Annotated in this window: 48 protein-coding genes, 2 tRNA genes and 1 pseudogene; 28 read left to right on the forward strand and 23 right to left on the reverse strand. The window is 58.0% G+C overall.

All coding sequences use genetic code 11. The features are described from left to right. The first annotated feature begins 205 nt into the window (after window positions 1–205). The gene (locus NW818_RS08280) at window positions 206–1036 is read left to right on the forward strand and encodes a DUF1350 family protein (protein WP_414424291.1); all 831 of its coding nucleotides are present in this window, start codon (window positions 206–208) and stop codon (window positions 1034–1036) included. Window positions 1037–1351: 315 nt separating this feature from the next. Here the strand turns inward: NW818_RS08280 and NW818_RS08285 are convergent, their stop codons facing one another. Further along, window positions 1352–1600 carry a hypothetical protein gene (locus tag NW818_RS08285; RefSeq protein ID WP_011433446.1) on the reverse strand — a complete coding sequence of 83 codons (249 nt, stop codon included), beginning with the start codon at window positions 1598–1600 and terminating at the stop codon, window positions 1352–1354. A gap of 82 nt (window positions 1601–1682) precedes the next feature. On the opposite strand from NW818_RS08285, the gene NW818_RS08290 reads away from it, so the two are divergent. Further along, the gene (locus tag NW818_RS08290; RefSeq protein ID WP_414329149.1) at window positions 1683–2063 is read left to right on the forward strand and encodes an Npun_F0494 family protein; all 381 of its coding nucleotides are present in this window, start codon (window positions 1683–1685) and stop codon (window positions 2061–2063) included. A gap of 49 nt (window positions 2064–2112) precedes the next feature. Further along, window positions 2113–2352 carry a hypothetical protein gene (locus NW818_RS08295; protein WP_148202739.1) on the forward strand — a complete coding sequence of 80 codons (240 nt, stop codon included), beginning with the start codon at window positions 2113–2115 and terminating at the stop codon, window positions 2350–2352. Window positions 2353–2466: 114 nt separating this feature from the next. Here the strand turns inward: NW818_RS08295 and NW818_RS08300 are convergent, their stop codons facing one another. From NW818_RS08300 to NW818_RS08315, 4 genes are all read right to left on the reverse strand, one after another. Further along, entirely contained in the window at window positions 2467–3495 is a 1029-nt protein-coding gene (locus NW818_RS08300; protein ID WP_414424292.1) for a hypothetical protein, read from the reverse strand. Between the two features lie 357 nt (window positions 3496–3852). Continuing rightward, a complete protein-coding gene (ribD, locus tag NW818_RS08305; RefSeq protein WP_414424311.1) occupies window positions 3853–4965 on the reverse strand; it encodes a bifunctional diaminohydroxyphosphoribosylaminopyrimidine deaminase/5-amino-6-(5-phosphoribosylamino)uracil reductase RibD in 1113 nt (370 codons plus the stop codon). A gap of 26 nt (window positions 4966–4991) precedes the next feature. Next, window positions 4992–5186 carry a hypothetical protein gene (locus NW818_RS08310; RefSeq protein ID WP_414424293.1) on the reverse strand — a complete coding sequence of 65 codons (195 nt, stop codon included), beginning with the start codon at window positions 5184–5186 and terminating at the stop codon, window positions 4992–4994. Between the two features lie 121 nt (window positions 5187–5307). Continuing rightward, window positions 5308–5745 carry a hypothetical protein gene (locus tag NW818_RS08315; protein ID WP_414424294.1) on the reverse strand — a complete coding sequence of 146 codons (438 nt, stop codon included), beginning with the start codon at window positions 5743–5745 and terminating at the stop codon, window positions 5308–5310. 188 nt (window positions 5746–5933) lie between these two features. Between NW818_RS08315 and ppc the strand changes: the two genes are divergently transcribed. Next, entirely contained in the window at window positions 5934–8870 is a 2937-nt protein-coding gene (gene ppc, locus NW818_RS08320) for a phosphoenolpyruvate carboxylase (protein ID WP_414424295.1), read from the forward strand. An 81-nt stretch (window positions 8871–8951) separates the two neighbouring features. Here ppc and NW818_RS08325 read toward each other — a convergent pair whose 3' ends face one another. Beyond that, window positions 8952–9752: a Ycf66 family protein gene (locus NW818_RS08325; RefSeq protein WP_414424296.1), complete on the reverse strand. Its 801-nt coding sequence runs from the start codon at window positions 9750–9752 to the stop codon at window positions 8952–8954. 181 nt (window positions 9753–9933) lie between these two features. On the opposite strand from NW818_RS08325, the gene NW818_RS08330 reads away from it, so the two are divergent. Then, complete coding sequence (locus NW818_RS08330) at window positions 9934–10335, forward strand: hypothetical protein (protein WP_414330894.1); 402 nt, start codon at window positions 9934–9936, stop codon at window positions 10333–10335. A 384-nt stretch (window positions 10336–10719) separates the two neighbouring features. On the opposite strand, the gene aroH is transcribed toward NW818_RS08330, so the two are convergent. The 6 genes from aroH to NW818_RS08360 all read right to left on the reverse strand — a co-directional run bounded on the left by aroH (window position 10720) and on the right by NW818_RS08360 (window position 14224). Beyond that, complete coding sequence (aroH, locus tag NW818_RS08335) at window positions 10720–11094, reverse strand: chorismate mutase (RefSeq protein ID WP_011433434.1); 375 nt, start codon at window positions 11092–11094, stop codon at window positions 10720–10722. Window positions 11095–11197: 103 nt separating this feature from the next. Continuing rightward, window positions 11198–11884, reverse strand: a complete 687-nt coding sequence (locus NW818_RS08340) for a V4R domain-containing protein (protein WP_414424297.1) — start codon at window positions 11882–11884, stop codon at window positions 11198–11200. Window positions 11885–12153: 269 nt separating this feature from the next. Further along, a complete protein-coding gene (locus tag NW818_RS08345) occupies window positions 12154–12612 on the reverse strand; it encodes a hypothetical protein (protein WP_414330903.1) in 459 nt (152 codons plus the stop codon). A gap of 36 nt (window positions 12613–12648) precedes the next feature. Next, entirely contained in the window at window positions 12649–12900 is a 252-nt protein-coding gene (locus NW818_RS08350) for a hypothetical protein (RefSeq protein WP_414330906.1), read from the reverse strand. Continuing rightward, window positions 12897–13580: a V4R domain-containing protein gene (locus NW818_RS08355; RefSeq protein WP_011433430.1), complete on the reverse strand. Its 684-nt coding sequence runs from the start codon at window positions 13578–13580 to the stop codon at window positions 12897–12899. Before NW818_RS08355 ends, NW818_RS08350 begins: the two co-directional genes overlap by 4 nt. A 323-nt stretch (window positions 13581–13903) precedes the next feature. After that, window positions 13904–14224, reverse strand: coding sequence for an Hfq-related RNA-binding protein (locus NW818_RS08360; protein WP_414415719.1), 321 nt, complete (start codon window positions 14222–14224; stop codon window positions 13904–13906). A gap of 304 nt (window positions 14225–14528) precedes the next feature. Between NW818_RS08360 and gvpA the strand changes: the two genes are divergently transcribed. From gvpA to msrP, 6 genes are all read left to right on the forward strand, one after another. After that, on the forward strand, window positions 14529–14747 hold the full coding sequence (gene gvpA / locus NW818_RS08365; RefSeq protein WP_011429717.1) for a gas vesicle structural protein GvpA: 219 nt from the start codon (window positions 14529–14531) through the stop codon (window positions 14745–14747). A 281-nt stretch (window positions 14748–15028) separates the two neighbouring features. Continuing rightward, entirely contained in the window at window positions 15029–16060 is a 1032-nt protein-coding gene (gvpC, locus tag NW818_RS08370) for a gas vesicle protein GvpC (RefSeq protein ID WP_414424298.1), read from the forward strand. 79 nt (window positions 16061–16139) lie between these two features. Continuing rightward, window positions 16140–17024, forward strand: a complete 885-nt coding sequence (gene gvpN / locus NW818_RS08375) for a gas vesicle protein GvpN (protein WP_011433426.1) — start codon at window positions 16140–16142, stop codon at window positions 17022–17024. 41 nt (window positions 17025–17065) lie between these two features. After that, window positions 17066–17401: a gas vesicle protein gene (locus tag NW818_RS08380; protein ID WP_011433425.1), complete on the forward strand. Its 336-nt coding sequence runs from the start codon at window positions 17066–17068 to the stop codon at window positions 17399–17401. Between the two features lie 74 nt (window positions 17402–17475). Continuing rightward, the gene (locus NW818_RS08385) at window positions 17476–17895 is read left to right on the forward strand and encodes an LptA/OstA family protein (protein ID WP_011433424.1); all 420 of its coding nucleotides are present in this window, start codon (window positions 17476–17478) and stop codon (window positions 17893–17895) included. Window positions 17896–18219: 324 nt separating this feature from the next. Beyond that, window positions 18220–19176 (forward strand): protein-methionine-sulfoxide reductase catalytic subunit MsrP, encoded by a 957-nt coding sequence (msrP, locus tag NW818_RS08390; protein ID WP_414424299.1) that lies wholly within the window; start codon window positions 18220–18222, stop codon window positions 19174–19176. A gap of 17 nt (window positions 19177–19193) precedes the next feature. Here the strand turns inward: msrP and NW818_RS08395 are convergent. The 5 genes from NW818_RS08395 to cysS all read right to left on the reverse strand — a co-directional run bounded on the left by NW818_RS08395 (window position 19194) and on the right by cysS (window position 27294). Further along, window positions 19194–19267 (reverse strand) — tRNA-Arg (locus NW818_RS08395). A 12-nt stretch (window positions 19268–19279) separates the two neighbouring features. Then, window positions 19280–19921 carry a ribonuclease HII gene (locus NW818_RS08400; protein WP_011433421.1) on the reverse strand — a complete coding sequence of 214 codons (642 nt, stop codon included), beginning with the start codon at window positions 19919–19921 and terminating at the stop codon, window positions 19280–19282. A gap of 35 nt (window positions 19922–19956) precedes the next feature. Continuing rightward, window positions 19957–22128, reverse strand: coding sequence for an Rne/Rng family ribonuclease (locus tag NW818_RS08405; RefSeq protein WP_414424300.1), 2172 nt, complete (start codon window positions 22126–22128; stop codon window positions 19957–19959). Between the two features lie 766 nt (window positions 22129–22894). Continuing rightward, entirely contained in the window at window positions 22895–25558 is a 2664-nt protein-coding gene (locus NW818_RS08410) for a TIGR03960 family B12-binding radical SAM protein (protein ID WP_414424301.1), read from the reverse strand. A gap of 152 nt (window positions 25559–25710) precedes the next feature. Next, window positions 25711–27294 (reverse strand): cysteine--tRNA ligase, encoded by a 1584-nt coding sequence (cysS, locus tag NW818_RS08415; protein ID WP_414416552.1) that lies wholly within the window; start codon window positions 27292–27294, stop codon window positions 25711–25713. A 340-nt stretch (window positions 27295–27634) separates the two neighbouring features. On the opposite strand from cysS, the gene NW818_RS08420 reads away from it, so the two are divergent. The 4 genes from NW818_RS08420 (at window position 27635) to NW818_RS08435 (ending at window position 33427) form a co-directional block, all read left to right on the forward strand. Next, a complete protein-coding gene (locus NW818_RS08420) occupies window positions 27635–29335 on the forward strand; it encodes a LysM peptidoglycan-binding domain-containing protein (RefSeq protein WP_414424302.1) in 1701 nt (566 codons plus the stop codon). A gap of 92 nt (window positions 29336–29427) precedes the next feature. Then, window positions 29428–30753 carry an FIST N-terminal domain-containing protein gene (locus NW818_RS08425; RefSeq protein ID WP_414330779.1) on the forward strand — a complete coding sequence of 442 codons (1326 nt, stop codon included), beginning with the start codon at window positions 29428–29430 and terminating at the stop codon, window positions 30751–30753. Window positions 30754–30834: 81 nt separating this feature from the next. Further along, complete coding sequence (locus tag NW818_RS08430) at window positions 30835–32367, forward strand: leucyl aminopeptidase (protein ID WP_414330782.1); 1533 nt, start codon at window positions 30835–30837, stop codon at window positions 32365–32367. A gap of 202 nt (window positions 32368–32569) precedes the next feature. Beyond that, window positions 32570–33427 carry a DnaJ domain-containing protein gene (locus NW818_RS08435; protein WP_414424303.1) on the forward strand — a complete coding sequence of 286 codons (858 nt, stop codon included), beginning with the start codon at window positions 32570–32572 and terminating at the stop codon, window positions 33425–33427. Window positions 33428–33530: 103 nt separating this feature from the next. On the opposite strand, the gene NW818_RS08440 is transcribed toward NW818_RS08435, so the two are convergent. From NW818_RS08440 to NW818_RS08450, 3 genes are all read right to left on the reverse strand, one after another. Next, window positions 33531–35054, reverse strand: coding sequence for an AAA family ATPase (locus NW818_RS08440; RefSeq protein ID WP_414407588.1), 1524 nt, complete (start codon window positions 35052–35054; stop codon window positions 33531–33533). A gap of 219 nt (window positions 35055–35273) precedes the next feature. After that, window positions 35274–36320 carry a thiamine phosphate synthase gene (locus tag NW818_RS08445; protein ID WP_414350712.1) on the reverse strand — a complete coding sequence of 349 codons (1047 nt, stop codon included), beginning with the start codon at window positions 36318–36320 and terminating at the stop codon, window positions 35274–35276. A gap of 109 nt (window positions 36321–36429) precedes the next feature. Then, on the reverse strand, window positions 36430–36765 hold the full coding sequence (locus tag NW818_RS08450; protein WP_011433411.1) for a hypothetical protein: 336 nt from the start codon (window positions 36763–36765) through the stop codon (window positions 36430–36432). A gap of 68 nt (window positions 36766–36833) precedes the next feature. Here NW818_RS08450 and NW818_RS08455 point away from each other — a divergent pair, with 68 nt between their 5' ends. The 7 genes from NW818_RS08455 (at window position 36834) to NW818_RS08485 (ending at window position 44865) form a co-directional block, all read left to right on the forward strand. Next, window positions 36834–38084 (forward strand): lipid-A-disaccharide synthase-related protein, encoded by a 1251-nt coding sequence (locus NW818_RS08455; protein WP_414424304.1) that lies wholly within the window; start codon window positions 36834–36836, stop codon window positions 38082–38084. 75 nt (window positions 38085–38159) lie between these two features. After that, window positions 38160–40007: an NAD(P)H-quinone oxidoreductase subunit F gene (locus NW818_RS08460; protein ID WP_414424305.1), complete on the forward strand. Its 1848-nt coding sequence runs from the start codon at window positions 38160–38162 to the stop codon at window positions 40005–40007. A 12-nt stretch (window positions 40008–40019) separates the two neighbouring features. Beyond that, the gene (locus NW818_RS08465; RefSeq protein ID WP_414407993.1) at window positions 40020–41528 is read left to right on the forward strand and encodes an NADH-quinone oxidoreductase subunit M; all 1509 of its coding nucleotides are present in this window, start codon (window positions 40020–40022) and stop codon (window positions 41526–41528) included. 36 nt (window positions 41529–41564) lie between these two features. Continuing rightward, a complete protein-coding gene (locus NW818_RS08470) occupies window positions 41565–42746 on the forward strand; it encodes a CO2 hydration protein (protein ID WP_414424306.1) in 1182 nt (393 codons plus the stop codon). Between the two features lie 82 nt (window positions 42747–42828). Next, a tRNA-Cys gene (locus NW818_RS08475) sits at window positions 42829–42900 on the forward strand. A 34-nt stretch (window positions 42901–42934) separates the two neighbouring features. Beyond that, window positions 42935–44098, forward strand: coding sequence for a pyridoxal-phosphate-dependent aminotransferase family protein (locus NW818_RS08480; protein WP_414424307.1), 1164 nt, complete (start codon window positions 42935–42937; stop codon window positions 44096–44098). Window positions 44099–44196: 98 nt separating this feature from the next. Continuing rightward, complete coding sequence (locus NW818_RS08485) at window positions 44197–44865, forward strand: PHP domain-containing protein (RefSeq protein WP_414424308.1); 669 nt, start codon at window positions 44197–44199, stop codon at window positions 44863–44865. Between the two features lie 29 nt (window positions 44866–44894). Here the strand turns inward: NW818_RS08485 and NW818_RS08490 are convergent, their stop codons facing one another. Continuing rightward, on the reverse strand, window positions 44895–45944 hold the full coding sequence (locus NW818_RS08490; RefSeq protein WP_414424309.1) for a potassium channel family protein: 1050 nt from the start codon (window positions 45942–45944) through the stop codon (window positions 44895–44897). An 88-nt stretch (window positions 45945–46032) separates the two neighbouring features. Between NW818_RS08490 and NW818_RS08495 the strand changes: the two genes are divergently transcribed. Beyond that, the gene (locus NW818_RS08495) at window positions 46033–46245 is read left to right on the forward strand and encodes a DUF2997 domain-containing protein (protein WP_011433403.1); all 213 of its coding nucleotides are present in this window, start codon (window positions 46033–46035) and stop codon (window positions 46243–46245) included. A gap of 36 nt (window positions 46246–46281) precedes the next feature. Here NW818_RS08495 and NW818_RS08500 read toward each other — a convergent pair whose 3' ends face one another. Together NW818_RS08500 and petE are read right to left on the reverse strand one after the other, a co-directional pair. Continuing rightward, a complete protein-coding gene (locus tag NW818_RS08500) occupies window positions 46282–46512 on the reverse strand; it encodes a hypothetical protein (protein WP_011433402.1) in 231 nt (76 codons plus the stop codon). 184 nt (window positions 46513–46696) lie between these two features. Further along, window positions 46697–47107: a plastocyanin gene (gene petE / locus NW818_RS08505; RefSeq protein ID WP_414373743.1), complete on the reverse strand. Its 411-nt coding sequence runs from the start codon at window positions 47105–47107 to the stop codon at window positions 46697–46699. Window positions 47108–48717: 1610 nt separating this feature from the next. On the opposite strand from petE, the gene NW818_RS08510 reads away from it, so the two are divergent. The 5 genes and pseudogenes from NW818_RS08510 to NW818_RS08530 form a co-directional block, all read left to right on the forward strand. Continuing rightward, window positions 48718–49122 (forward strand): hypothetical protein, encoded by a 405-nt coding sequence (locus NW818_RS08510; protein ID WP_414424310.1) that lies wholly within the window; start codon window positions 48718–48720, stop codon window positions 49120–49122. A gap of 130 nt (window positions 49123–49252) precedes the next feature. After that, window positions 49253–49471, forward strand: coding sequence for an NAD(P)H-quinone oxidoreductase subunit O (gene ndhO, locus NW818_RS08515; protein ID WP_414352011.1), 219 nt, complete (start codon window positions 49253–49255; stop codon window positions 49469–49471). A 57-nt stretch (window positions 49472–49528) separates the two neighbouring features. Beyond that, the gene (locus tag NW818_RS08520; RefSeq protein ID WP_414407269.1) at window positions 49529–50356 is read left to right on the forward strand and encodes a cell division protein FtsQ/DivIB; all 828 of its coding nucleotides are present in this window, start codon (window positions 49529–49531) and stop codon (window positions 50354–50356) included. 7 nt (window positions 50357–50363) lie between these two features. Then, complete coding sequence (locus tag NW818_RS08525; protein WP_414329211.1) at window positions 50364–51089, forward strand: energy-coupling factor ABC transporter ATP-binding protein; 726 nt, start codon at window positions 50364–50366, stop codon at window positions 51087–51089. 510 nt (window positions 51090–51599) lie between these two features. Beyond that, window positions 51600–51663 (forward strand): annotated as a pseudogene (locus NW818_RS08530) (carbon dioxide-concentrating protein CcmK); the annotation flags it as partial.

Consider the following 51663-nt stretch of genomic DNA (forward strand, 5'->3'; position numbering starts at 1 on the left):
AGCAGTGTTCAGCGTAAATGTATCAGTTTTGCCTGCTGCATCAGAAGTTAACTGGGGATCCCCATGTCTGGGCAAGATGTCCATTAGGATGAGTTCCAGGGGCTGGCCAGCGCAGGGAACCGGCGTGAGGTGGGCAAAGTGGGATCTGCCGAGCGCTGGGTTATGGGGAAAGCTTCAACAAACTCGCAGGCGAGGTTGCAACACCATGGCACCAACTTGGCAAACCGATGGGCATACTTGGTTCCTTCTGCCCCCTCAACCCCGCGCCGTCGTTCACTTTCTGGGTGGAGCTTTTGTGGGAGCTGCCCCGCAAGTGTTCTACAGCCGCCTGCTGGAAGAACTGGCCCGTATGGGCATGGCCGTTGTTGCCACCCCCTACACCACCGATATCGATCACGCCCAACTGGCGCTCAACGCAGCCCAATCTTTGCACAGAAGCCTGCAAAGCAAGGGTTTGCTGGAGTTGCCCCTGTTTGGTTTGGGTCATAGCCTGGGCTGTAAGTTGCAGATCCTCTCTTGTCTAGCCGTTCCTTCTCTGGGATCCCAGCGGCGAGGCAATATTTTCCTGGCCTACAGCAATGCCGGGCTAGATCGGGCTTTGCCATTGCTGCGGCTGTTGGCTCAAGCTTGGCCTCAACAACAGCTTGCCGATCTGTGGCGGATGTGGATGGGATCCTCCTCGCCGCCTGTGAACCTGTGGTTGGAGTTCGAGCCTTCCCCAGCAGAAACCAACCGCTTAATTGAGGAGCAGTATCCGGTTAGAAACAACCTGCTTGTGGAATTTCGACAGGATGATATTGACGACATTCCTCTGCTCTACCAGCAGCTTTGCCGCAAGTATCAAGGCCACACCGAGTGGCAGCATCTCGAGGGGGATCACCTCACTCCACTGGGTTTTAGCTATCCTTTCCAAGTCGGGCAAGAGTTCAGCCCCATCGATGCTTTTGGACAGTTGATCTACCAGAACCTACTGGCCCCCAACCACCAAATGATCCGAAGCATCCGAGCCTGGCTGGCAACCCAATTGGCCCATTGACATTCTTCCCACGGCTCAAGTCAACGGATTTTTTCACAGCTTGCAGGATTTCTCCCGCTCACTGTTGGCAAGCGGGCGGCAGGTCTTGCTACTCCATCCTTGCGGATGCAGGAGGATGCCATAACCCCAGATACTTTGGCCTTCCATTTCAAACTAGATTGAAACACTCCCTAAGCGTTCTCCGCTGCCGCCCTACCCCCAGCAAGAGAGGGGAGCTAGATGGAAATGTTTCATTCCGGCTTAAAACGACTATAAAAGCTGCGTCACAACCTCGCTAGCGGAGCTACTGCATTGGTGTAGCTCATGACCGCCCATTTACTGATCAAGCCAGCTCAAATCGGAGAGCAGATCTTGAGAGTAGGAAGAGGGGGACTGCGCTTGCAGATGAAACAACATCTGAAGGGTATCGCTCATCAGAAAGTAACAGGTCAAGACGCCGCCGGCAGCCACAGCCACCAGTGTCCCTGCCAACATGCGCGAGAACTCCTGACTCTGAAAAGCCTGCTCCATCAAGCGCAGCGCCCAGAATCCCAGGAGGACAACAATGGCAAGGATGATCAACATATCGTAATTTATTGTAACAAGCCTGCTGCTCAACGGCCATTGACAGAATTGAATAAGAACATAAGGACTCCCCTTGTCCCTCATGCTCCATGACTCTGAGTCAGTGTACAGAAGGGCTTGGCGTGCCTGGATTTGCAGCCCTTTTCGGTTGCCCTTGCTGCAGGCCATGAGCACAAAAGGGATCCCACCGGCAAAGATTGCAGGTTGGGCCGGCGTTCAAGCGGGCTACAGCCGACGCCCGTTATCGGAAATGCGGGTGGATCAGGAGCTGATGTGGCTGATTCAGGTGGGGCTGTTGCGGCGGGAAGTGGATGGGCAGGGGATCACCGACCGGTACCGTCTGGCACCTCTGGGTCGGCAGTTGTTGCAAGATCTGGAGAGGGATGAAACTTTTGCCGGGATCTCGGCAAGCTGGGCAGACCGCCTGCGCAATAGGCTGACCCGCTGGCGGCTGCTCCCCTGAGGATCCCCTACAGTGGATCTAACTTTCAACGCCGCTCTCGAGGGGGGGTATGGTACGGCCAAGGTTGATGCGTGTGCCCGGATCCCTGGCACTCCAACGTCCACTCCAAACCTCTTTGCAGCGGCGCAGCCAAGCAATTAACCGGCGCAGCAAGTCTATCTACCGCAAAACCCGCTCCCTCTACCGACGCAACTTGCCCCTTTATCTGCGCAATTTGCTGTTGCAATACCGCACCAGCCTTATCTACAACCTCAAAGCCAGGCCTGTCAGCAGAACCCGTCGAGGATAGCAAGCCCCCCTCTGGATCCCAGCACAACAGTCTTCACCCCGTCGGAGTTGGTGATGGAGATTGTCCACCCCCAAGCCTGTGTAACCCCGTAGGAGGGGTACTTCTTGCAGGAGACTATTGGATTGTGAAGCGGCCAACTCCCACCTTCTCGCCGTTGACATGAATCTCGACGCGGTAGCGGCCGGTGTAGGGCTGGCTGAAGCTCAAATAGCCTTGCACCGTGTCGCCGGGATCCCAGGGAACATCGAGCTTGCGGATTAGTTGCTCGCCCCCAGCTTCTCCGCCCTCGTAGTACCAGAGCATCTCCACCTTGGCGTTGGCAGGAAGGTTGCCCACCGGCAAGATGGCCCAGATCAAGGTGTCAGTGGTCTTGAACTCGGTTGTGGCCTCGCCAGGGCTGCCGTCCCCCCGACCTCGGTACAGGCCGATTGTCCTTAGCCCCGCCTCTTTGGGGGTTCCTTGGCTGTAGGCACGGGCATCCGCCTGCGCTTCCTGACCTAGGCGATCCAGCTCGGCCAGCAAATCTTCCTGCTGCTTCAGGGCATCGGTTGCTTCCTGCAGCCACCGGGCGATCTGCCGCTCTGCGGTTGGGGCTTCCGAAACCGGGGAAGAAGGCTGTGCAATCGCCCCGCTGAGGTTGCGAATGGGAAAACCCTGAGCTGTCCCCACCTCGCTGCCCAGTAAGTTCAGCCAGCGGCTTCGCACTTCGGACGTCATCTCTGGCTTTGCGGCATAGGCAATGCGCACACTGCCGCTTGGGCCTCGGGTGATCCGGCCAATCTCATGTTCCTCAACTCCACTCACCGTTCCACGACAGCCAGCACTGCGAAACTCGTAGAGCACATCTTCTTCGCTCTCCCGATGGAACTCCCAAGTCGTTTGGGGACAGTTGGCCAGGAGGTTGTCCCGCATGTGGTTGGCAAGAAAGCGCGGCGATCCCTCGACATGAACGTCCATGACGGAGAGCATCTCTCTCCAAGAGGCCAAGCTCTCTCCGGGCCGTGTGAGAAGGGTTAGAGTAACCCCTTCTAGGACTTGATGATCGGCGAAAACCCACTCCCCTGGATCCCCCTCGATGACGACGTTTCCCGATGGGCTGAGGAAAGCGGATGCAAACAGCAGGCTGGCAAAAAGATTCAACACAATGCCCTTCCTTATCCTGGGATTTGTACTTGAAAATGAGATAGGACGACTTTCAAGCCGCTCACTGGGCAAGCAAAGAAGGGCTGGACAAAGAGGCTAGAGTCTTCGTCGTTGCCGTTTGCAAGGCTCACCTCAGGAAAATCTCGATAGATCCCTACAGCTTGATTTTGCTGACCTTACCAAAACGTCAATTGACCCCCCCAAAACATTGACCAGCCTAGCACAATTGAGCTCAATTCTGAACCCCACTTTGCAGAAATGCCGTGTTTTTCTGATGAGTATATCCATTTACATTGAACAGATATCAGCCTGTTCGTTCAGAAACCTGAAGCTCCCTGTATGGCAATCGAAAGCTGGTCACTTTAGTAGGTTACTGTGGCCAACTGAAGAGGAGATCTTTCCGATGATCAACCAGTTATCCCCCAAGGTCTCCAGCCGCGGCTCCACCAGTTGCCAGCTTTGGTTGACATCAGGGATCCCCTCCCCTGCTACCGGGGTTGGCGCAGCGGCTCCGCCTAGGATCTTGGGAGCGATAAAGGCGGCTACTTTCTGGATCGCCCCATCTTTGAGGGCTGCCCAGGCCAGCGTGCCCCCGCATTCCCAGAGGGCACTCAGACACCCCCGCTGAAAGAGCACCTGTGCCGCCCGCGAGGGGGTTACTTGGGGCAGATGCAGCAGCTCCACCCCCTGCTTGGCCAGGGATCCCCACAAAGGATGGGTTGCCACAGCTTCTGTGATCACCAACGTCGGCGCTTCTTCCACCTGCCACAGATGGGCAGAAGGGGGCAGGTTCAGAGAACGGCTGAGAACAACCCGCAACGGCTGGGATCCCTGCAACTCCGCCAGGCGACAGGTGAGGCGCGGGTTATCCTGCCAAACGGTTCGGGATCCCACAATCACCGCATCGTGCCAGGCCCGCTGTTGGTGTACCCACTGCCGCGCCGGAGAGTTGCTGATCCAGCGGCTGTGGCCGGTGGCGGCGGCGCTCTTGCCATCCAGGGTCATGGCGTATTTCAGCAGGCCGAAACACTGTTGCCGCACAATGGCGAAGGCAAACCCCTCGTTCAGCTCCTGGCACTCCCGCTCCAGCACTCCCACCGTCACGTCGATCCCCGCCTCCTGCAGGCAGCGGATCCCTTTGCCAGCCACCAAGGGATTGGGATCCTGCATCCCCACCACCACCCGCCGGATCCCGGCAGCTAGGATGGCCTCGGTACAGGGAGGGGTACGGCCATAGTGGTTGCAGGGCTCCAGGTTGACGTAGAGCGTTGCCCCTCTGGCCAGGGATCCCGCCTGTTGCAGAGCCAACACCTCCGCATGGGGCTGCCCTGCCCCCGGATGAACGCCTTCCCCCACCACCCGATCCCCCTGCACGATCACGCAACTCACCCGCGGATTGGGAGAGGGACGCTGAGGTGTAGAACGGGCCAGGGATAGACACCGTTCCATCCACTGCTGATCCGAGATCACAAAATGGGCATCCAATCCAGAGTGGCTCAAAGCAGTGACAAGGCTGCCAGCTTGCGGTTGAAAGCTGCAATTGCCTTGGATTCTAGCTCTACCACCTGCAATGCGTAGTCGCGGGCGCGGGCCTTTTGTTCGTTGCTGACAATCTCTCCCGAACGCAGGCGATCCAACAAATCTGAGGGATCCAACACCTCATCCATCGGGAAGCGGCCCAGATGAATCATGATCGGCAGGCATATTCTTCGCCAAGAATCAGAGCAGAAGTGAGCGTGGGTGATTCCCTCTCTCCCAGCTTGAGGGTGGGACGAGCCTTGCGGCCAACCACCACCTGGCGATGGGTCTCGATCACTGCTCTGGCCCGATCCAGATCTTGATTTTTCCAATCCACAGCCAGCCTGAGGCGGTGGGCGATGAAATCCGCAGTGGCGATGTAGAGCAGAGAAGGATCAAAGCATAAACCCGCGTCTGGGCAGTTGACGCCACCGTTGCACAAAACGCCGGGAAGGTGATCCCCGCCTCCACCACCGTGGTCACCCCTGAGCGGATCCCCACCTCATCCGCCGGCAGACAAAAATCCCCCACTGATGTAAAAACATGGGTGTGAATATCGATCCAGCCAGGGGTGAGGAGCTGCCCTCGCAAATCCACAACTTCTGCCCCACAGACAGGCAGGTGGCGTCCAATTGCAGCGATCTTGCCCTCCTCCACCCGCAGTTGCCCGATCTCGTCCAATCCCTGGTCGGGATCCAGCAGATGTGCGTTGATAAACAGGGTGGCAGCCACCAGAACTCCTTCCCGCAAAGCGTTAGACCGGCACTCTCGGAAAGTAAAACACTTTTTTCTTGCAATTTGTAGGCTCAACTACAAAATCCGACGCGGAGAAGACCGCAATCTGAGCGTGATACCTGCTACATCTGCCGTTTTGACAAACAGGCTCTAATATTGGGATGGTTATTCTAGGAGCTGCCTTCATGACCTCTTCCCCCCACCTGACCGCTGCAGAGGGGGCAGCGGGTTCTGCCAACGGGCTGAAGGAGGCATCCCTGTTTGGGGAACGGGATCCCTTGGCCCATTCCCTTCAAGTCAACGAAGCCTTCAACCGCAGGAACAACCTGTTGAACCGTCGCCTGCAATTGGTGGAAGAACTCTGGGAATCGGTGATCCTGCAGGAGTGCGGTCAGTCTCTGGTGGATCTGTTGCAGCGACTGCGTTCCATGTGTTCCCCAGAAGGACAAGCCCTGGAGTACCCGATCCCAGAGGTACTACAAATTATCGAGTACCTCAGCCTCGACGCCACCATCCAAACGGCACGGGCCTTTGCCCTCTTCTTCCAGTTGATCAACATTGTTGAACAGCACTACGAACGGGCAGAAGACTCCGACATGCGCATGGTGGATAGCCAACAGCGCACCGTGCGGGAAAACGAAAAATTTGAACGCCTGTTCCCTTACCTGCGGGCTCAAGGGGTGCCGCCGGGCCTACTGCGCAGATTGCTGGAGCAGTTGCACATTCGCATGGTCTTTACCGCCCACCCCACCGAGATCGTCCGCCACACCATCCGCGAGAAGCAACGAGCTTTCTCTCGCCTGCTCGGCCAACTGGATTGGGCAGAACAAACCCAGCCTTTGCAGGCCCAGATGATAAAAGAACAGATGGCGGAAGAAGTCTTGCTTTGGTGGCGTACCGACGAGTTGCATCAGTCCAAGCCGACTGTTTTGAACGAAGTCGATTACACCTTGCACTATTTTGAAGAGGTGTTGTTTCAGGCCATCCCCCTGCTGCACGAGTACCTCAGCCGCAGCTTGAAAAAGGCTTTTCCCAGCGTCGAGCCACCGCCGGCAGGATTTTGCAACTTCGGCTCGTGGGTAGGCGGGGATCGGGATGGCAACCCTTCCGTCACCGCCGATGTTACCTGGCAAACGGCCCGCTATCAGCGCAACCTCATCCTGGGCAAGTACATCGAATCGGTGAAGGCTCTCACCAAAACCCTGAGCATTTCCCTGCACTGGGGGGATGTGGACAGCCAACTGCTGGATGCCCTTGAGCAGGATCACCGCCTCATGCCTGAGGTTTACGAATCGTTTTCGCTGCAATACCGCCAAGAGCCCTACCGCCTCAAGCTCAGCTACATTCAGCGGCGGCTGGAGTTAACGCGGGAGCGCAATCGCAACTTGGCCGACTCCGCTTGTTTGCCCACCCCTCCCCCCGTGGACAACGCCTATGCCAACGCAGAAGAATTTCTGGCCGACTTGCAGCTTATCCAGAAAAGCTTGAAAAACAGCGGCCTTTCCTGCCGTCAGTTGGATCATCTCATTCAACAGGTACAGGTGTTTGGCTTTCACCTGGCCCATCTGGATATCCGCCAAGACAGCAGCTACCACGAAGCCGCTCTCACGGAGATTTTCGAGTACCTGCGCATTTTGCCGCGCCCCTACAGCGAGATGACGGAAGAGGAAAAAACCGCCTTTCTCCTGCAGGAGCTGCAAACCCGTCGGCCTCTGATACCGCTGGAGATCGCCTTTTCCGAGAAAACGGCAGAGCTGATCGCCACCTTTCGCACCCTGCGCCGCATGCAGCAGGAATTCGGCTTGGCCATTTGCCAAACCTATGTGATCAGCATGAGCCGCCAGTTAAGCGACCTGTTGGAGGTGCTGCTGATGGCCAAGGAGGTGGGTCTCTACGATCCCATCAGTGGTCGCGGATCCCTGGCGGTGGTGCCGCTGTTTGAGACCGTCGAAGACCTGAAGCGGGCCCCGGAAGTTTTGCGGCAGTTGCTGGAGATCCCTTTCTATCGCCAGTACTTGGCTCAGCAGGGGAATCTACAGGAGGTGATGCTGGGCTACTCCGATAGCAACAAAGATTCCGGCTTTTTGAGCAGCAACTGGGAGATTTACAAGGCTCAACAACGCCTGCAGACGGTGGCCGAATCCTACGGGGTGAAGCTGCAGATCTTCCATGGCCGGGGCGGTTCGGTGGGCCGTGGGGGGGGCCCGGCTTACGAGGCCATCTTGGCTCAGCCAGGGCGCAGTGTGGGGGGCCGCATCAAAATTACCGAACAGGGAGAGGTGTTGGCCTCCAAGTATTCCCTCCAGGATCTGGCCATTTTTAACCTGGAAACCGTCACCAGCGCCGTGATCCAGGCCAGCCTACTGCGCACCTACCCCAACGATCTGCACGAGTGGTCGCGCCTGATGGAATCCTTGGCGGAGCGCTCCCGGCAGGTGTACCGTAACCTGGTCTACGAGCAGGAGGGCTTTGTGGAGTTTTTCCACGAGGTCACCCCCATTGAAGAGATCAGCCAACTGCAGATCAGCTCCCGTCCCGCCCGCCGCAGCGGTAGCCAAAAAGACATCGGATCCCTGCGGGCCATTCCCTGGGTATTCAGTTGGACGCAAAGCCGCTTTCTCTTGCCGGCCTGGTATGGGGTTGGCACTGCCCTACAAGAATACGTGGCCAGGGGCGAGCACAACCTCAACCACCTGCAGCACCTCTATCGCGAATGGCCTTTCTTCCGCATGGTGATCTCCAAAGTGGAGATGACTCTGGCCAAGGTGGATTTGCAAATAGCGCGTCACTACGTGCGGGAGATGAGCTCTCCAGAACGTCTAGAGCGGGCGATGGAGCTGTTTGAGTGTATTGCCCAAGAAATGCACCGCACCCGCACAATAGTGCTGCAGATTACGGGTCACAGCGAACTGTTGGAGAACGACCCTTATTTGAAGCGCTCGGTGCAGTTGCGCAACCGCTCTATTGTGCCCCTCGGCTTTATCCAAGTCTCCCTCCTCAAGCGCCTGCGAGAGCGTCAGGGATCCCGCACCGGACGAACACGCTACGACCGAGCTGAACTTCTGCGTGGAGCTTTACTTACCATTAACGGCATTGCCGCCGGGATGCGCAACACAGGCTGAGGGATCCAACCGGATTCACCACACCTCCCAAGCAAGGCTGGCGCTGTCCCTATTGAGTTTCAGAGCAGTGTCGAGAGCTTGTCAGAACAGATCGTCATCGTACTCTTCTGGCTCCACCTCTACTGGCTCTACTTCGACAACGCGGCGGGAAGGACGGCGGGGGGGTTCATCCGCGTAGCTTTCCCCTTGGTCTTGGGGCAACCGTGGGGGACGGCGACGAGTAGCTGTACCTGTGCTGCGCTCTTCCTGCACATCCACATCCTCTGGATACTCTTCGGTGGCAGGACGACGGGGGCGGCGGGCCTCTGGCGGCGGTGCTGGTTCATCGTAGTCCGTATCCTGACGCGGGCGGACCCCTGGCTCCTCGTAATACTCATCCCCTTCGGGTCGGCGGCGGGGACGCACACGGGTATCGCTGGTCAGTTGGGGCCGCGGGCGACGGCTCGGCTCTGCGCTGCCTTCGGGAATGGAGCGGGTGGAGGAGGTGTCGCGAATACGGGATCCCTCGGCTCGAGTGGAAACCGTGCGTCCTTGGGCATAGCCATCCGGGGGATAGGTGCGGCTGAAGCCTTGCCGCCGAACGGTCGGACGAGCCCCGCCCACCTGCCGTGCTTTTTCGCTTAAGAGAATCCGCAAACGGAAGGTTTCGATGGCAAACCAGCCGGCCATCACCGCCAGCAACACCTGCGCAAAGAACAGCAACGGGATGAGCCGCTGACCTTCCAAGAGCAAGCAGACGGAATAGATCAGGCCCATCGTGGCAAAAATCACGTCATACTCAGCGGAGGCCTCGCGCTTGATGAACCGAACCGCGAAGATGGCTCCACTGGCAATCGCCACCAGCGCTGCCATCAAGAAGTAGGGGCTTTGGGTGAGAAACATGCCAGGGATCCCTAAACGATGAAGACGGGAGAGCGTTGAGCCTTATCCATTCCACAGCCGATCCTAGCATTGATCCTCCTGGTGGCACGGACAACAAAACCCAGGTTTGGGTGTAGGGACGGGATCCCTCTTCAATAAAAGGGATCGGTGCTAAAATCGGCAGCATCTTCCTACATGTTCCATGCTGTATCTGGCACGGGTACACAAAAAAAGTCTCTTCGGCCAGGGGGAGCTGCAGCTCTTGGCCCGGCAGGCCGAGGACGGGGTTTGGATGCCGCTGCGCAAGCCAGAAGGGGTCACCTGCAAAGAGGTTGGCCCTTACAACATTGGGGTGTTGCTGCTGGTTGAGCTTTCGGAAGAGCGGCAGGTACGGCGGGTGGAAGAGGCAGCCATGAAGCTGGTGGAGATGTTGCACAACCTATCCCGAACCCACAGTCTGGTGGATCTGTCGGAGATTGAAAGCTGGCGGCAATCCTTGACTCGGCAAAGCCAAGAGCTGAGCCGTCGCGAAGCAGAGGTGGCCGCTCGCCAAGAGCAACTGCAACAGTGGGAAAACCGTCTGCGAGAAAAGTTGTCTCCTTGAGCTCTCAGATCTACTCTTATCTTAAGTAGAGTCATTTTAAGCTAATTGAGAAGCCCCCCAAGTGCTCTGTGCCGCTGCCATCACCCCATCTCCCAAAAAGAAAGGGGAGCTGGATGGAAATGTTTCATACCTGTTTAAAATGACTGTAAGTCCAAGTAAGTCTATGAGTGAATCTGGATGTTCTGCGCCTTCCCAAATCAGTAGTGATACGACCCGGATCAACTTGAGTTAAGCCATTCTTTTCCCCCAGAATAAGCGGGGCAAATCCGGGATCCATCATGCCCCATGTTGCCCATGGCAACAGACTGTCCCACCTCCAGTGTAGAAATCCCCCGACTTTAGTCGGTGAGAGTGTCAACCCTGTGCTGGTGCTGTATGGATCGATCAAACAGTGCTGAGATCTGGCCTTAACTCGCGGGCACCTCGCAGATAAACATGCTGCATGTCCGCTTGAGCAAGTGGAGTATTCAACTGGATCAAAACCCGAATGCAACGGGGTAAGTCGCCGCTCACCTCCATCTGTTGCACATCCAACAGAGGCACCGACTCCCAACCGGGGCGACGACGAGCAAACTGGGCGGGAAAAGCTGCATTTAAATCAGGGGTAACGGAAAAAATAACGCTGACTAGTTCAGCCGGATCGAGGGCGTTGCGGTGCTCTAGCGTATCCAGCAGCTCAGCCACCGCCGCGCCAATGGCCTCGGCACTGTTTGTAGGTACGGTGATGGCTCCCCGAATTGCTCTGACTCGCCACCCCAATGGCCACACCCTCGTGCGCTTGAGCTCGCCTTGCTTCCAGAAAATTATACAGACTCATCCCTGTTGGGATCCCATCCCTCTGGGGAAAACCAGCCCCCATCGCCTAGCTGGGCTGCAGGAGCTTTTCCAGGATCTGCTCATGGTTGAGGCCGGAGTCCACCCAGGCTTCTCCCTCTTTGAGGCGGGCAGCAGCGGTTACGACAAACAAATTGCTCTTCGCTCCCAAAGCCTCGCTGGCAGTTTGCACGCAGAGCAAATCCTGGCCGGTTAGCTGGCTAAACCAGGTGGCCAACAGCCCTGCCTCCAGAAAGCCCATCGGCCGCTTGAAATGGGGAGGCGTGGCGGCAGCGAAGGGGGAATTGCGAATCGACACCACCAGCACTCCTTGATCTTTGTAAGTCCAGTCGATCTCGATCAATCCCCAGCCATGAGTTTTCCAAGCTTGTCTCAGACTTTGCAGGAAAAGGCCCATCTCCAGCTCGGCCAAAGGCTTCTGGTAGTAGTCGGAGAGTTCTTGGGCAAAACGGCGGAAAAACTCCTTGCCCCACATCCGACCACAGTTGCGCAATACCAAACGAGCAGCCTGGCCAGTCTCGTATTCCAGGCCCGTGTAGATGCCCCGCAGCAATGCCTCTGGAAGGGCCAAGAGACGCTCACCGTGGCGACTTTCCAGCAAGCCGGATTCCAAATCGCTTCGCAGATAGGCGCTGGGTGCATAGTAGTTGGCCAAAACAGGCGTATAGGGATCAAAGGTGACTGAGCCATTGGAGATAGAGCTAGTGCCGGTCATAAGGGATCCCCTGGTTATCCAATCCAAGTCGTTATTGAGCTCTAAGCATCCAAATAGGAGCAGGGTGCAGTTGACAGTTCGTTGGTTGTTGAGCTGGGAGAACGGTTGTTTACGCTCCAAATCTTATGGCGATCCCTCCAGCAATTGAATACCCCTTGGGCAGATTTACTACAACGCTAACATTAACTCCAACGACACTGAAGTCTCCGGCTAGTTGAGATAGAGCGCTCTAGCACCGAAAAATGCAAAAAGCAAAAAAGTATCTAGCTCTAAAACAGCAAGGCCACCTGTACCTGGGTGATTAAGGGGCGGATAAACTCCAACTCTCCAGGAGCCAAATGGTCTCTCAGCTCTTGCTGGAAAATCCGATAGGCAACCTCATAAACCCTCTGCAGCCCGTACAGGCGCACCTCTTCTTCCATCCACTCGATCAGCCGCTCCTTCAGGAGGTTTTCGTCCTGCAGCAACATGGCCATAGCGCTGTGACGCAGCAGCAACAGCAGGTGTCGCCGGCACAGATCCAACACTTGTGGAGAAAGGTCGGGCATCTCTTTTTGCAGGGCATCTAGGGTTTTGCTCACCACCTGGCTCTCCCGTTCCCGCAAAACTCGGTACACATGTTGTCGTTTTGGCCAGCCGAGAACATAGGCCTTCAGATGCTCCAGCTCCTCTGGCTTGAGGTAGCGGGCTTCCGACTCGATCAGCATCTGCTCCAAGGGGCTTACCATCTCGCTTCTTCCGGATGTCAGTGGGTGCTAGGAGACTCAAAACAAGCTGAACAGATCTGCCAAGGTGATCTGTTCTTCTGCCGGCTCGGGTTCTGGTGCTGCCGACAGGGATCCCAGAGAATGCGCAGCCAAACTCAGGGGATCCCCCGCCCAGGGGATGGAACCAAAATGCTCCCGCACTTGCAGAAAAGGCATTGGCAGAGAGCGCATCTGTAGGGGGCGGTTATCCCAATTTAGACGGGCAAAAAAGCTCTGCACCGAATCCTCTAAAGTAATCTTCCAGGTCATGCCTTAGCTACTCCCTGACCTGAACGCAATTTTTGGGCAATTTCACCAGCACTGGCCCCTTCGTTTAGCCAGAAGGCAGCCGCATCGATGCGATCTTTGCTGCCGAGCAAAAACTTGCAGTAGCTTTCTCCCATGGAGTAGCACTGGATCTCGATGCAGTTCAGTTGCCGTTCCACCATGGTGCTAAAAAAGCCGGCAAACAATCCGGCGTAAAGATGACAGACAGGTTTACCGACATCCCCCAGGGTGCGGGCCACGGCGGAGTCAAAGAGGTTGATGAAAATAAACCCTTGCCGCCGACTCTCGGTCTCGACCTCCCAGCGTCCCCATCCTTGCGAGGTCAGAGGCCACCACCAGGTTTCCAAGAGAAACATTAGATTACTCTGCTTGGGGTGGCGCCGATATTCCTCCTCAAACCAGCGGGAAAAATGGACAGCATCGTTGCGTCCCCACTCTCGGCCAATGGTGTACATCAGAGAAGCTGAGGCATCTCCCACTTCTTCTTCCAGGCCCTGCTGCAAGCCCAGAATAAAGTCTTCGCTTACCAAGACATTGCGGGCACCCGTCCAGTCCACAAGGGATCCCTGGGAGAGATTAAAGCGGAAAAAGTCTTCGCGGCTGTAGTGGTTATGCCGTTGGGCGGCAGGCTGAAGAGGTATCTCAATGGGGGCAGTCGTCATGGTTGGGTGAGGAGAGATCAGATTTTTTAACACTCCTTATCATACCCTTCTTAATTGGCATTTTTACCAAAAAACTGGGTCTAAAGCCTCGTCCTCAAGGCCTACGGCCCGCTGACGCAGTTGCAACAGCGTTGCGGAGCAATGGGGGACGGCTTTGGGATAGACTCAGGGCGACGGCAGGGTAGTCAACCACTCCAAAAACCCAGCAGGAGTGGGTCAACTGGAGAAAACTGCCCTCAGAGGGAGACAGAAAAGCCCTGAGTTGTTGTAAAGATTTATTCAAAAATTGGGAAGAAGAGCTGTACAGGGATCCGGAGCAGTACTTAAGACTGAGGCCTGACCTTGATGAAAGCAATGGCAGACCGCCACAGCAGCGACTCCCGCCCCTCGGCATCGGCTAAACAGAGGCAATCGGGATCCTGCCAGCGCAACTGGCCGACGAAGACATCTCCGGTATTGAGTTTGACCTCGAGGGTTTCCCGATCCTTGATGACCTTCTGCAGGCGACGCACGCTCGGGATCCCGGTGTTGAAATCGGTCACGACAGCCCTATCAGCCAGCGAGAAACGGTATGTCAGCAAGCCCACTGCCCCCAGTATAGGGGATCCCTGCCGCTTCCCACTGCCCCTCCACCACACTTCCACAACTTGGGCTCAAAACTCGCCCTCATCTTTGCCCATTTTTTCTGCTGGCGAGTACTATGTAGGGGGGATGGCGCTTAGAAAAGCGGTAAACCTATCGAGTTCGCCGTCTTTTTTAAGCGAATCCACGGGTGTTCTCCCCGAAAAAAGCCAGCACAATAGGGCTAGGGTGATAGAGGGTGCGGCTGTCGCCCTAGGGAAGGTGAATCCTCAGCTGGGATCCCTTCTACATGCTATTTTGCCGCCGAGTTGTCTGTCCTTTTCAACCCTCATCAGTATCAGCAGTATCAGTGCAGGAGAGATCGTTATGGCAGTAGAGAAAGTGAACTCCTCGTCCAGCTTGGCCGAAGTGATCGATCGCATCTTGGATAAAGGTATCGTGGTCGATGCCTGGGTGCGGGTTTCTTTGGTTGGGATCGAGCTGTTGGCCATTGAAGCCCGCGTCGTTGTGGCTTCCGTGGAAACCTACCTGAAATACGCTGAGGCTGTGGGTCTGACGGCTACTGCTGCTGCCCCTGCCGTCTAAATCTGGCCCAATCACTCAATCCCCTTGCCTTCAATACCGTGATGGTTTGACGGGTCATGGGTCTTGGGCGGGGGTCTGGAGCTGGCCGCTGTGAAGGCTCTCGGAAAGCGAGGCAGGGATCCACCTCTGGTCTCTGCCTTGCTCTCATGGGTTTCGTTCAGGGATCGAGTCTTGCAGACGTGTTGGGCTGCAGACTGGCATGATAGCTGGATATCGAGTTTGAAGGGGCAGAGAAGCTGTATCCACCCAAGCATTGAACACGACGTAAGGGATTGAACACCATGAGTTTGCAGGAACAATGGGCCATAGCTCGCAGCCGGCGGGTGACTCAAAACCGAAGTTTGTTAAGCCGATCCCGGCAGCAGCGCCTAGAGCAGCACCAAGCCCTGATGGTTGAGCTGGGGCAGCGCCGCCAGCAACGACAAGAAGCAATACGGCACCAGACGGAGCAAACCCGCAGCCAATTGCAGAAACTGAGGCAGGAGCGGGCTGTGAGGCGCTCCCTGGACGAATGCTCCCGTTCGGAAGCGGCGGCTCAGCGGGCCAAGTCGGTGGCAGAGAGTCTGGCTCGCCTGGAGCAGGAACGGGCTGCTCAATTGGAAGCCAGCCGGCAGCAATTGCAGGCTTTCCAGGCCAACTTGACTGCGGCTGTGGAGCATTTGCTGAGCACCTATACGCAGGCTCGGCAGGCGATGGCCGACAAAACTCAGCAAGCGCGGCAGTCTTTTTGCGCCGATTTGCGGCAGTGGGTACAGGCTCTCCGGCAAATGGCTCGACAGGAGCTGGCTCAGATGGCTCAGGAACAGCAAGCCCAGGCCCAGGCCCTGCGGGGATCCCTGGCCACTTTCCGGGCGGAGTTGCATAAGCAGGTGTGGGGCAATGGGATCCCTGTCCTCGCCCCAGAACCTGAGGTCTCCATTTCCGGTGAAGGTTCTGGCAGTTCCGTTGAGATTGCCGGTGAGGCGCCAATATCTGCCTCTGACTCAACGCCCATAGCCGAAGACCAAGCCCCGGTGGAGCCGCCTGCTCCCGTCTCTGTTCCCCAGCCCCAGCCCTCGGAGGGTTTAATAACGCCTGAACCCCCTGAAGTTCCGCCTACTGTTGAGAAACAGGTGGATCCCATCCTTGACTATGTCAACAAGTATGTGAGTGATCTACAAGCGCAGGATCCCAACTTGACCCTGCTGCAGGTAATTGGGGATCGGGAACGGGTGCGGGATTTGTTGGCCCGCGGCGCGGTGGATCTGGGGTTGGATCCCTCGGAAATCTTGGCTACGCTGCGGCGCATGGTGTCGGGGACGGTCGCAGTTTAGTTGTGCCGAGCGCAGGGAGAACATCCGGGCTATAGTCAAGGCAAAGGAGTCTAGGGCAGCAAAGAGGTTGAGTATCTCCATGGCCACGGTTCTGCAGGCGCGTCCCCGCCAGTTCGTGAACACCCCCTATATTGAGCGGATTACTCGCCGCGCTTTGCGCTATTTGCAATCGGGCTTTGCGGTGCACTTGCGGGGGCCTTCGGGTACAGGCAAAACCACTTTGGCGATGCACCTGGCCAGCCTGCTGGGCCGCCCCATCATGCTGATCTATGGGGATGACCGCTTCGATTCTTCCGACCTCATCGGGGGGCGCACCGGTTTTACCCATCGGCGGGTGGTGGACAACTTCATTCACTCGGTGGTGAAGACGGAGGAGGATGTGCAGCAGCGCTGGGTGGATGCCCGCCTCACCTTGGCTTGCCGAGAGGGGTTTACCCTCATCTACGACGAGTTCAATCGCTCCCGCCCTGAGGCCAACAATGCTCTCCTGAGTGCCTTGGAGGAGAGGCTGCTGGTGTTGCCGCCGGACAGCAACCGCTCGGAATATCTGCGGGTGCATCCCCAGTTCCGGGCCATTTTTACCTCTAACCCGGAGGAATATACCGGGGTTCACAGGGCCCAAGATGCGCTGCTGGATCGGATGATCACCATCGATATGGGGGAGCCGGACATCGAGACCGAAAAGGAGATTCTCACCTCGCGAATAGGCTTATCCGGCCCCGACGCCCTCAAGATCGTCCACATTGTGCGGGCTTTTCGCCGCAAGTTGGATCTGACGCGCCACCCCAGCCTGCGCAGTTGTTTGATGATCGGGCGCATTGTCAAGGAACATGAGCTGGCAGTTAGCAAAGAGAATGCCGATTTTCGCGCTTTGTGTGCGGATGTGCTGTTGCCCCGGGCTGGCAAGCGCTATGAAGAGGGATCCCAGCTGCTGAATTATCTGCTAGACCAACTGCCTGGCTGAGTCTTTTGCCTGTTGGTACGCTTTGGAGGTCGATTAACCCTGTGCCGATTAGCTCTCAACCCTTGACCACGGCTACTCATGGCTCCTCGCTGGCCGATGTGCTGGAGCGGGTGCTGGACAAGGGCATTGTGATCGCCGGAGACATCACCGTTTCGGTGGGCAATGTGGAGTTGCTGAATGTGCGCATTCGCCTGCTGATTTCTTCGGTGGATAAGGCCAAGGAGATCGGCATCAATTGGTGGGAGTCGGATCCCTACCTCAACAGCCAGGCGCGGGAGCTGCTGGAAGCCAACCGACAGCTCATGCAGCGGGTTGCCGAATTGGAAAGACAGCTTGCCCAAGCTCTGCCCCAGGGGGGAAAGGGAACGGACCCATAGGCTGCCCCCCGCCATTGTGACCTGGATTGACGGGCTAGACTGGCTGCTGTGGTGGTTTGACGGGGTGATGGGGCATGGCTTTGGAGATGGCGTTTGACCGGAAGGGTTGGCAGCGGCTAGGGACGCTGGGCTGGGCTGTGGGTGTGGTGCTGGCCCTTGGAATCCCGGCTTGGGGTCAGAATCCCCGTGCCATCAGCATCAGCGCCGATGTGCAGGAGGCCAACGCCAACACAGGGGTTTTTACGGCCATCGGCAATGTCACCCTCAGTTTTCCTGCCGAGCGGCTTACGGCCCGCGCCCAAAGAGCTGTGTATTACAGCCAGGAGCAACGCATTGAGCTGGAGGGCCAGGTCATCATCAACCAAGGGGAGAATCAGTTGCAAGCAGAGAAGGTCATTTACCACATCGACAAGGGCACCATCCAGGCAGTGCCATCGGCAGGGCGGCAAGTGGAGTCCATCTACGTTTTGCCGGAGCCCAGCTCAAGTCCTTAGCTGATCCCCACACTTTTTTCCAGCAGCACGGACTCAGCCAACACGGCTATACCGTGATTTCGTCACCGATCATCCCAGCCTGCAGGGTTTCCCTCACCCCCAACCCCTCTCTCAAAAGGAGAGGGGAGCCAGGGACAGACATAACAAATCGTTTCATTGCTGTTTGAAATGACTACATTTGAAATGACTACACATGGGGCAGCGCTGGAAACGAGCTCGGGGAATGTCGGCTTAGATCCGTTTAGGATGTAGTAATTCATTTAGGATGTAGTAGTTCGGGCGGCAGACTTTTTCCCTGACTCTGAATCAAAGGATGGCTGATGGATGTTCGGGATCCGAGTTCCTCACCCCTGGCAACGAGAGGCACAGGTCACTCCAGAAGAGATGTTTTTCAGCCGGCGGCAATTTCTAGCGCAACTGGGATCCGTTGGGGTGGGAGCCAGTTTTTCTATTTTTGGGTTTGGCAGCAGGGGAGCTGCTCCCTCGGTAGAACGAGAGCTGAGGGGGATCCCACTCAACCCCCACTTTTCGGATGTGGGCAGGCCCGTCACCGAGGAGATTGTAGCTGCTCGTTACAACAACTTTTACGAGTTTGGCTCCGGCAAGCGCATCTGGCGGGCTGCACAGGCTTTGCCCACGGATCCCTGGACTGTCGAGATTACCGGGCTGGTGCGGCATCCTCAGCGGTTGGGCCTGGAAGATCTGTTTAACTTCCCCCTCGAAGAGCGCATCTATCGCTTTCGCTGTGTGGAAGCCTGGGCGATGGTGGTGCCGTGGTTGGGCTTTCCGATGCGGCTGTTGCTGGAACGGGTGGATCCTTTGCCGACGGCTCGATTTGTCCGCTTCACTTCCTTTTACGATCCGGAAATTATGCCTGGCCCAATCTGGCCCCCCAACTTGCCTTGGCCCTACACGGAAGGGTTGCGGATCGAGGAAATGGCCAACGAGTTGGCCTTTTTTGCCCTCGGCATCTATGGCAAGCCGTTGCCCAAACAGCACGGAGCGCCAATTCGCATGGTGGTTCCCTGGAAGTATGGCTTTAAAGGGGGAAAATCCATCGTCAAAATCGAGTTTTTGGATCATCAACCCTCTACGTTTTGGAATACCCTCGCCCCTGAGGAGTATGGATTTGAGGCCAATGTGGATCCTAGGGTGCCCCACCCCCGCTGGTCACAGGAGCAGGAAGTCTTGATCGGTTTCGGATCCCGTTCCCAGTGGCAAATCGTTCCCACCTTGCCCTACAACGGGTACGGAGAGTATGTTGCCCACTTATATGGCTGAACTTATATGCCTGAAGACGCCCACGAAAGGATTCGAACCTCCGACACCTGGGACCGGAACCCAGTGCTCTAGTCCACTGAGCTACGTGGGCAATGCAACTGCATTAACCATCATATCTGCTGACTTTCAGTTCTGCCAAGGGGGCAAAGCTGCGGCGGTGCTGCGGGGTGGGCCCCAAGTTCTGCAACGCCAGTCGGTGCTCCCGCGTGCCATAGCCAGCGTTGGTGCGCCAGCCGTAGCCGGGGTACTGCCGATCCCAGCTCTGCATCAAGGCATCTCGCCAGACTTTGGCCACAACTGAAGCAGCGGCAATGGAGAGGCTGATGTGATCCCCCTTGACCAGGGCCGTTTGCCGGGATCCCAGCTCGGCCAGCGGCAATCCATCCAGCAAAATGTGTTCGATTGGATCCAACTTGGCCAAAGCCCGCTGCATGGCCAGCACCGTGGCCTGGCGAATGTTGAGCCGGTCGATCTCAGCAGCAGAGGCACTGCCAACGCCCACAGCCAAAGCCACCTGACGAATCCGTTCCGCCCATTGAGCGCGTTGCTGCGGACGCAGTTGTTTGGAATCCCTCACTCCCTCCAGTTCTTTGGGATCCATCTGGGCCGGCAAAATTACCGCCGCCGCCACCACTGGCCCAGCCAGGGCTCCCCGCCCCACCTCATCCACCCCCGCCACCCGCAGGATCCCCTGCTGCCAAAGGGATCCCTCCCAGATCAAACTCGGCCTTGCCCGCTCCACCATACTCCCATGCCTGCCCCTGGGCTTGAGAGCAGCGCCTAACTGCTGCGGGAGCGCCGTCGCCTGGAGGCTGCTGGAGATTGCTGGGCAGGGCTGATCCCCAGTTCCGCCGCTGGCTCGGCCAAGCTGCTCTGCACGGCTGACGGGAACGATTCAGCAGAGGAGATTTCGGGTTCCGAGGGTTCGGGTGGAGAAACGGTATCCAGCGGCTCCTTCTCCTGCAAGGCATCCGGTTCGGGCGCCAACTCCTCTGTCTGAGAAGTTGCCTCAGTCTCCATCCTGGGCGGACTTTCCGCCTCTAGAGTTCCCGGCAGAACCACCCTAACCGCCGTGTCTCGGCCCCAAGGCGGCGGCTGGTCAAGCAGCAACAGCGGCGACAGCCCCAACTCCGAGTAGACCCGTTGTTGTAACGGGGTCATCTCCACGGTGACGGTTTGCCGTACCGGAGCCGGACGGCCTTCTGAGGACTCCGTCCCGCTGGCGCGAACGGTGCGGGCTGGGGAAGTGTGATCTTTGCGTGAGGCGGATTCTGCCTCTTCCCCAGGGCCAGAACGGCGGGGTTCTTGACGCTTTAGGTCTGCTCCGCCCCCTGGCAGTTGCATCGGCTCTGGGGCTTCCTCTTCTACAGGAGTATCCAGGCTCCGGGCAACGAGGCGCTGGCCAGTGCGGGGATCCCCCCAGTCTTCACGGGGACGCTTGCGTCCCGTTTCAACCCGTGGCTCTTCCTCCAGATCGTCTGAAGTCGTAAAGGGATCCGGGCTGGGGCGTCGTTGTCCGGGGGCAGATCGCGACCGCCGCAGCAGCGCACGGCTATCGCCTCGAGACAGCCCATCGCTCCCCACTCGCAGGCGTGCCCGTTGGGGGTTGCCATCGCGGGGCAGGATCGGGCCGGCCTCTTCCTCATCCCCTCCTTCCGCCTCGGTGGGTAGCGTTACCGTCAGGCCGCTTTCTATTGTTAACAGATGCCCTGGCTCGGCCCCCGGCAAGCGGGCTAGGATCCCCAGCCCCTCACAGGTGGGGCAAGAATAGCCGAAGATCTCGTAAAGGCTTTGCCCCTGCCGTTTGCGGGTGAGCTCCACCAGCCCCAATTCCGACAGTTGGACCACCTGTGGGCGAGCTTTGTCGCTGGAGAGGGCCTTGTTAAAATGCTCCAAAACCAGCAACTGGTCGCGGCGGGAATCCATATCGATAAAATCCACCACGATCACACCGGCAATGTTGCGCAGCCTCAATTGGCGGGCGATCTCGGTAGCCGCCTCACAGTTTGTCCACAGCACTGTCTCCCGAGAAGTGGCCGATTGGGTGAAGGAGCCCGAGTTAACATCAATTACCGTCAGGGCCTCGGTGGGCTCGATGATGATGTAGCCACCAGAGGGCAGATCCACCCGTGGCCGCAGCGCCTGCCGAATAACCGCGTTGACCCGAAAATACTCCAGAATGGGGGTGGGCTCGCGGTGGGCATCGACAACGACACCGGGGGGCATTTGGCCCTTGTTCCAGCCCTGCAGATAGCTACGGACTCGCTTCGCTCCTGCCGCAGAGTCGGTCACAATACGGTTCACATCGTCGGAGTAAACATCCCGCAGCACCCGCTGAATAAAGTCGTCATCCCGGTTGAGTAGCCCCGGCCCCCGTGCTGCCTGATACTGCTGTTGAATATCTTCCCAGAGTTTCTTCAATTGCTCCAGGTCGTCGATCATCGCTTCTTCGGACACACCTTCCGCTTCGGTGCGCACCAACAGGCCCATCTGCGGGGGTTTAATCAAAATGGCCAGCGACTTCAAACGGTTGCGTTCTTCTCGATCCTCGATGCGGCGGGACAGATGAACGCCTTTTCCGTAGGGTCGCAACACCAAATACCGCCCTGGAAAGGCCAAATCTCCGGTAAGCCTTGGCCCTTTGTTGCCGGTAGGCTCTTTCATCACCTGTACCAGCACCTTTTGCTGCGGCAAGACCAGCTCAGAAATCGAGGCATGACTTCGCTTGAGGCGCAGCGGGCCCAGGTCGCTGACGTGGATAAACCCATTGCGCTCTGCAGGGCCGATGTTGACGAAAGCGGCATCGATGCTGGGCAGAACGTTCTCGATGATTCCGACGTAAACGTCTCCCACTTGGTGAGCGCCGCTGGCGACGATCAGCTCCTGCACTTGATCTTCGGCGAAGACGGCTGCCACTCGATGTTGCTCGGCAATGACAATCTGCCTGGGCATTAACTTCCCTCCCCGCCCCAAGGGCACGCGGTTACGGGTTGAACCCTCATTCTGGCGAGGTGTTGTCCTTTTGCTGGGATCCGCTTAAGTTTCTTTGACCAGGATTGACTCATCATGGGGCTGTCCATTACCCTCAGCTCTGCTTTGACGCTTGGCTTTGTTTCCTCTCCAATGGGTGAGGTGAGTTTAAGTGCATGTGAACTACCCAATGCTGGCTCTGGTGGGTACAGCGGGGGGCTTCTGCTGATTGGAAGGAAAACTCATCGGATGGGATGAATGGATTCGGTGAGGTTTGCATGGAGATTCATGGATGGGCTCAATCGATAGGCTCAGGGAGCAAGACGGCTCCGCCTCGGGAGATCGAACGCTGGCCCATTGCAGAACCCCAGTTGTGCGGCCCAGCCTGTTCGCGAAAGCGTCGCGTAGCGATAGTCCACAACAAGACAGGGTTTGCGCGCGGAAAGAAGCACCTTCTCAGGGTAAAATTTTCTGGTTAGATCTGGGCTAGGTCGAAGAGGCACACTTTTCTGTTGCACCTATCGACTCGACCCCATCACGCCTGTTACCTGCCCTGGGTACTGAGTTAAGAGTGTCTCCATTCCAGAATCCGGCCCAGCTTTTGCCTGCTGCTCACCCCGCCCTTGGTCAAGTTGATGCTTGGCGAGCCCCACAGCGGCAGGAGCCAGCAATAGCAGCATTATAGCGCTTGTGGGATCCCTCAGCCCAGACAGACCCTTAGCCCTTGGGTTGCTCCCAGAGGAAGTGCTCAATCTGGATCGGCTAGGGGGTTCTCCCACAACAGGCGCAGCCGCTTTGCCGTCTGTAGTGTCCAGTGGGGCAACCCCAATGACTCGGCCATTTGAACCAGATGGGTGGGCCGCAGGTAGGCACCGTCGTTGCGGCAACTGCCCCGGTAAAGGAGGCAAGCGCTGCCCTCGGGGGTCAGGCCCTGAAACTCTAGGTAGTAAAGCAGGGCGCGGGCATTGAAGGGAGAGGACTTGCCAGACTTGGAGGTTTTTTCAATCCAGATTTCCTGCGCGTCTAGGATCTGGGTGACCCAGGCAGGCCAAGAGGACTCCGTCCCGCTGCCGTGAACGGCTTTGGGCAACTCGCAGCTCACCGTGAGCTGATATTCGGCGGCGTAAACGGCTGCGGTGGCAGAGGGATCCCGAAGGCTAATTTCTTGGACGGCTTGGATGGGGATCTCCGGGGGCAGCTGTTCGCTCAGAAGGGCGCGCAGTTTCTCAGGCGTCAGAGGACCTTCAGGCCGATCCAGCAGCTCCAGATCCAGGATTTCGCCATAGCCTTCCTGGCCAATGGGCAGAGCGTTGGCGTTGGCCAGGCGGGGCATGGGGTGGTAGCCGCCGCTGAAGGCCAGAGGTAACCCCGCTCGCCGACAGGCCCGTTCCCACAGGCGCATGAGATCCAGGTGGCCCAGCCAGCGCAGATCCCCGGTTTTGCCGTAGGTGATGCGGAAACGCTGGGCAGGTGGCTCCGGCTCCAGGGGATCCGGGGTGGGGGTGGGTTTGCTCTGCAGGGGCGGGACGGGCGGAGGGGGAATGACGATGTTGTGGCCGAAGCCGGGGCCGCAGATGCCGCAGGCGGAGCAGCCCTCGAAGGAGCAGTCTTCCACGGTGAGGGCTTCCAGGGCGCGGCGGTAGTCTTTTTGCAGCCATTTTTTGTCGATGCCGGTATCGATGTGATCCCAGGGCAAGGGATCCTCCAGGCCCAATTCCCGGATGGGGAGACGGGCGCAGAGGGCGACCGGATCGGCGGCAGGATCCACCTCTTCGCCGCAGTAGGCCCTCACCCAGGCAGCGTAGGCGGCGTCGATGTTTTCCCACCAGGCATCCATGCCGGCACCGGCCCGCCAAGCCCGCTCGATCATGCGGCCTAGGGAACGATCCCCTTTGCCGATGAAGTCTTCCAGGATGCTGAAGCGGATGTCGGTGAAGTGGGCTTTGACGCCCCGCAGCCGCCGCAGCTCTTTCTGCAGCAGGGTTTGCTTGCGCTGCACGTCGGCGTAGTCCACCCGGTGCCACTGGAAGGGGGTGTGGGGCTTGGGGGTGAAGTTGGAGAGGGTGAGGGTAAACTCCACCCGCTTGCGACCCAGGGCTGCACATTCTCGCTGCAGCATCTCGACGGTGCGGGCGATCCCCAGGACATCGGCGTCGGTCTCGCCGGGCAGGCCAATCATGAAATAGAGCTTGATTTTGTCCCAGCCCTCTTGGACGGCGGTGCGAATGCCGCGAATCAAGTCGGCATCGGTGAGGCCCTTGTTGATGATGTCCCGCAGCCTTTGGGTGCCAGCTTCGGGGGCAAAGGTGAGGCCGGAGCGGCGGGATCCCTTCATGATGGCGGCAATTTGCTCATCAAAGCGATCCACCCGCTGGCTGGGCAGGGAAAGGGCAATGTGTTCTCTGAGGAGACGGTTGTGCAGCTCCGCTCCCACCGCCGGCAGGGAAAGGTAGTCGGAGCAACTGAGAGAAGAGAGGGAAAATTCGTTGTAGCCGGTCTTGCGCAAGCCCTGCACCACAGCCTCCACCACTGCTTCCGGATCCACATCCCGCGCTGGGCGGGTAAGCATTCCCGGCTGGCAAAATCGGCAGCCCCGTGTGCAGCCCCGCCGCACTTCCATCACCAGGCGGTCGTGGACGGTTTCCACCAAAGGCACCAGGCCGACGGAGTATTGGGGTTGAGGCAGGGCCACCCGACGGCGGACGCGCTCCGGCACCCCAGGCACGATGGGCCGCGGTGGGATCCCCTCGTAAAACTGGGGCACGTACACCCCCGGCACCTGGGCCAGCTCCAGCAAGACCTCTCGGCGGGGCTTGGACAGGGATCCGGCCAGCACTTGGCCAATTTCCGGCAGCACCTCTTCCCCATCTCCGAAGACGAAGAAATCGAAAAAGTCGGCAAAGGGCTCCGGGTTGGAGGTGGCGGTTGGCCCACCGGCAAAGATCAGAGGGCACTCTTCCGGGGTGAAGGGTTGCCGTTCCCACCACTTGAGCGGGATCCCGGCTAGGTCCAGCATCTCCAGGATGTTGGTGCCCCCCAGCTCGTAGGCCAGGCTGAAGCCAATGATATGGAAAGCGCGCAGAGGACGGCGGGATTCCACGGCAAAGAGGGGGATCCCCAACTGCCGCAGGCGGGCCGCCAGATCCGGGCCTGGCAAGTAGGTGCGGTCACACAGTTGATCCGGCTGGGCGTTGAGGATGTTGTAAAGGATGAGGTGGCCTAGGTTGGAAGCTCCCACCTCGTACAACTCTGGATAGCTCAGCACCCAACGCACCCGTGCCGAATCCCAAGGACGGTGGACGGCGCCAAACTCTTTGCCCAAGTAGCGGGCCGGCCGCTGAATCTCAGGGGTGAGCAGGCAATCCAGATCGATGGGACTCAGATCAGTTTGCGCGGTAGCTGGAGAAAGCATTGAGATCCGCCGAGACGTTGACACAGTCACTGATCTGACTCTAGCCGAACTTTTCCAGCAATCCAAACGAAGGGAGAAGCACTTTGCCCCTCTGAGCCCCTAGGTTACAGCCATATCCATTTTGAATGAGCCCGAGGAATGCTCCTCAACCCCTATTCTCGCAGCCAACGGGTGGTGCCATCTTTTTGATCGATGAGGGTGATGCCGAAGGCTTTCAACTGATCCCGAATGCGATCGGCTTCGGCAAAGTTTTTGGCCTTGCGGGCTGCCGAGCGCTGCGCGATCAGCTCCTCGATTTTTTTAAAGTTAAGTTCCCCATTTGTAGCTGCTTCTTTGGATCCCTCGAATTCAGAGAATGAGGGCCAACAGAATCCCAAAGTAGCCAAAATCTCCAGCAAGGCAGCGCTTTTTTGTTTGAGGGCCTGGGGCTCCAGATGGGTTTGGCCTTGATGGGTGAACAGGTTGTGTTCGCGGGTGAGTTCTTTGGCCAATTCAAAGGCGATAGCCAGCGCTTCAGGGGTGCCAAAATCATTGTCCATAGCAGCTTGAAAGGCTTGCATGGCCTCAGCATCAGGGGATCCCTTTTCTTCTTTGCAGAAGTGCTGGGCACAGTGGATCCCTTTCTGGAGGGTTTCCCAGCCACGGCTAGCCGCCTGCATGGCTGCCTCGGTGAGATCTATGGGGCTACGGTAGTGGGTCTGCAACAGAAACAGCCGCAAGGCCATGGGGTGATAGACGGCGAGGGCCTGTCGCAGGGTGGTGAAGTTGCCCAAAGATTTGGACATTTTCTCGCCGTTGATGTTGAGAAAACCGTTGTGCATCCAGTACTTGGCCATCGGCTTGCCGGTGATTGGCTCCGATTGGGCCAGCTCATTTTCGTGGTGGGGGAAAATCAAATCTGCCCCGCCGGCGTGAATGTCGATGTGATCTCCCAGGGTCTCCCGCACCATGGCGGAACATTCGATGTGCCAGCCCGGTCGCCCCCAACCCCAAGGGGAGGCAAACCCCGGCTCAGAAGGGGGGGCCGCTTTCCAAAGGGCAAAGTCGAAGGGATCCTGTTTCTCAGCTCCTTCTTCTCCTACCCGGCCACTGGCTCCCGCCTCCATCTCCTCCAGTTTTCGACCGGATAGCTGGCCGTAATCCGGGAACTTGCGGACAGAGTAGTAAACAGAGTACTGAACAGAGGCGGGGGTCTCTGGCTGGTGTCCCGCTTGCAGGAGGGAAGACGGGTCGGTCTGGTGTCGAATCGGATCCCGTACCCGGTAGGCAAAGCCTTTGAGCTCCAAAGATTGGATCAACTGGAACATGGCTTGCAGCGATTGCGTTGCCCTCGGGTAGAGATCGGCCCGCTTGATGTTCAGGCGATCCATGTCCTGGAAATATTCGGCGATGAAGCGCTCCGCCACTGCTTGCATGGATTCGCCACGTTCCAACGCCCGCTTGAGGATCTTGTCGTCCACATCGGTAAAATTCTGCACATACTTCACTCGGTAGCCGCGCCACTCCAAGTAGCGACGCACCATGTCCCAAACCACGTAGGTACGCGCATGGCCGAGGTGGCAGAGGTCGTAAACCGTTACACCACAGACATACATCCGCACCAGGGGCTTCTCCCCCGCAACCGGAGCTGCGGATCCCTGGGAATTGCCGACGGAAACGGATTGAGATCCACCTGCTGCCAGCGGCTGAAACACTTCCTTGCGGCGAGTCAATGTGTTATAGACAACCAAATCCATGGGTATCCCTAGTTTGTAGTTTCAGCTACAGCAAAACAGGCTTTGTCTTCCAAAAAAAGACGATGGCGCACTTTGTCTTGAATCGGATGAGGCTCGACAAAATCTCAACGAGCCAAGGGCTGGAACCATTGTGAGGCAAGCATTGTGGCTGAAATTACCTGCCAAGACTTGTCTAGATTTGTTAACTACGGTACTCTAACCTGAGTGCGAGTCAGCCTGTTCATTAGCGAACTCCACTCCGGCTTGAGTCACCCCAGGGGTGCTCGGTGCCAAGGGGCTTGTGCCCCTCATTTTGACATCTTCTTCTCTTGCACTCTAGTGTCAGCCTGTTGGTGTGAGGATGCCTTTAAAACCCACTTTCCCCAATCCCCAAAACGGGGAGCTGGATTTCCGCGGTGCTGCCGTGAGCACCCTTTCCCCCCCACCCCCAAAGGGCTCGGCAGGGATCCCTTCAGAACAGTCCTGGACTTCTGCGGATTCATCTGCCGAGGAAGCCTATCTTCTGGAGTGGGCTCCAGCCCCTCTCTCTGGGCGGTCGAAGCCAAGATGGGTTGGTTTGGCCCTCTCTCTCAGCTTAACGGGCCTGGTATGGCTTCTGAAGCTGGAGGCGGATCCCTGCGCAGAAGCTGGGGAAGAGCAGCTGCCGGCCACCCCCAGGTGCCCAACCGAGCCTGAGACAGCCCATCCAGAGCCGGGGGATTCTGCTCCTGCGCGTCGGGGATATCCGGCTTGGGCCACTGGTCTTTTGCTGATGCTGGGCTTGGCCGGAGTCGCTACCCTACAGCAGCGACAGTTGAATCGCCCCCTGTCTCCGGCGGTAGAGCCGATCCCACCCTCTGTGCATACGCTATCTGGCGCTCTGCAGCAAAACTACGAGCGGAAAAAGGAGCAGCTGCGCCAAGCCTTCGCAGAAGGGCGAATCCCGACAGGAGAAGGGCCCAGAGGCATTCTGGAGCATGAAATTCAGCCGGGGGAAACCCTCTGGCAACTGACCCAGATGTATCAGCTCGACGCGGCTGCCATCACCGTCTCCAATGGTATTCAGGCCAGTACTGAGCTGAAGCCGGGGCAAGTTCTCCTCATCCCCAGCCAGCCGGGATTGATCTACACCGTCAAGCAGGGAGACACACTGGAGGACATTGCCAACCGCTACCGAGTTCCCCAGCAGCGGATTATCGAAGCGACTCCTCTGGATCGCCCGGAATATCTGCGCATTGGCCAACGCCTGCTCATCCCCGGCGATGTGGGCGAGTTGATCCAGCGTCAGAAGGAGATGATCGCTGCCCAGAAAGCTCGCGAAGAGGAAGAGCGCCGCCAGCAAGAGGAGGAAGCCCAACGCCAAGCCGAAGCCCAAGCTCGATTACAGGCGGAGCAGCAACGCCGGGCCCAGCAAATGGAACAAGAACGGCAGGCCCTCTTGGCCGGTGGATCCCTGACCCACACAGTTGGAGCCGGTGACACCATCGAACGGATCGCCGCCCGCTATGGGGTAACTCAGCGATCCATTATTCAAGCCAACAACTTGCGCAATCCCCACTGGCTGCGCATTGGCCAACGCCTTACGATTCCGGCGCCGGGTACGCAGCCCACCCCTGCTCCTGCCCGACGAGCTCAGAGCCAGCCACAAGCTCGGCCAGCGCCCCCTCCAGCTCCTCCTCAGGCCCGCAGCAGTGGGTTTATCTGGCCGGTCTCCGGGCAAATCACCTCTGGCTTTGGCTACCGTCGCGGTCGCCTTCATGCAGGGGTAGATATTCCTGGCCCCGTGGGATCCCCCATTGTAGCCGTTCAGGAGGGAGTGGTGATCTTTGCGGGGAATGGCGGGGATGGCTACGGCAATCGGGTGGATATCCGCCATCCCAACGGAATTGTTACTCGCTATGCCCACGGCCATCAGATTTACGTTTCCACAGGCCAGTACGTGCAGCAGGGGCAGACAATCATGAGCCGCGGCAGCACTGGCTGGAGCACAGGGCCGCATCTGCACTTTGAAGTCCGCCCCGGCGGGGGCGCGCCTGTGGATCCCCGGCCTTATCTGCCCTGATCCTGTCTTGAACAGAGACCGTGCAGAACAGCCAGCCCGGCCATAAATTGCTAGCCTAAAGACAGCAAACTCCAGACCGTAGGAACACGCCGATGCAGTGGGTGAACGCGCTCTCCCAGCTCCCTTCCCTAGAAGCGGCTCTGCGGCAGGTGGTGGAGGAAGCCAAGGCCAAGCTTCAGGCAGCCCAACTGAAAAGTGTCCTGAGTCGGCAGGTGCAGACGGTGGGATCCGGTGGGTTGCCGGGGCTGCTGACAGGGTATGTTCCCTCTCAGCCTCTGCGGCCCAACTTGGGGGTTTTGTTTGTGTCGGCGGCCTTTGCCAGCGAATACATCCGGGTGTTGCCACTGCTGTCGGAGCTGCTGGAGGTGGACGTTTTGATCGGCTGCTCCGGCGGTGGCATTGTGGGTGGCGGGCATGAAATTGAGGATGGCCCGGCTCTCTCCTTGTCTTTGGCGGTCATGCCGGAGGTGGTGCTGCATCCTTTTCATCTGCGGGGGAACCAATTGCCGGACTTGGATGCGGCTCCTTCTGCCTGGGTCGATTGTGTTGGGGTTTCGCCGCAGAGCAAGCCTCATTTTCTGCTCTTGGCCGATGGATTTTCCTCTGGCATCTCAGAGTTGCTGCAGGGGTTGGATTTCGCCTATCCGGGATCCGTCAAAGTGGGGGGATTGGCCAGTGGGGGCCGCGGCCCTCGGGGCAATGCTCTGTTTTTGCTGGATGCGCGTACCCTCACACCTCGGCGGGAGCTGTATCGAGAGGGCACAGTGGGGCTAGCGCTCTACGGCAATGTGGTGCTGGATGCAGTGGTGGCCCAGGGGTGTCGCCCCATTGGGGATCCCTTGCGGGTGACGGAAGCAGAGGGGAATGTGATTCTTGGCTTGGAGGGTCGCCCTCCTCTAGCGGTTTTGCAGGACTTGGCAGAGCGGCTCAGTCCCGTGGATCAGCGATTGGCCCGCCACTCTCTCTTCATCGGCCTGCTGATGGATGAGTTCAAGTCGGAGCCGACGCCGGGAGATTTCCTCATTCGCGTAATCTTGGGCGTTGATCCGCGCGTGGGGGCGCTGGCCATCGGGGATCAGGTGCGCCCTGGCCAGACGGTGCAATTTCATCTGCGGGATGCCCAGACTTCGGCAGAAGATCTGCGTTGGGCCCTCAGCCGCTATTGTGCCGAGCGCAACTTGAGGCAAAGCCCCTCTCAACCGAGGCCGGAGCCTTGTGGGGCGTTGATGTTCTCCTGTTTGGGGCGAGGCAAGGGCCTGTACGGCACTCCCGATTTTGACTCGCAACGTTTTCGGGAATTGCTTGGAGAGCTGCCCTTGGGGGGGTTCTTTTGCAATGGTGAGATCGGCCCCGTTGGGGGATCCACCTTTTTACACGGCTACACTTCCTGCTTCGGGATCTTCCGGCCCGCCCACTAGAGGGGGGATCCCTTGCCCTAAGAGCCGGCAAAATTAGATAGACTGAGGATCTGCTGTCAACAGCTTGGTCAAGGGTTTCTCATGCAGCTTCATCTTAGCGAGCCGCCACTCACTCAAGGGGAATGTGCCCTGGTCTATTGCTTTGCCGCTTCCGGCGGGAATGGCCGCTTTCCTCTGCCCCCTGAGATCGCCTCTTGGGATGAAAAGGCGTGGTCGGGGCTGGTGGCGGAAACCGTTCAGGAGCAGGGGTTTCAGGGGAAGCCGAATAGCAGTGTTGCCCTGCGCCTGACAGGAGAGATCCGCAAACTGGTGTTGGTGGGGCTAGGGGATCCCGCGGCCCTAACGCTAGAAGCCCTACGACGGGCCACAGCCAACGGCCTGCGCCAGGCTCACAGCTTAAAAGCCAAGCAGGTGATGCTGTCTTTGCCGGAGACGGGGTTGGATCGGGTGCGTGGGGTTCAGGCGGTGGCCGAAGCCTGCCTACTGGTGGCGCACCGGGACAATCGGTTTAAATCTTCAGCCAAAGGGGAAGAGGAAAACAGCTTTTCTGTGCAGGAAGTAACTCTCTTGGTGCCGGGGTTGGCCCAGGCCCGTTCTGACTACGAGGCCGCGCTGCGGCGGGCCATTGAGATGGCGGCAGGAACCATCTTGGCTCGGGAATTGGTGGCTGCCCCCGCCAACATTGTTACTCCTCTTGCCCTGGCCGATACCGCCCGCCAACTGGCCCAGGAATATGGTCTAGAGGTGGAGATTTTGGGACAGGAAGAATGCGAGGCTCTGGGGATGGGGGCTTTTTTGGGTGTGGCCAAAGCCTCTGACCTGCCGCCCCAGTTCATTCACCTCACCTACAAGCCGCCACAAGGGGATCCTGTTACCAAATTGGCCCTGGTGGGCAAGGGGCTGACCTTTGATTCCGGTGGGCTGAACATCAAAACCGACTCCCGCAGCATCGCCATGATGAAAACCGACATGGGGGGAGCAGCGGCAGTTTTGGGAGCTGCACGGGCCCTAGCCGCCCTCAAGCCGCAAGTGGAGCTGCACTTCATCGTCGCTGCCACGGAAAACATGATCAGCGGCCATGCCATCCACCCAGGGGATATCCTCACCGCTTCTAACCAGAAGACCATTGAGGTCAACAACACCGATGCAGAAGGCCGCCTCACCTTGGCAGATGCCCTGGTGTTTGCGGAAAAGCTGGGCGTTGATGCCATCCTCGATCTGGCTACCCTGACCGGTGCTTGTGTGATTGCTCTGGGGGAAGAAATTGCCGGCTTGTTCACCCCAGATGAGACGCTGGCCCAGGAGCTACAGCAGGCTGCCAATCTTTCCGGCGAAAAAATCTGGCGCCTGCCGCTGGAGGAAGGCTACTTCGAGGGTCTCAGCTCCATTGTGGCCGACATGAAAAACACTGGTCCCCGCTCAGGGGGATCCATCACCGCTGCCCTGTTCCTGAAGCAGTTTGTGGAGAAAACCCCTTGGGCCCACCTGGATATAGCAGGCCCCGTTTGGACAGAGAAGGATGCAGGCTACAACAACAAAGGGGCCACCGGTTATGGGGTGCGCACCCTGGTGGAGTGGGTCTTGGCGCGGCAAGCCGCAGCAGCTTGCTCATAACCCCGCCTTTCTGGACGTTGGGCCTTGAAAAAGCATCTACTGAGGGAGGAGCCAAGGGCTGCTTGGCTAGAGCTGTCCGATCCCTGAAATAGGCTTAAAAAAGAGTCTAGGTATTGAGTAGCACTTTGCAAGGCTTCCCCTCAGGGAATAGGATCCCCGCATCAAAGTAGCTGGCACAAGGCCCCCTGCGCCGGATCCTCCCATGAAAGACCTTTACCGCGAGCTGGAATTACAGCCCAATGCAACTCTAGAAGAAATTAAAGAGAGCTACAGGCGGCTTGCCAAAGAATACCATCCCGATAAACTTCACCCAGATACACCTGTTAAGGGGCGGCAGTACATTGAGGAAAAGTTTAAGTCTATTCAGGAAGCATACTCGGTCCTGAGTGATCCTGTGAAGCGAAAAGCCTATGACTCCCAAAGGCTTTCCCAGACTTCGCCCACAAAACGGAGCGGGTATGACCAAGACTTAAAAGCAGAACGCGGTTACAGCACACAAGATGGCAAACCTTGGCCCTTTGACTTCGACAAGATAAAGGAAGCTGCAGAAGAGATAGAACGTCGTAAGAAAAACATCGAGGCCAACTATAACCAAAGAGTAGAGCAAGTTAAGTCTGAGTTAAGGAGAAACTTGATCTCTATCGGAATAAAACAAGAGGAAGCTAAAATTGATCATACCTTTGCCACCAAAAGTGACACTATACTGGGTGCCCTCTCGCTTTTAGTCCTGAGCTTGTTCATTGGTGCCTTAAGTAGCTCAATCGGGCTTGTGCTCTTTCTAATCTCAGTTATTAGTCTTTTTATGGCCATTTTTGATAAAGGATATAGCAAGTCGCAAGTTGAGAGCGCTAAGAAGCTACAGGAAGAGGCAAAATCAGTAATAGCCCAGATAGAGAAAGATAGGAACTCGAAGCTTTCCCAGCTTGAGCTTCACTGTAGAAGTAGGATCGATCATTTTAAAGCTGTCCCTATCGAATCTATATCCCCATTTTATAAGTGGGCTGAGTGGGGAGGATCAGCTATTTTTGCTAACTGCAATGAAGGAAAAGGCAGATGCTAAAAGCCTAGAAGAAAACTTGAAGATAGCGGCTGGAGTTGCTGTGGGTATTGGCATACTAGCCGCCTTATTTGGGCTGGGAGGTGGATTTCACCCATTCTGAATCTCAAGAAGAGGCAAAACACTGCTTCATCTCCTGCAGCACTTGGGCATCTTGAGAGGCCGTTCTGGCACCGGCTTGGGCGGCCCAGCACTTGAGGCTTTCGATTTGGTCGCGGGCAATCGAGGCCAAAGGCACGGTTTCGCGGATGGCCTGCAGGATATCCTCTTGGGTAAAGTCCCGCCGGGCGCCGCTGCCACTGCCCCCAAAGGCGTTGTACATGGCATCTACGATGGCTTGCTCGATCTCGGCCCCGCTGAAGTCCTGAGCTGCGGCTGCCAAAGCTTCCAGGTCAAATTCTCGCAGGCGGCTGGGGCGCAACCGCTGCAAATGCACCCGGAAGATCTCTTTGCGCTCAGCGTGGGTGGGCAGGTTCAAGAAGAAAATCTCGTCAAAGCGGCCCTTGCGCAACAGCTCTGGCGGCAGCAGCGGCACGTTGTTGGCAGTGGCCACAATGAAAACGGGGCTGGTCTTCTCCTGCATCCAGGTAATCAGGCTGCCAAACACCCGGCGGCTGGTACCAGAATCTCCATCGGCACTGCTGGTGATGTTGCCAAAGGCTTTGTCGATCTCGTCGATCCAAAGCACGCAGGGGGCCATCGCCTCTGCCAGTTGGATCATCTGCCGCACCCGGCTTTCCGACTCGCCGACGATGCCGGCAAACAGACGCCCGGCATCCAATCTCAGCAGGGGCAGCCGCCACTCATTGGCGATGGTCTTGGCGGAGAGGGATTTGCCGGTGCCCTGGATCCCGACCAGCAGCACGCCTTTGGGGTTGGGCAGGCCATAGCGCCGCGCCTCTTCGGTAAAGGCTTCCTGGCGCACCCGCACCCAGGCCTTGAGATTATCTAGGCCCCCCACACTTTTGAGGGTCTCGCGGGCGGTGAAAAACTCCAGGATGCCGGTTTGGCGGATGGCCTGCTTTTTCTCCTCCAGCACCAGGTCGATATCGGCTTCGTTGACCTCCTGCTTGGCGGCCAAAGCGCGGGCCAAAACGCGGCGGATACGTTCTCGGCTCAGTCCCTGACAAGCTTTGACCAGTTGCTCGCGGGCCAGAGGGGTGAGCTTGAGTTTATCTGGGGCCACGTAGAGCTGGATGAGGCGGCTGATCTCTTCGCTGTTGGGCAGGGGAATATCGACGACGGTGATCTCCTCCGTCAGGTCGCTGGGCACTTCCAGGGTGTGGCTGAGCAGGATCAGCATCTTGCGGGTGCGCTTGAGCTCGCGGCTGAGGTTTTTCAGCTCCCGGATGATGGGAGCGTTTTTGTCGCTGGTGGCGTTGCGCAACACAAAGTGCAGATCCCGCAGCACAAACAGGGTGTCCTCGTTGGGGGCAGAGCGCCACACCCGCCCCAGAGCTGCCATGATGGAGCCCCGATCCTCGCCTGTATCCTGCCAGCCCCGCACCAAGTCCCAGAACAACAATTGCCGCGGTGGGTCTGTCCGTCTGGCTACTTGGGTTAGCACGGCATCGGCAGGCTCTTCTTCTGGAGAGACCAAGTAAACCAGGGGGTAGCGGGCCCGGATCATCAAATCCAGCTCTGTCACCAGCCCTGCTTGCAGCTCCGCCGGGATCTCGACCAGGGCAGGATCCCTGCTGTCTGGATTTGTTTTTCTTGCGGCTTCTGTCATCGCCTCTGGAGTTTAGAACATCCTTACTTCATCTTCCTCTCACTTGTTCAGAAACCATTTGGATTGGAACAGCCAATAAGCAGCAAAATGCTCACGGTTGAGCTTCACGGTTGATCTTTAGGATAGGGCAGGGATCCCTTGCAGTTCGGCCAGCATGGTGCGGGCTGTCTGGGTGGGATCGGCAGCTTCCATCAAAGCCCGCACCACAGCTACACGGGTGGCCCCAGCTCGACGCACCTCGGGCAGGTTGTGGGGATCGATGCCGCCGATGGCAAACCAGGGCAGGTGGGCTTTCTCGGCAGCCAGGCGCACGTACTCCAGGCCGGCAGGGGGTTTCTCCGCTTTGGTGGGGGTGGGGTAAACGGGGCCGACGCCAATGTAGTCCACGTCGCTGTTCAGGGCTTGGGCCAACTCCTCGGCATTGGTGGTGGACAGGCCAATGAGCCGCTGGGATCCCAGGAGGTGCCGAGCTTGGGCGACCGGCAGATCCGTCTGGCCCAGGTGAACCCCATCAGCCTGGCTGACCAGAGCCAAGTCCACCCGGTCGTTGACGATCATCAGCGCCTGGTAGCGGTCGCACAGCTGCCGCAGCTGTTTGAGATCCCGCAGCATCTCGCCGTCGGGGAGGTTTTTGCGGCGATATTGCACCAGGGTCACCCCGCCCCGCAGGGATTTTTCCACCACCTCTAGCCAGTGGGGCACAGGGCTGGTCACCAAGTAAAGATGGGCTGCCAGGAGACGCTGCCGCAGGGATCCGCCCAGCAGTTCACTTTCCAAGACGTAGAGCCGATAGCGCATGTCTTTGGCCAGCTTGGCCAGGCCAGGGGCCACCCAGTGGTGGGATTCGGCCAACTTGCCGTATTCTTCTAACACCCGCAGGGCTTCTTGCACACGGCTGCAATTGGCTTGCAAGAGGTGGCGGAGATCCCGCCGTTGCTCCTCTTGGGGGTGGGAGATCTGGGTGCCTGGATCGGCGGGGGTATCGCGGGCCAAACGCAGGGGATCGCTGTGCCAGCGGGCTAGGGCTTGGCGCATGGCCTTGCATTCGGCAGAGAGCTCTCCCTCTTCCAGGCCGAAACGAAACCATTCTTCCAATACCCGTAGTCCTTCACGAGCTCGATCGAGGTTGGCATCCAGAATACGGGCGACGGCCTGGGGTTTCATGTTCCCTATACGTGGGAAGAGAGTTGCTTAATTTTTACCAAAAAAATGCGCCTAAAGCCCCGTCCTACCCTTAGCCGGAAGCAAGTCAGTATGGTGGAGAGTAGTCAATTCACTGTAAATCGGAATGGTTTCCCTGAGGCTGTCCTTGGCCCTGAGGAGAAAGAGGGTGATGCCATAAGGCGTTAAGAAAGGCTTGCTGCGGCGTGTGTCCCCAGGCGAAGGCCCGTGGGCCGGCCCCTTCCGGCAAGTAGGCCCAAGCATAGCGCTCGCAGGCGGGAAAGTAGCGGATCTCCCACCAAGTTCCCCCTACAGGCACATCTTTCACTGCCCGCAAGAAAGGGCCGCGATGGCGGGCGAGGCGCTCTTCTATAAAGTAGGGGCCTTCCAGCTGAAGGGCTTCTACCGCTGCAATAAGCTCGGCTCGTTGTCGCTCATTTCGGATCATCTCCCGGGTTCCCCTCTTGGATTGGCTCTATTCTATGAGGAGATTTCTGGTGAGCTGGGGGATCCCTCTTGATTCAGCCCAGATTGCGCCTACGGCAAGCTGTGGAAACCCAATGGAATCCAACGAATCCACCGCAGGTGCTGTGTCTGAGCAATGGACACGGGGAAGATGAGGTGGGCAGTCGCCTTGCTGTTGCCCTAGTCCAACTGGGGATCCCGGTGCAAGCCTTGCCGATTGTGGGAGAAGGGACAGCCTACCAACGCCAAGGGATCCCCCTGCTGCCCATTGCCCAGGTGATGCCGTCGGGGGGGTTTATTTATCAGGATTGGCGGCAGTTGTGGCGGGATTTGCGGGCCGGTTTGCTGGGGCTGACGGGGCGGCAATTGGCGTTGGTTCGGCGGGCAGCAGCCCAGAGGAACCTGGTGCTGGCCGTGGGGGATATTGTGCCCTTGCTGATGGCGTGGTGGAGCGGGATCCCCTACGTCTTTGTGGGCACGGCCAAGTCGGACTATTACTGGCGAGATGAACGGGGGCCCTACCGACGCCCCTGGATCCCTTTTGGGCAGCCGATTTCCGATTACCTGCCCTGGGAGCGCTGGCTGATGGCCCACCGACGCTGCCTGGGTTCTTTTTTGCGGGATGAGCTGACGGCTACAGCTTTGCAAAAACGGGGCCTAAGGGCCTTTTACCTGGGCAACCCGATGATGGATGGCCTAGAGCCACGCGGGACATTGCCTTTGGATCCCCACCGACCGGCCTTGCTGCTCTTGCCCGGATCCCGTCCGCCGGAAGCCTATCGCAACTGGGCCCTGATGATGCAGGTGGTGGAGCGGCTCCCAACGGAGCTGCAAGTCTATGCTGCCCTCAGCCCCAACCTGGAGCGAGACCCGCTTCAGGCTCGGATCCCATCTCAGCGCAGCGATGTGCTTCTGGTTTGGGGGGACTTCGGGGCCTGTGCCCAACGAGCAACAGTGGTGCTGGCCATGGCGGGAACGGCCACCGAGCAATGTGTGGGCTTGGGAAAACCGGTGGTGACCCTGCCGGGAGAAGGGCCCCAGTTTACCCCGCGCTTTGCTGAAGCGCAGACCCGTCTTTTGGGATCCGCCGTCCATTTGACCTCAGTGGAGCAGGCTCCCGCTGTGATTGGCCGAATTCTGGAACGCCTGGCCGCCGATCCCAACTACGTGGTTGAGTTACAGGCCCATGGGCGTCGCCGCATGGGATCCCCAGGAGCTGCCCGGCGCATTGCCACTCAACTTCGAGATTGGCTCCGGCCAGCCGGCCCGACTTTGGAACCGTTCGAGCCAGGTATATCGTGAAATAGAGAACGAGCGATTCAAAAGCCTGACTGATTTCCGTTGGATCCAGTTTTCCGTTTTATTTAGCATTTAATGATGTCAAACCTTTTGGGGTTGGAGAGCAGTTGGTGGATCCCTTGCTATGGGTGGGCGGGAACAGCTTTGGCCATTCCCTGGGCAACGGGGTGGGTCAAGCGTAGTGGCCCGCGTCCGGCAGCTTACCTCAACATCCTTCTGACTTTTGCCGCCTTTGCCCATGGCCTTTGGCTGTTGCGGCAGGTTTGGGGTCGGGATCCCCAGATCCTGAACTACCTCTGGTTTCGGGTGGCCGATCTGGATTTGACTCTGTCTTTGGAGATCTCGCCTCTGACAATGGGGGCCGTCGTCTGGATCAGCGGTTTGAGCTTGCTGGCCCAGATCTATGCGCTGGGGTATTTGGATAAGGACTGGGGCCTGGGTCGCTTTGCCGCTCTAATGGGCTTTTTCGAGGGGGGAATGACAGGGATCGCCCTCAGCGACTCGCTGTTTTTCAGCTATGCCCTGCTGGAGATGCTCACCCTTTCCACCTATTTGCTGGTGGGCTTTTGGTACGCCCAGCCTCTGGTGGTGACGGCGGCGCGGGATGCGTTTTTAACCAAGCGGGTAGGAGATCTGCTGCTGCTGATGGGGGTGGTGGCAATTTCCAACTTTTCTGGGGCCTTGACGTTTTCTGACCTGCGGGACTGGGCGGCTACGGCCAGCTTGGATCCGGCTTGGGCGGCTTTGATGGGGTTGGCTTTGATTGCAGGGCCTTTGGGGAAATGCGCCCAGTTTCCGCTGCACCTGTGGCTGGATGAGGCGATGGAAGGGCCTAACCCGGCCTCGATCCTGCGCAATTCGGCGGTGGTGGCCTGCGGGGCTTTTGTGCTGATTAAGCTGCAACCGCTACTGGCCCTGTCGCCGATTACGAATGGGGTCTTGGTGGCCATCGGCACGATCACAGCCCTGGGCGGATCCCTGGTGGCCTTGGCGCAAATCGATATCAAACGCACCTTCTCCTACTCCACGAGTGCCTACTTGGGGTTGGTGTTTATGGCAGTGGGGATGCAGCAGCCGGATTTGGCCCTGGAGCTGCTGCTCATGCACGGCTTGGCTAAGGCGCTGCTGTTTATGGGGGTGGGATCCCTCATCTACACCACCTCTACCCAAAACCTGACGGAATTGGGAGGGTTGCGCAGCCGTATGCCGGCCACAGTTGCCGCCTTTGCCGTGGGATCCCTGGGGATGGTGGCCCTGCTGCCGCTGGGGTGCTTTTGGACGCTGACCCGCCTGGCGCTGGTCTACAGCGGGGTGCAGCCGGCCCTGGTGGGGGTGCTGCTGTGGGTAAACGGGCTGACGGCTCTCAACCTGGCGCGGGTGTTTGGCCTGGTCTTTTTGGGATCCCCTCAACCCAAAACCCGCCGGGCCCCTGAGGTGGGCTGGCTGATGGCTCTGCCCATGGGCATCCTGACGGTGCAAACCTTGCTCATGCCCTGGCTGTTGGGGCGCTGGGGGCTCTATCCCGACTGGAACCCGCAGCTGAGGTGGATGGCGGCTCTGCTGACGGCTGCTGGGCTGGTGGGGGCAGCCATTGGCGGCTGGCTGTACTGGGGGGACCAACGGAGGGTATATCTGCCCTGGCCGGAGCTGCAGGATCTGCTGGCCCACGACTTTTACACGGGGCACCTCTACCAAGCCCTGGTGGTGCAACCGGTCAGCGCCCTCTCCCGCGGATTGGAGTGGCTGGATCGCAACGGAGTGGACGGCTTGGTGAACGGGGTGAGCCTGGCCTTTTTCTTCAGCGGCGAAGCCCTCAAGTACACCCTGTCGGGGCGGATGCAACTCTATGTGCTGGTGATTGTCATCGGGATGGTGTTGGTTACAGCTTGGCTACTGCGTTCGCCCCATTTGGGGTTGGCCTATTGATGGGAGAGAGCCATGTTGAGCCTTTTGATTGGGATCCCGTTGTTGGGGAGCATCTTGATTGGGTTGATTCCCGAGCAGGCGGGGAAGGGCTTGCACCGGGCTTTGGCCTTGGGGTTTGGGTGGGTTTTGTTTGGCCTGAGCGCGGGGCTGTTGCTGATCTTTGACCCCCACCTTGGATCCCTGCAATTGGCGGAAAGGATGGCCTGGATCCCCCAGTTGGGCTTGGTTTATGAGGTGGGAGTGGATGGGATCTCTCTGCCTTTGGTGGTGATGACCGGGCTACTGGTGCTGATGGCCATTTGGGCCAGCGGCCAGGTGGAGCGGCCCCGCCTCTACTACAGCTTGGTGCTCATGCTGGCGGCAGCGGTGGCCGGAGCTTTTTTGGCTCAGAATTTGCTGCTGTTTTTCCTGTTCTATGAAGTGGAGCTGATCCCCCTGTATTTGCTCATCGCCATCTGGGGAGGGCCGCGCCGCACCTATGCCGCCACCAAGTTTTTGGTTTACACCGCTCTGTCGGGGATCCTCCTCTTGATTGGCTTTTTCGGCCTCAGTTGGCTGAGCGATGCCCACAGCTTTACCTACACCGTCCTGCAGGCCCACCCTTTACCTCGGCTGTCGCAGATCCTTTTGCTCATTCCCATTCTGCTGGGCCTGGCCATCAAGATCCCCTTGGTGCCCTTCCACACCTGGTTGCCGGATGCCCATGTGGAGGCTTCCACCCCCATTTCCGTGTTGCTGGCGGGTTTGCTTTTGAAGTTGGGCACCTACGGCCTGGTGCGCTTTGGCCTGCAGCTCTTGCCGGATGCCTGGGATCAAGCCGGGCCTTGGCTGGCCGGTTGGGCGGTGGTTAACGTGCTCTATGGATCCCTGAACGCCTTGGTGCAGCAGGATATGAAAAAGCTGGTGGCCTACAGCTCCATTGCCCACATGGGCTACATCCTCTTGGCTGTAGCAGCAGCCACTCCCCTCTCCCTGGTGGGATCCATCTTTCAGATGGTCAGCCATGGCCTCATCTCCTCGCTGCTGTTTCTTCTGGTGGGAGCCGTCTATGCCAACACCGGCACACGGGATCTCAAGCTGCTGCGGGGATTGCTCAACCCGGAGCGGGGCTTACCGCTTATTGGTAGCTTGATGGTGCTAGGGGTGATGGCCAGTGGCGGCACACCGGGCATGGTGGGCTTTATAGCTGAGTTCACCCTCTTTCGGGGCAGCTTTGCCGTCTTTCCCCTGCAAACGCTCCTGTGCATGGTGGGGACGGGATTGACGGCGGCCTATTTTCTGCTGATGGTGAACCGTGTCTTTTTTGGGCGCCTCTCGCAAGTGGCCATAGCCATGCAACGCCACGCCACTGAAGAGCGCCTGCCTGCTGTTGTTTTGGCAACGCTGGTGGTGTTACTGGGCCTGCAGCCTAGCTGGGCAACCCGCTGGGTGGAGTCCACCACCTTGGCCTTGGCCAAGGCTAACCTAGCTGGTGTTGCAGGACTGGTCACTGCCTTTCAGTTTGGGTTGTCTTCCTTTTGATGATTTGATGGGATCGACGGAGTTTCTTTTGCTCCCATGACTGCCACTCTTGCTCCTGCTCCTTCCTGCTTCTTTCTGGCCGGCTTATCTCCTCTGGAGCAACTGCAACTGGCTCCTATTGTCCAGCGCCTAGAGGCAGGGGGAGCCCTTGTGCCGGATGCCCCTGCCAATCGCCTAGAGGTCATTGGCATCCTGCATAGCTACGGCGAGGTGCTGGATGCCTATTCGCGCAATTTGATCTTTATTGCCGACCACCAATTTTTGGAGCTTTTTCCGGCGTTCAAGTATTTCAACGGCGAGATTACCCTGGGCAAATGGCTGCGCTACCTGTGGCATGACCGCATCAACTACGAGTTTGCCGAATACTGCATGAAGGCCATGCTCTGGCATGGGGGAGGGGGGCTAGACCGCTACCTGGATACTCCCGAATTTGTCCAACGGGCCAAGGCCGCCATCCGAGCCAAAATCCGCTTCAATCCCTTCTTGCAGGGCTTGGGGATCCTGTTTCCCGACTTTGCTCTGGAACAGGTGCGCATGCTGGCCATGTACAGCGGCTTGGGCCAGTTTTGGCGGGTGATGAGCGATATTTTCCTGTCTCTGTCCAAGCGCTCTGAGACAGAACCCCACCTCACCATTCCCGACGTGGTGGCTCACATCCAGCAGGGGTTGGTGGCAGCTGCCGACAAGCCTATCACCTACGCTCCCTGCATCTGGGGCCGGCGCTATGAGATCATTCCTCTCTCAGCAGGCCTGACCTTCCTGCCGGATACGGCCATCCCTTATGTGGAGGCGGTGTTTTTCCGCTCTTTTCCCTTCATGGGTACGGTTTCCTACAACGCCCAGGCCGGTCAGATTCCGCAAGAGCAGGCGGATTTTGCCTATGGGGCCCTGTATGCCGACCCACTGCCGGTGGGGAGCGCTGGGATCCCGCCTACCCTGTTGATGCAGGATATGATGCGCCACCTGCCCCCCTACTTGCGAGAGCACTACCGCCGCCAGCCTCGCGGGGATGATGACCTGCGGGTGAAAATCTGCCTTAGCTTCCAAAAGGCCATGTTCTGTGTTACCACTGCCGCCCTGCGGGCTCTTGCCCCCTTCCCTCTGGAAACTCAGGATCCCCAGCAGCAGTTGGCCAACCGCAAGTTTCTGGCTCCTTGGCTGCAGCGCCTGCTGGGATCCCGTCTGTTAAAGGTGCAGGAAGAAAGGGTTGAGGCCTAGCTGAGCTGGGAACTGCTACTTTTGGTTACTGGAAGGGGGATCCCCTTTTCGGATACAATATCTGCGCCCAGTTGAGCAATGGGGTGGCGTAGCCAAGTGGTAAGGCAGAGGTCTGCAAAACCTCTATGCGCCAGTTCGAATCTGGCCGCCACCTTTCAAACCTTACTTGCATCCCAAGCAGGGCAAGCATGAAAGACAAGCTGATATTGATGATCCCCGGCCCCACTCCCGTTCCCGAGAGTGCTCTGCTGGCGATGGCACGGGGGCCCATCGAGCACCGCAGCAAAGAGTTCACCGCCATTTTGGAAGAGGTCACCGATGGGTTGCGCTGGCTGCACCAAACCACCTCCGATGTGTTTGTCTTTTCCGCCAGTGGCACTGGTGCCATGGAAGCCGGGATCCTCAACACCCTCAGCCCTGGGGATCGGGTTTTGGTGGGGGTGAACGGCAAGTTTGGGGAGCGCTGGGCGGAAATGTCCGAGCAGTTTGGCCTTCAGTGTGAGCGGGTGGAAACCCCCTGGGGGATCCCTTACCCCGTCGAGATCTTCCAAGAAAAGCTGGCTGCCGACCGGGAAAAAACCATCAAAGCTGTTATCCTCACCCACTCGGAGACTTCCAGCGGCGTAGCCAACGATGTCCAAGCCATTGCTGCTGCTGCCCGCGAGCACGGGGAAGCCCTCGTCCTGGTGGATGGGGTCACCAGCGTGGGGGCAATGCCGGTGTTAATGGACGAATGGGGCTTGGATGTGGTGGCCTCGGGATCCCAGAAGGGCTATATGATCCCACCAGGGCTGGGATTTGTGGCCGTCAGCCCGCGGGCCATGGCCGCTACGGAGCGCTCTAGGTTTCCCAAGTACTACTGGAGCTTTAAGCTGGCGCAAAAGGCCCTGCGCCAAGGCACCACTCCCTTTACACCGGCGGTGAACCTGTTTTACGCCCTGCGAACGACGTTACAGATGATGCGGGCAGAGGGTTTGGAGGCCATTTACCGGCGTCATGCCAGGTTATCCCAAGCCACCCGCGCCGGTGTTAAGGCTCTGGGCCTTAAGCTCTTGGTTGATCCAGAGTCAGCGGCCAGTCCTTCGGTAACAGCTGTACTCGCTCCCGAAGGGATCAACGCTGACACCATCCGCAGCACCTTGAAGAAACACTTCGACATCGCCCTTGCCGCTGGACAAGACCACCTCAAGGGCAAAATCTTCCGCATTGGCCATTTGGGCTTTGTGAGTGACCGCGATGTGCTGATGACCTTGGCTGCTCTGGAGTCAGCTTTACACACCGTGGGCTACAGCGACTTCACCCCAGGGGCGGGAACTCGCGCCGCCGAGGAAGTATTAGCCCACGGCTTCTGAGCCCCCAGCTCAGTAGTCTTTGACCCATAGCACTGACCCTTGCCCCTGGCTACAATGGGGGGACATGCTTAATAAAACTTCAGAACCCAAGGGTGGCTATGGTTGTCAGCTTGGAACGGGATCCCTGCGTGGTGCCTTCTGCTGGGGAGTTGCGGCAGGTGCTACAGGGGGTTGGCCCTCGTTCTTGTCCCTTGCAGTACAACTTTCACCTACACACTCGTTGTTCGGATGGGCAGATGGATCCCGTGGATCTGGCGGAGCAGGCGCGCCGGCACGGCCTCAAGGGCCTAGCCATCACCGATCACCACACCTTGAAGGGCTACGAGCGAGCCCGCGCCCACCTGGATCGTCCCGACGACCCCATCCTGTGGCCGGGGATCGAGATCACAGCCAACCTGTTGGGCTGTGAAGTGCATATTCTGGGCTACGGCTTCGATCCCACCGATAGCGTCCTGGATCCCTTTACCCAAGGGGAGCAGGTTCCCGGCTTGCCCGCCGCCGACGCGATCCAGGCCATTCAAGCGGCAGGAGGCTTGGCGGTGTTGGCCCATCCCTTTCGCTATTGCCTGCCTGCAGAGGAAATTGTCCCAGCCGCAGCGGAGTTGGGAATAGATGGCCTTGAGGTCTACTACGCCTACAAAAACCCGGAGATTTGGATCCCTAGCCCGGAAGTGACGGAGAAAGCGGAAGAGTTGGCCGAGGCCTACGGACTTTTGAAAACCTGCGGCACCGACTCTCACGGCCCCAGTATCCTGAGGCGGATTTGAGCCAGGCTACCCAGGTGGAGAACGGGCTGCTACGGGCGTGGATAGAGCAACTGTCCAAGCCGACGCAACTGCTCTGCGGTGCCCATGCACAACAGCAGATCCCCCGGCTGCAACAGGGTTTCTCCGCTGGGGCCACCGATCAACTGGCCATCCGCCCGTCGAATCGCCACCACTAAAGCTCCGGATCGGTTGCGCAAATCGGCTTTCCGTAGGGTTTGCCCGACATAAGGACATTCTTGGGCTGCCAGCTCGTACTCCTCCAGGTAGAAAGTGCGATCCCGACCGGCAAGGATGCCATCCACAAAGTCCACAACCCGAGGACGCAGGGCAGCCGCCGCCATGCGTTTTCCGCCCGTGATGTAAGGAGAAATGGCATGGGCAACGCCCGCCCGCTGCAGTTTTTGCAAAGCCTCCTCCGTATTGGCGCGGGCAATGGTGCGAATGCGGGGGTTCAAGGTGCGGGCCGACAAGACCACGTACAGGTTCTCGGCATCGGAAGATAGGGCGGCAATCAGTCCCTCCGCCTGTTGCACCCGCGCTTCCAGCAAAGTGGCATCCAGAGTACTATCCCCCTGGAGGGCCACGTATCCCAGCTCTTGAGCCACCTGAATCGCCTCGGCAGACTGATCAATCACCAAAAATGGCACCCCTTCTGCTCGAAACTCTTGAGCCACCTGCCGGCCAATGCGCCCGAAACCGCAAATGATGTAGTGGTTGTTCAGCGCTTCCATCTGTTTCTTCCATTTCCGCTGCCGGATCCCTTCCTGAAAATGTCCCTGGATGAGGGCCTCTGTAAAGCGATTCACCATGAACCCAATGCTCAAGACCCCCATCAGGATCAAGGCCACCGTAAACAAACGCCCCCGCTCCCCCAGCGGCTCCACCTCCATAAAGCCAACAGTGGTCAGGGTGATGATGGTCATGTAAAAAGCCTCCACCCACGGCCACTGCTCCACCCCGTGGTACCAAAGGGTACCGATCAGCACCACACACACCAATGCCCCCACGCCCAAGCCGAGGTCTCGCCGGATTCCGGGATCCCTTTTGGCAGCCTGGAAGGGGGGACGAGCAGAAGCCATAGAGCCCAGCCAGATCTAGCCCAGGAAAAGGAAGCAAGAACTAGAATGGGGAAGAACCCGTTGTTGTTCGGTAACAAGTGGAGTGCGGATGCCTGAATACATCAAAGTGGAATATCGGATCGACAAAAACGGACAGGTCACCGAGACCGTACTGAATGGTTCTGGCTCCAGTTGTACCCTAGCTACCGCCGGCTTGGAATCGGCTCTCGGAACTGTGCAGAAACGGGAGCTCTTGCCGGAGTTTCACCAACTGACTGAAATCGAGAGGGAGTCAGAAGTCTCTTTGAAGCAAACCCGCTGACTCCATATCCATTTGCCTAGGGTTCTCACCATCTTCTCACTTTTTCTTTTTGCTCCCCTTTCCGGCCGTATTGCCGGCCCGTGCCGCTCCAACCGCAGCCTGAAACAGCCAAACAGCCAATGGAGCAGCGACAACCAAGATGATGCTGGTGGGGCCGACGCCAAAATCCGGCTCGCCAGAAGCCAACTCGAAAATTGAGCCAACAGCAGCAATGGCGCTGAGGCAGGAAACGGCCAAGAGCAGGTAACCTTTAACGCTGGTGGTCATAGAGAACCCGTTTGTGGACTAAACTTGTGCGGCTCGAAGGCAAGCCGGTTAGATGCGTATTCATTCACCAAAAAGCCCTCCCACTCCTGAGAGGGCTACCTTTCATGCTAAGAGCAGGGATCCCTGTCCAGCAAGGCAAAACCAAAAGTGGGATCCCTAGAAGTTCAGCACTTGGGGTGTGGATTTAGCCGTTCACGATGATCTTGCCGACCATTCCGGCCCCACGGTGGGGCGTGCAGTAGTAGGTGTACTCACCTGGAGGAACATCAACAAACGCCGACTCCACCACCTGCTTGGGAGCTGTAAGCAGCGCCTTGTGGGAGAGCTTGGCGGCCAGAGCCGCATCTCCACCGGGCACCTTGTCGAAGACAACATTGTGGGGGTAGACCTTGTTGTTCACCCACTGAACGGTATCCCCTTGGTTGATGGTGAGAGAAGGCGGATCGTAGACCAACTGGGCTTTGTCGGATCCCATTTTGACGATGTAGGTTTCGGCAGCAGCAGGGTTGGACAAGAGCGCCACAGCTACCCCCCCAACCACAAGGCTGAGCAGGATGAGCTGCAAACGCTTCACCAGGTTGAAAACTAGAGACATGGATTCCTCTCAAAACGTAACAGCAGTTATCCCAGACTTTGCGGCTCGGTTGCCCCTTTCCAGGTTGCGAAGAGCACCCAGCCAGGCAGATGGGCAGCAGGGACAGTTGAATTCCTAATGCTCATTATAAGAGGGCTCATCCCAGAATAGAGCAATGCCCAACTGCGGGGCGGCAACATCCATCCTTTACAGGGAGCCGCGGCAGACCGAACCCGCCAAACAGCACAGCTCTTCCAGAAACCTACGGCAACCCTGTTGCCAGGCAATCCGATGCGGCTGGATCCCCGGCCACTTGGGGTAGAGCATCTTGGCAGTTGGCGAGCATGCGCAGGGAACCGAGAGCAAGTTTTCTGGGTTGATCTCATCTCTACCCAAAAGTGCTTCGCAAAGTTTCGCAAAGTAGAGATTCTTTTTCCGTGGGATCCCTTAAAGTCCAAGAGTGTCTTGCCTAACAAATCCGTAGGGTTGTCGATGCACAAGAAGGGCAAATCATCCTAATCTCAAAGAGCAGGTTCTTGGATGCTGCTGGTCGGTATTCCTTTGAGATTCCTCAATAACATCACCTGAAAGTCAGTTGGTTGTTCAGCCCTCACCAAAATAGGGAGTCTGTTAAGATGAGCGTACAGCGTTCACCCGTAGTTGGTCCAAGCAAGAGTCGGCTTGCAACAAGTTTAGAATCGACGGATCAGCGGCTTAACATTCAAATCTTGGCCCGGTGTATTGGCACTGCCTTGAACCTGGGCGCTCCTCTCAGGGTTGAAGTGCACTACACCTCACAAGCTCGGTAGCAAGGTTTTCTTGGCAGGCCGCTCTAGGGGCACAGCTGCTACTATGGTTTGTGCTTGCCTGGGGCTAGAGTGATTTTTGGGCTTCTTATTTCGTTGTATGTCCGTATAGTCACTGCTGGCTGGAACAGCACACCTGAGGTCTCTCTAGAAGAGAGGAGCTGGGCATAAGCCGACGATTTTAGTCTGGCTGGATTGAGACAACTCTATTCACTACATCATCACATAGTCATTTCAAGTTAGATTAAGACACTTTACTAATTGCTACGCAGTTCCGTCCAAACGCTCTGCGCCGCTTCCGCAACCACCCCCAACCCCTCTCCTATAGGGAGAGAGGAGCTAGGAAGCAACACAACGGAAAAGTCTCCTTCCTGCTTAAAGTGTGCTTAAAGTGATTGTATTTAGCAATGCGCAATGCAGCTTCTGTGGGGCAGGGATCCCGTTCGTCCAAAGCCTTAGGGCTGAAAAACCTGCAGGTCATATTAAACTGCGTGCGGAGTCTACAGAGCTAGTTCTGAACAAGAGCTAGTTCTGAACAATCCCCTGGATGATGGCTTCCGTAAGGCGGTCTAATCCTCCCAGGTCAGCTCTCTCGTTTTGGGAAAAGGGGTGAGGACAGTCGCCCAGCAGGCCGGAGAGCAGGGGAACTCAAACTGGTCAGAGCAGCCACAAGCACTTGGCCCAGAAAACCTTCTGCCAAGGGGGCACGGCGCTCTCAGTTGGCTTAACATTATTTCATGACTGGGCTTGGCCTTCACCTTGTCGAGGGCAGCTGGCCTGCCCAGGGTTCGGCTCAACTTCCTTCCCATTGCAGGCAAAACGACCATGGTAGGCATCTTCAAGCGCTTGTTCGGCTCGCGCGGCAAAGCTGCGGCCACGTCCTCACCGGAAACTGTTGCTAAGCCAACCCCAAAGAAAGCGAAAAACGACAATACTTTTTTTCTCGACCCAGATGAAGCCAAAACCCTTGGCAACATCGAGTATATGCGCACCCCCAGGATCGTGAAGCACACCTTCCAGGATTTCGGCAGTAAGGAGAAGGTGGAGGTGGTGGAGCAGGTCTCTTCCCTCGGTAAAGTTAAGTTGTCCACAGAGCAAGCCAAAACTCCTGAAACTGGTTCTGAGCAGGGGTCTTCCATTTCAAGCAGCAGCGGAGCAAGCCCACGCCGTCAAGGGGGATCGGACATGGATACCTTCCGCAATATGGCCCGCAGCCTGAGACGCAAATAGGCCAAATTCAGGTTGATCCCTGTCAGAGCCAACCAGAGGCTGGATCCCAGCTTTCTTCTTCACGGCAGCGGCAGGCGTGATACAACTGCTATCGAGCCGACTAATCCGCGACTGAACTTGAGGAGGAGCAATGGCAATCAAGCGAGGCACCCTGGTGCGGGCCATCCGCGAGAAACTGGAGGGTAGCTTAGAAGCGCAGGCAAGCGATCCTTTTATTCCCAACTACGTTTTCGAGACCCCCGGAGAAGTCGTGGATATCAAAGGTGACTACCTGCAAATTAAGTTTGGGGCTGTTCCCACCCCTACGGTTTGGCTGCGCGCAGATCAAGTTCAGGAGATTGCGGGTTGAATAGAAGCAGGGAATGCTTCCCATCTCCACACCCTGTGATGGGGTGAAGGGGGATCCATGGCGCTCCTGGCTGCTCCCAACCGTGAACAAATCCTGCAGCGTAGGCAGCTTTTGCGTCGGCAACGGCGCAGCCGATTCTGGCAGGGATCCTGGCGCCTGACCGGTTCGATGACCCTCTTGGCGCTACTGGTGCTGGGCCTACGGCAGCCCCACTGGCAAATTCGTCAGCCAGAACAGATTCAGGTAAAGGGTGCCCACTGGGTCGATCCCGCCTGGATACGGGCACAATTGCCCCTGCAGTATCCCCTCAACATTTGGCAGGTGCAACCGGCTGTTTTGGAAAGGGCTTTGCTGGGATCCCCGACCCGCCCCTCTCCCATCGAAAGCGTCCAGGTGCAGCGGCGGCTGCTGCCGGTGGGTGTCATCGTCCAGGTGCGGGAACGGCAACCTGTGGCGCGCGCGCGATGGGGCGACCAGATGGGCTGGGTGGATGTCCAGGGCAACTGGCTGTCTCCGGATCCCTACCGTTCCCCCGCGTCTTGGCCTGAGCTGGAGCTGCTGGGCTGGGAGAACCACACCCCAGAGCAATGGGCGCTGTTGCTCAGGGCTTTACAGCAGTCTGAAATTCAGATCAGGGCAGTGGATTGGCAATCTGGAGCGGGAATTACCCTGCATACTGAGCTGGGCAACGTCTACCTGGGGCCGATTTCCGACCGCTTGCCCTTGCAAATTCAGACCCTCAACCAAATGCGGGATCTGCGCCGCTACTGCGAGTGTACGCCCGACGACATCGTCCAGATTGACCTCACCAGCCCCAGTGTGCCCACCTTGCAACTTACCCCCACGGCCACCCAGGAGCGCTGGAAAGACGTGCGGATGCCCTAGCTTTGCTATGAACCCGGTGCCGGCGGTGGAGGTGAACCAATTGTGGACAGCTTATCCCGGTCATCCGCCGGTGCTGCAAGGGCTGGATCTACGGGTCGAGGTTGGGCAACATCTGGGGGTGATCGGCCCCAATGGCGCGGGTAAAACTACCCTGTTCCTCACCCTCTGCGGCCTGTTGCCCCCCTGCTCTGGCCAGGTGAGTTTGTTTGGCCAGCCGCTGCGGCCCGGCCAGTTTCGCCCTGAGGTGGGGTTGGTGTTTCAGGATCCCAACGACCAACTGTTTGCCCCATCGGTGGCCGAAGATGTGGCCTTCGGACTGCGCAATTTGGCCCGTCCTGAGGCGGAGATTGCGGCTGCCGTTCAGGCCGCCCTGCAGATGACCGGCACCCTCCATTTGGCCGATCGTCCCCCCCATCACCTCTCTGGTGGGGAAAAGCGCATGGTCGCCATTGCCGGGATCCTGGCGATGAAACCCCAGTTGGTGCTCTACGATGAGCCGACGGCCAACCTCGATTTGCGAGCCCGGCGCCGGTTGATAGTTTTTTTGCAGCAGGCTGCCCACACTTTTCTGCTGGCTTCCCACGATCTGGAGCTGATCTTGGAGGTGTGCGATCAGGTCATCCTGTTGGATCAAGGGCGGATCTGGGCCCAGGGATCCCCAGCCCACCTGATGGGCCGAGCCGACCTCATGGAAGCCCACGGCCTGGAAGTGCCCCCCTCGCTGCGCCGATAACGACAAAAGTTGAAAAGATATCAAGAATTATTTTTAAGCTGACAACATTTTTGCCTCTCTTAATAAAAAGCTATCGTGCTAATTAAAAATATTGATTTTCGTCCAGGATTGAGTGGGGATATCATTTTGTTAAGTCGGGGATCCCTTCTCTGAGCTGTCCTAGTCAATTTTGTATGATCGATTTTGTACAAGAAAGATGTGGACTTAGCTCAGAGTTGGCAGCTTTGCCCGCCTGAGTGACAGTTGCGGTTAACCCTGATGGCTCCTACAACCTGTTCTGACTTCAGTCGGAGGTCTGTGGCTCAGAGCCTTCTCCCCTCAGAGGGGGGTCTCTGGTGGCTGGGGTAGGTGTCGCCGGGAAAAGCTGTCAATCGAGATTTGGGCAGAGGATCTCTCTGATGAAATCGAAAGGAGATTGCATGAGCGAACCCAATAAGCGAGATCACTTTGCCTTGCTACTGGGTTCGACAGCGTTCAGGAACTGAGTGTGTTCAAAAGTGGAGAGTTGATATGCCTATTGCAGTTGGAATGATCGAAACCCGCGGGTTCCCGGCAGTGGTAGAAGCTGCCGACG

This window comes from Synechococcus sp. R6-5 (assembly GCF_047461775.1).
Classification (GTDB): Bacteria; Cyanobacteriota; Cyanobacteriia; order Thermostichales; family Thermostichaceae; genus Thermostichus.

Bases quoted from the DNA above. Each gene is read 5' to 3' on its own strand.
- petE (WP_414373743.1), bottom strand. From the start codon at position 47,107: ATGTCTCTAGTTTTCAACCTGGTGAAGCGTTTGCAGCTCATCCTGCTC.
- ndhO (WP_414352011.1), top strand. From the start codon at position 49,253: ATGGCAATCAAGCGAGGCACCCTGGTGCGGGCCATCCGCGAGAAACTG.
- NW818_RS08480 (WP_414424307.1), top strand. From the start codon at position 42,935: ATGAAAGACAAGCTGATATTGATGATCCCCGGCCCCACTCCCGTTCCC.
- NW818_RS08355 (WP_011433430.1), bottom strand. From the start codon at position 13,580: ATGACGACTGCCCCCATTGAGATACCTCTTCAGCCTGCCGCCCAACGG.
- NW818_RS08520 (WP_414407269.1), top strand. From the start codon at position 49,529: ATGGCGCTCCTGGCTGCTCCCAACCGTGAACAAATCCTGCAGCGTAGG.
- NW818_RS08425 (WP_414330779.1), top strand. From the start codon at position 29,428: ATGCAGTGGGTGAACGCGCTCTCCCAGCTCCCTTCCCTAGAAGCGGCT.
- NW818_RS08310 (WP_414424293.1), bottom strand. From the start codon at position 5,186: ATGATTCATCTGGGCCGCTTCCCGATGGATGAGGTGTTGGATCCCTCA.
- NW818_RS08485 (WP_414424308.1), top strand. From the start codon at position 44,197: ATGGTTGTCAGCTTGGAACGGGATCCCTGCGTGGTGCCTTCTGCTGGG.
- NW818_RS08440 (WP_414407588.1), bottom strand. From the start codon at position 35,054: ATGATCCGGGCCCGCTACCCCCTGGTTTACTTGGTCTCTCCAGAAGAA.
- gvpA (WP_011429717.1), top strand. From the start codon at position 14,529: ATGGCAGTAGAGAAAGTGAACTCCTCGTCCAGCTTGGCCGAAGTGATC.
- NW818_RS08430 (WP_414330782.1), top strand. From the start codon at position 30,835: ATGCAGCTTCATCTTAGCGAGCCGCCACTCACTCAAGGGGAATGTGCC.
- NW818_RS08450 (WP_011433411.1), bottom strand. From the start codon at position 36,765: ATGATCCGAAATGAGCGACAACGAGCCGAGCTTATTGCAGCGGTAGAA.
- NW818_RS08410 (WP_414424301.1), bottom strand. From the start codon at position 25,558: ATGCTTTCTCCAGCTACCGCGCAAACTGATCTGAGTCCCATCGATCTG.
- NW818_RS08470 (WP_414424306.1), top strand. From the start codon at position 41,565: ATGACTGCCACTCTTGCTCCTGCTCCTTCCTGCTTCTTTCTGGCCGGC.
- NW818_RS08465 (WP_414407993.1), top strand. From the start codon at position 40,020: ATGTTGAGCCTTTTGATTGGGATCCCGTTGTTGGGGAGCATCTTGATT.
- NW818_RS08510 (WP_414424310.1), top strand. From the start codon at position 48,718: ATGGTAGGCATCTTCAAGCGCTTGTTCGGCTCGCGCGGCAAAGCTGCG.
- NW818_RS08495 (WP_011433403.1), top strand. From the start codon at position 46,033: ATGCCTGAATACATCAAAGTGGAATATCGGATCGACAAAAACGGACAG.
- gvpN (WP_011433426.1), top strand. From the start codon at position 16,140: ATGGCCACGGTTCTGCAGGCGCGTCCCCGCCAGTTCGTGAACACCCCC.
- NW818_RS08295 (WP_148202739.1), top strand. From the start codon at position 2,113: ATGGTACGGCCAAGGTTGATGCGTGTGCCCGGATCCCTGGCACTCCAA.
- NW818_RS08400 (WP_011433421.1), bottom strand. From the start codon at position 19,921: ATGGTGGAGCGGGCAAGGCCGAGTTTGATCTGGGAGGGATCCCTTTGG.
- NW818_RS08330 (WP_414330894.1), top strand. From the start codon at position 9,934: ATGCTGTATCTGGCACGGGTACACAAAAAAAGTCTCTTCGGCCAGGGG.
- NW818_RS08325 (WP_414424296.1), bottom strand. From the start codon at position 9,752: ATGTTTCTCACCCAAAGCCCCTACTTCTTGATGGCAGCGCTGGTGGCG.
- NW818_RS08460 (WP_414424305.1), top strand. From the start codon at position 38,160: ATGTCAAACCTTTTGGGGTTGGAGAGCAGTTGGTGGATCCCTTGCTAT.
- NW818_RS08385 (WP_011433424.1), top strand. From the start codon at position 17,476: ATGGCTTTGGAGATGGCGTTTGACCGGAAGGGTTGGCAGCGGCTAGGG.
- NW818_RS08280 (WP_414424291.1), top strand. From the start codon at position 206: ATGGCACCAACTTGGCAAACCGATGGGCATACTTGGTTCCTTCTGCCC.
- ppc (WP_414424295.1), top strand. From the start codon at position 5,934: ATGACCTCTTCCCCCCACCTGACCGCTGCAGAGGGGGCAGCGGGTTCT.
- cysS (WP_414416552.1), bottom strand. From the start codon at position 27,294: ATGGATTTGGTTGTCTATAACACATTGACTCGCCGCAAGGAAGTGTTT.
- NW818_RS08285 (WP_011433446.1), bottom strand. From the start codon at position 1,600: ATGTTGATCATCCTTGCCATTGTTGTCCTCCTGGGATTCTGGGCGCTG.
- NW818_RS08490 (WP_414424309.1), bottom strand. From the start codon at position 45,944: ATGGCTTCTGCTCGTCCCCCCTTCCAGGCTGCCAAAAGGGATCCCGGA.
- NW818_RS08340 (WP_414424297.1), bottom strand. From the start codon at position 11,884: ATGACCGGCACTAGCTCTATCTCCAATGGCTCAGTCACCTTTGATCCC.
- NW818_RS08435 (WP_414424303.1), top strand. From the start codon at position 32,570: ATGAAAGACCTTTACCGCGAGCTGGAATTACAGCCCAATGCAACTCTA.
- gvpC (WP_414424298.1), top strand. From the start codon at position 15,029: ATGAGTTTGCAGGAACAATGGGCCATAGCTCGCAGCCGGCGGGTGACT.
- NW818_RS08445 (WP_414350712.1), bottom strand. From the start codon at position 36,320: ATGAAACCCCAGGCCGTCGCCCGTATTCTGGATGCCAACCTCGATCGA.
- NW818_RS08525 (WP_414329211.1), top strand. From the start codon at position 50,364: ATGAACCCGGTGCCGGCGGTGGAGGTGAACCAATTGTGGACAGCTTAT.
- NW818_RS08420 (WP_414424302.1), top strand. From the start codon at position 27,635: ATGCCTTTAAAACCCACTTTCCCCAATCCCCAAAACGGGGAGCTGGAT.
- NW818_RS08345 (WP_414330903.1), bottom strand. From the start codon at position 12,612: ATGGTAAGCCCCTTGGAGCAGATGCTGATCGAGTCGGAAGCCCGCTAC.
- NW818_RS08500 (WP_011433402.1), bottom strand. From the start codon at position 46,512: ATGACCACCAGCGTTAAAGGTTACCTGCTCTTGGCCGTTTCCTGCCTC.
- NW818_RS08290 (WP_414329149.1), top strand. From the start codon at position 1,683: ATGCTCCATGACTCTGAGTCAGTGTACAGAAGGGCTTGGCGTGCCTGG.
- msrP (WP_414424299.1), top strand. From the start codon at position 18,220: ATGTTCGGGATCCGAGTTCCTCACCCCTGGCAACGAGAGGCACAGGTC.
- NW818_RS08350 (WP_414330906.1), bottom strand. From the start codon at position 12,900: ATGACCTGGAAGATTACTTTAGAGGATTCGGTGCAGAGCTTTTTTGCC.
- NW818_RS08405 (WP_414424300.1), bottom strand. From the start codon at position 22,128: ATGCCCAGGCAGATTGTCATTGCCGAGCAACATCGAGTGGCAGCCGTC.